The following is a 48,219-nucleotide window of genomic DNA, read 5'->3' as shown; positions in this document are numbered from 1 at the left end:
TCGTCTGCCGCTCAGAAGCGACTTTATTAATATAACATTTCGTTATATTTTCGTCAACAACTTTTTTCAATAAGTTGTTTTTCGTTTGTTTTGCTTGTTACCTTTCGTGGCAACGAATATAAATATACCAGTTTGATTATTAAAATGCAATAGTTTTTCTAATAAAATTTTCAACTTAGTAAAAAAGTATAAAAACAGCACATTTCTTCTATATAAATATAATTTCTCGCACCATCAAGAACTACTATCCCCACGTAGCTCATACTCAAATAAAAAAAGCTTTGGAGAAATCTCCAAAGCTTAGTCTTGTTTATGACGCATAGCAGGGAATAATAATACATCACGAATAGATGGTGCATTCGTTAACAACATAACAAGACGATCAATACCAATTCCTAGTCCACCTGTAGGAGGCATACCGTACTCAAGAGCTTCAATATAATCATCATCCATCATGTGAGCTTCATCATTACCTTGTTCGCGTTCTTTTAATTGCGCTTCAAAACGTTCTTTTTGATCAATCGGATCATTTAGCTCAGTAAATGCATTTGCATGTTCACGTGCAACGATAAATAATTCGAAACGATCTGTGAATCGTGGATCTTCGTCATTCTTTTTCGCAAGTGGCGAAATTTCTACCGGATGACCGTAAATAAATGTTGGTTGGATTAATTTATCTTCTACTTTTTGTTCGAAGAATTCGTTTATAATATGACCAACTTCCATCGTATCCTTAATACCTACATTATGTTCTTTTGCAAGTTCACGCGCTTCTTCTACACTCATTGGATTCCAGAAATCTGCTCCTGAATGTTCCTTGATTGCATCTACCATATGAAGACGTGTCCATTCTGGTTCTAGATTAATTTCATAATCACCATATTGGATTGTTGTTGTACCTAGTACTTGCTTCGCAATATGAGCAACCATATTTTCTGTTAGTTTCATAATATCTTTATAATCAGCATACGCTTCATATAATTCAATCATTGTAAACTCTGGATTATGACGAGTTGATACACCCTCATTACGGAATACACGACCGATTTCATAAACTTTTTCTAATCCACCCACAATAAGGCGTTTTAAATGAAGTTCAATTGCGATACGCATGTATAATTCCATATCTAACGCATTATGGTGCGTAATGAAAGGACGCGCAGAAGCTCCACCTGCAATTGCATGCATCATAGGTGTTTCCACTTCAAGATAACCATTGTCATCTAAGTATCTTCTCATTTCACGAATGATTTTACTGCGAGTAACGAATGTTTCACGGCTTTCCATACTTGTGATTAAGTCTAAGTAACGTTGACGGTAGCGTTGTTCAACATCTTTTAATCCATGATATTTATCCGGTAATGGACGAAGAGATTTCGTTAATAGTGTAAAGCCCGTTGCTTTCACCGAAAGTTCTCCAACGTTCGTTTTGAACACTTTACCTTCAATACCTACTAAATCACCTAAATCTGCTGTTTTAAATAATTCGTACTCTTCATCTCCAACAGCATCTTTACGAACATAAATTTGAACTTGTCCATGTAAATCTTGAATATGTGCAAATCCAGCTTTTCCTTTACCGCGTTTTGTCATAATACGACCAGCGATAGAAACAGAGATTTCTTTCTCTTCTAATTCTTCTTTAGAGAACTCTCCATATAAGCTTAATAAGTCATTTGTTGCATTTGTACGTTCAAATCGTTTACCGAACGGATCGATTCCTTGCTCACGTAAGTTATGTAACTTTTCACGACGAACAAGCAATTGGTCGTTTAATTCTTCGTGGTTCATGTTATCCATGGTATTGATATCACTCCAGCTCTATTAATTTTTACAATATATACAGTATAGCATTTTCTACTCAACTAGAAAAACTGCCAGCAACTAGCTGGCAGTTCTTCTTTCTTTCACGTAATTATAGGAAGTGTATAGAAGAATGTCAATCTTCCCTATCTATTATTAACCAACGTGAATTGTTTGTTGTTTCGCTTCTACTTCTTCTACAAATGCACCTAATACATTCGCAAGGTCCTCACGCGTATTACAAGCATTGATACCATTACGTACAGTTGCATTACCACGAACACCCTTTAAATACCAAGCTGCATGCTTTCTCATCTCTCTTACAGCGACAATTTCGTTCTTTAAATCGATAAGACGATCTAGATGCAACATACATACGTCAATTTTCTCACGCACTGTCGGTTCCGGCATTAATTCACCTGTTTCCAAATACTTTACCGTACGATAAATCATCCACGGGTCCCCAAGGGCAGCACGACCAATCATAACACCGTCTACACCAATTTCATCAAGCATACGCTTTGCATCTTGTGGCGTTTCGACATCACCATTTCCGATAACCGGGATATTTACAGCTTGCTTTACTTGTTTAATAATATCCCAATCCGCTTTCCCTTCATACATTTGTACTCGTGTACGTCCATGAACTGCTACTGCTTGTCCGCCAGCACGCTCAACAGCTTTTGCATTCTCAATTGCAAAAATATGATCTGCATCCCAACCAATACGCATCTTAACTGTAACCGGCTTTTCAACAGCATCTACAACTGCCGCTACCATTTCATATATTTTATTTGGGTCTAAAAGCCACTTTGCTCCCGCATCACACTTAATGATTTTTGGTACTGGGCAACCCATATTAATATCAATAATGTCTGCTGTCGTATATTTATCTACGTATTTCGCAGCATCTACAAGAGTTTCTTTCTCTCCACCAAAAATTTGTAAACTTAATGGCTTTTCTCTTTCATCAATATATAACATATCTAATGTTCTTTTGTTATTAAGTAATATCGCTTTATCACTTACCATTTCAGCACAAACTAAACCTGCACCAAATTCTTTTACTGTCAAACGGAATGCAGAGTTACACACTCCCGCCATCGGTGCTAATACAACCGGGTTTTTCATCTCAATGTTTGCAATCTTTAACACTCGACTTACTCCTTCCTTCATAGTCACTTCGGCATTAATTCCTCCACTGAAACCTTTAATGCCTTAGCAACTTCCACTACAAAATCTTGGGAAGGCGATCGATTCCCTCTCTCAACTTCACCTAAAACAGATACAGATACCCCTAACTCTTTCGCAAAACCTTCTTGTGTATAACCTTTCAGCTTTCGAAAAGCACGAATGCGTCTTCCCCATTTTTCTGCTTCCATACCGTTACTCCCTCTCGCCTTTTCATTTCTTCTACTTGTGAACGTGAAATGTTTTGTTTTATATCTTGATTAATCTCTAACAACGGAACGATAACAAAAGCTCTTTCGAACATCCGCGGATGCGGAACAATAAGATTCTCTGCTTCAATATTCTCTTGATTATATAGTAAAATGTCAAGGTCGATGGTCCTCGGACCCCATCTAATTTCCCTTTTTCTTCCTAAATCATTCTCTACTCTTTGTGTAATTTTCAATAATTCTTGCGGTGATAAATTGGTAGAAATTTTTATAACTAAATTTAAAAAGCAACTTTGGTCAGTATAGCCAACTGGCTCTGTTTCATATATAGATGAAATATCGTTAACTTGGATATACGGGTTTTTGTTTAAAAACTGAATCGCTTCAGTTAAATACGTATAACGTTCTCCGATATTTGAACCTAATGCAATGTAAGCTATATTATTCATGGACGTTCTCTCGTAATTTCCACTGCTACAGCACGATAATGTCCAGGTATCGGCGGATCTGGTTTAATTACTTTAATTGTACAACGGAAAATACTCTCATATCGTTTCAATATATCTGCAGCAATATTTTCAGCGATACTCTCTACAAGCTTATACGTTCTATCTTCAACAACTTTTCTACATAACTCGAAAAGCTCTCCATAATTGACAGAATGCTCTAAGTCATCACTTTCTCCTGCCTGTTTCAAATCCAACTCCACCGTTAAGTCCACTTTAAATCTCTGACCCAATTTATTTTCCTCTGGGAATACACCATGATAACCGTAAAACTCCATATCATGAACATAAATTTTATCCAATTACTTTACCCCCTTACCAATCATCGCATCCATCATCTTAGCCATACGTGTCATTTCCTTCACATCATGAACACGAACAAACTCACAGCCCTTTTCAATGCCGAGACAAACGGTAGCTCCCGTTCCCTCAAGACGTTCCTCTACCGGTAAATCTAACACATGTCCAATAAAGGACTTTCTTGAAGTACCTAAGAGAACCGGATAACCCAGTACGTTTAACTGTTCTAAATTACGCATCGCTTCTAAATTTTGTTCAGGTGTTTTAGCAAAACCAATGCCTGGGTCTAAAATGATATTCTCATCTCGCACACCAGCACCTTTAGCAATTTTAATACTGTCATATAAATCAGCAATCATATCAGCCATTAAATTGCGGTAATTCATGTTATCGCGATTGTGCATCAAGATAATAGGTACATCGTAATGAGCTGCAACTTCAGCGATTTTTGGTTCCGCCTTCGCTCCCCAAACGTCATTAATAATATGAGCGCCAGCTTCGATTGCTTGTTTTGCAACTTCAGCTTTATACGTGTCGATAGAAATAGGCAATTTCACTTCTTTTGCAACCGCCTGAATCATCGGAACAACTCGCTTGATTTCTTCTTCCACTGATACTTTAGCAAAACCTGGGCGAGTAGATTCACCGCCGATATCAATAATATGAGCACCTTCATCTCGCATTTCTTTCGCATGGCGCACCGCAGCCTCTACCTCGTTGTAACTCCCACCATCGGAAAACGAATCTGGTGTTACATTTAAAATCCCCATAATTAAAGTTTTTTCATTTAAGTTCAATGTATATTCGCCGCAGCGCAAATCATAATCCCACTTCAAACTACACATCTCCTCTTCACAATTCATTTCTGCTCCACAATTTCTCTCTCTGCATTTCGTAAAGATTCATAAACCTTTTTGTAACCACACCTACTTTACCCGGGAAATCTCGCCCCTCTATATGATAAAGTGGAACAATTTCTTGAATCGAGTTTGTTACGAAAACTTCATCAGCGGAAAGTAATTCATCTTTTGTAAAGAAACCTTCCTTTACTTCGATGCCCAACCCTTCAGCAACCTTTATAATAAACGCACGAGTGATACCATTTAAAATCCCCGTTTTTAACGAAGGTGTATACAAAATATCACCTTTCACGAAAAAGAGATTCGAAACAATACCCTCTGCAACATAACCTGTTTCAGTAAGAAAAATACCTTCCTTATTCACAACATTTCCAATTTCACGTTTTCCTAAAATGTTATTTAAATAATGATGAGACTTTAAGCGAGACGCACCCTCTGGTGTATTTCGCACTTGCTTTAAAACAACCCCTTCTTTTTCTACTACATCTTCAGGGGCTGCTAAAGGTTTTATAAAAACAATAACAGACGGCTCTTCATACATTTTCGTTTGCAATCCAATTTCATCTATACCCGCTGATACATTAAAACGTACATATGCATGCTCTAATTCATTCTTAACGAGTAAATTCTTCAAAATAAGCAGTACTTCATCTTTCGTCATTGTCCATTTAATTTGCAATGTATCCAGCGCATCTATTAAACGGTCATAATGATCATCCAATAAGAAAGGATGACCATTATAAATACGAAACGTCTCAAAAACTCCAAGACCATATAAATAACCATGATCATAAGGAGAAATTCTCGCTTCACTTGCTTCTACATACTCACCATTTAAGTAAATTAACATGATGTCACACTTGGACTGTATTTACGAATGAAATTCTGCAACAACTCTTTTCCGTGGGAAGTCATAATTGATTCCGGATGGAACTGTACACCTTCAATCGGTAATGTCGTATGACGGAGCGCCATAATTTCCCCTTCTTCTGTCCAAGATGTTACCTCTAAGCAATCAGGTAACGTCTCTTTCTTAACGATAAGGGAATGATAACGTGTCGCAGTAAACGGATTAGGGATATCCGAAAAAATCGTCTTTCCGTCATGATGCATAAGCGACGTTTTCCCATGCATTAAGCGCTCCGCACGTATAACCTCTCCACCAAACACTTGTGCAATGGATTGATGTCCAAGACAAACCCCAAAAATCGGAATCTTTCCAGCAAAGTATTGAATAACCTCCATACTAATACCCGCTTCATTAGGACTACACGGACCTGGCGAAATCATTAAAAAGTCTGGTTTCATATTCTCAACATCTGAAATAGTCACTTCATCGTTACGTTTAACAACAAGCTCTTGTCCAAGTTCTCCAAGAAACTGCACTAAATTAAATGTAAAAGAATCATAATTATCAATCATTAATATCATTTCTCTCACCTAACCGTTTCTTCGCTACGTTCTTTTGCACGCCATAAAGCAATCGCCTTTTTTAACGACTCTTTATATTCATTTTCCGGATTCGAATCAATTACAATTCCTGCTCCTGCTTGTACATGTGCTTTTCCATCTTTAGCAAGCAGTGTTCTAATTACAATATTCAATTCTGTATCTCCAGAATAACCGATCCACCCGATTGAACCTGTATAAATCCCTCGGCGAACAGGTTCTAATTCTTCAATAATTTCCATCGTACGTATTTTCGGGGCACCAGTAATTGTTCCCCCAGGGAATACAGCCTTCACTAAATCAAAAGCATCTTTATCTTCTTCCACCTCACCACGCACATTAGAAACAATATGCATAACATGTGAGTATTTCTCAATTACCATAAATTCATCTACTTCTACAGTGCCATATTTACAAACACGCCCTAAATCATTTCGTTCTAAATCCACAAGCATGACGTGCTCTGCTCTTTCTTTTTCGTTCTCAATTAATTCTTTTGCTAATTCTTCATCCTCTTGCTCATTCGCCCCTCTAGATCTCGTTCCAGCAATCGGTCTTGTACTTACTTCGGTTCCCTCTTTCTTAATTAGCAACTCTGGCGATCCACTAACAATTTGAAAATCCCCGAGCTCCAAGTAACCCATATATGGAGATGGATTAATTTCACGAAGACTTGTATAAATTTCGAGTGGGTGTGTTTGTAACGTTCTTTCTTGCCTTGTCGACAAGTTTACTTGGAACACATCACCAGCTCCAATATATTCTTGAATACATTCAACCGCCTTCATAAAGCTTTCTTCTGTAAAAGCAACTGTTTCACTTTTCTCTTCAGGGCACGCAAAAGGTATATTCACTTCTGGCGCTTCTGTCGCCCAAAGAATCTTCCATTCATTTAATCGCTCTTTTGCCTCTTCATGCTTATCTACATAATGTGTAATAATCCATAATACTTTTTCTTTTTGATCATAAACAAACACATCATCAAATAATAAAAAGAATATATCAGGTATATTAATGTCATCTTCCGCAAGGGAAGGGAGTTTTTCAATATAACGGATGCAATCATAACTAAAGTAACCAATTGCACCACCTTGAAATGGAGGGTATTCCGGATTATAGTCCGTTTTCCATCGCTCCATATATTCCTGCATTAAATCTAATGGGTTTCCTTGTTTTATTGTTTCCTTACCACTTTCGCTTATATGTAACGTTTCACCCTTCCCTCGGATTACCGCTACTGGGTTCAACCCCACAATGTTATAACGACCGCCACGTCCACTCTCTAACAAAATATGTTGCGGTTTATCCTTAGAAAGAAATTTATACTGCTTAAAGAAATCTAACTGATATGGAATAGAAAGCGCTAAAGATTTTCTTCGTTGCATATCAACACCCCGTCTTCTTTTATCCCACCCTCTTAGATTAACCACTTCAAACTACATTCGTTATGTATATAAAGTGGTTATACTCGAAGGCTAGTGAAAATAAATTAATTATACTACCTCTTATTTTACATGAAGTTTTCTAGTCATTCACTCTTTTCCTATTTCCAATCCAAAAAGAAAAAGCATCCTTTTCAAGGATGCTTTTTCAATCACATATAATTAAGACTCAAATTGATAAAGCGGTGTACTTAAATAACGTTCACCGTTACTTGGGATAATAACAAGTACCTTTTTCCCTTTACCTAACTTTTTCGCAATTTCTGTTGCTGCATAAATAACTGCTCCAGAAGAGATACCCACTAAAATACCTTCCTCTTTAGCCACTCTTCTTGCATATTCAAATGCTTGCTCTGCTTTTACTTGAACAATTTCATCATATACCTCTACATCCAATGTCTCTGGGATGAATCCCGCCCCAATTCCTTGGATTTTATGTGGACCCGGTTTCCCACCAGATAGTACTGGTGAATCCGCAGGTTCTACTGCATAAATTTTAATATCTTTATACGCTTCCTTCAGTACTTCACCAGCACCAGTAATCGTTCCACCTGTACCAATACCTGCAATAAACGCATCTAATTGTTCACCCATTTGTTCAACAATTTCTGGCCCTGTTGTTAAACGATGAATTTCTGGATTTGATTGATTTTTGAACTGTTGTGGTATAAAGTAGCCATGCTCTTTTGCTAATTCAGTCGCTTGACGAATCGCTCCACCCATTCCTTCAGGTCCTGGAGTCAATACTAATTCTGCACCGTAAGCACGTAATAAATTACGACGCTCAATACTCATTGTTTCTGGCATTACTAAAATTGCCTTATATCCTTTAGCGGCCGCTACCATCGCTAAACCAATTCCTGTGTTACCACTTGTTGGCTCAATGATTGTATCGCCTTCTTTTAATAATCCTTTTTTTTCAGCATCTTCAATCATAGCTAATGCAATACGATCTTTAACACTGCTCCCTGGATTCATAAATTCTAATTTTAAGTATATATCTGCGCTGTTTGATTCTACGATGCGGTTCAACTTAACGATCGGCGTTTTCCCGATTAATTCTGAAACTGATTGTGCCACTCGCATTCCTGTCACTCCTAACACCGAGTATTTTTATTGGTTTTATCTATATTTCGATTTTGTCAGAAAATTCCCTGTTTGTCAATCTATTTAGAGGATGGATTCCCTCACTTCCCTTATGACAAACTCTCAATTAAATTTGTAATATCTTCTTTAGAAAACTTGTATCGCTCATTACAGAAATGACAATGAACTTCTGTCTCTTCTTCTTCTTCGCGAATTTGCTCTAACTCTGTTTTACCCAAACTAATTAACACACTCTCAATACGTTCGCGTGAGCATGTGCAATTAAATTGAACATCCATCACTTCTAATACTTTTACTTTATCTTCTCCAAGAACTGCATACAGTAACTCTTCTGGAGAAAGCCCTTGTTCGATTAACGTTGATACAGGAGGAATTTTTTGCAAACGATCTTCGATGAATGAAATTGTTTCTTCCTGTGCACCTGGCATAATTTGAAGGATAAATCCACCTGCCGCTAATACGCTGTCATCTCCATTTACAAGAACGCCAACTCCTACAGAAGAAGGTGTTTGCTCAGAAACTGCAAAATAATACGTGAAGTCTTCCCCTAATTCTCCTGAAACAATTGGAGATTGACCAATAAACGGCTCACGCATACCAATATCTTTAATTACTGTTACAAATCCCTCAGTACCTACCGCTTGATATACACGTAATTTTCCTTGTTCCGTTCCTTCAAAATCAACATGTGGATTCGTTACATAACCACGTACATCCCCATTTGCATGAGCATCTACTAAGATGGGACCAATCGGACCATTACCTTCTACCTTAATCGTTAACTTTTGGTCACCTTTTAACATCGCGCCCATCATTGTACCTGCAGTTAAAGAACGACCAAGTGCCGCTGAAGCTGTTCTCCATGTATCATGACGTCTTTGCGCCTCACTTACTGTGTTTGTAGTACGTACACTATATGCACGCACTTCCCCATCAAACGCTAACGCTTTTACTAAATAATCTTTCATACTCATTTATTCACCTTTCTCATGCTGTAAATTTGCATTACGCTCGTATAACATATACAAACCCTTTAATGTTAAAAATGGATCTACAACGTCAATTACATTCGATTCTTCTGAAATTAATTTCGCTAATCCACCTGTTGCAATAACTTTCGGTTCTTGTTTAGCTTCCTCTTTCATACGCTTAACAATACCTTCCACTTGTCCAACATAACCATAAAGAATACCAGATTGCATTGCACTTACCGTATTCTTTCCAACAACACTGCTTGGTTTTGTAATTTCAATACGAGGAAGTTTTGCCGCTCTACTATATAAAGCCTCTGCTGAAATCATAATTCCCGGCGTAATAACTCCACCCATATAATGCTTTTCTTCGTTAATATAACAATATGTAGTAGCCGTACCGAAATCGACAATAATAAGCGGACTTCCATACAAGTGGATTCCTGCTACCGCATTTACAATTCGGTCCGCGCCTACTTCACGTGGATTTTCATATTTAATATTTAGCCCTGTTTTTATTCCAGGACCTACTACAAGCGGTTTAATTTTAAAATACTTTTCACACATGCGCTCTAAAGCAAACATAATTGGTGGTACGACTGAAGACACGATAATACCTTTCACATCTTCAAACGAAAGACCTTCATGCTCAAGCAACTGCTTGACAAGCATTCCATATTCATCTTCTGTCTTATGACGATCTGTTTCCATGCGCCAGTGTTGACGAAGTTCCCCCTCTTCAAACACGCCTAGTACAGCATTTGTGTTCCCTACATCCAATACAAAAATCATATTCTCACCACTTATCTTATTTAATCTATATTTGTGCAGTATGTATAAAACTTATAAAAACATCATATCACACATACTTATATAATCAGCTTTTCTATCCTCATCATTTTACAAAAAGATTACGCTCTATTTCAATTTTTAATACCCAATTTATTTAAATTCTTTTTCTACTTCATTTCGTTCCACAAATAAAAAAAGGAGTGACCATCGTCACTCCTTCATCTCTTACTTATCTTCTGATTCTTCATCGTCCTTCTTCATATTGATGTTTACTTTCACATCATCTGAAGATGTTGGACGCTCTGGCAATCTGCCGTAATCATATAAATGATTGATTTGCTCTGCATCTAACGTTTCTACTTCAAGTAACGTTTTCGCAATAATATCTAGCTTATCACGTTTTTCAGTAAGAATTTGGTGCGCGCGAGCATAACATTCTTTTATAATAGTTTGCATTTCCACATCGATTTCATGTGCAATTGCATCACTGTAGTTTTGTTCTGAATGGAAGTCTCTTCCTAAGAACACTTGACCACCTTGTGAGCTACCGAATTGCATTGGTCCAAGCTTATCACTCATACCGAATTCCGTAACCATACGTCTTGCAATACCAGTCGCACGTTGGAAGTCGTTGTGAGCACCTGTGCTTGCTTCACCAAACACAATCTCTTCAGCTACTCGACCACCAAGTAAACCAGTGATTTTATCAAGTAACTCTGGTTTTGTCATGAAGTAACGATCTTCTTTCGGAAGCATCACTGCATATCCACCAGCTTGACCACGAGGGACAATTGTTACTTTATGAACGATATCTGCTTCATCAAGGACAACACCAATTACAGTATGGCCAGCTTCATGGAATGCAACGATATTACGTTCTTTTTCAGAGATAACACGACTTTTCTTAGCAGGACCTGCAATAACACGATCCGTTGCTTCATCAATGTCACTCATATCAATTTTCTTCTTATCTTGACGCGCAGCTACTAAAGCAGCTTCGTTTAATAAGTTTTCAAGATCAGCACCAGAGAACCCTGGTGTACGAGTTGCAATTGCTCTTAAGTTGATATGATCATCAAGCGGTTTATTACGAGCATGTACTTTCAGTACAGCTTCACGGCCATTTACATCTGGACGATCTACTGTAATTTGACGGTCAAAACGACCTGGACGTAATAACGCTGGATCAAGAATATCGGGACGGTTTGTTGCAGCAATGATAATAATACCTTCGTTTGCACCGAATCCATCCATTTCAACAAGTAATTGGTTCAACGTTTGCTCACGCTCATCATGGCCACCACCAAGACCTGCGCCACGTTGACGTCCTACTGCATCAATTTCATCAATGAAAATGATACAAGGAGCATTTTTCTTTGCATTTTCGAATAAATCACGTACACGTGATGCACCGACACCAACGAACATCTCTACGAAATCAGAACCACTGATAGAGAAGAATGGAACGCCAGCCTCACCTGCAACGGCACGTGCTAGTAAAGTTTTACCTGTACCTGGAGGTCCTACTAATAGAACACCCTTCGGAATACGAGCACCAACTTCAGCGAACTTACGAGGATCTTTCAAGAATTCAACTACCTCAACAAGCTCTTGTTTCTCTTCATCCGCTCCAGCAACATCTCTGAAACGAACTTTTTTCTTTTCGTCATTATATAACTTCGCCTTACTTTTCCCGAAGTTCATAACACGGCTACCGCCGCCCTGAGCCTGGTTTAATAAGAAGAAGAATAAAATGAAGATAATGACAAACGGAATGATAGAAGTAAAGAACGTTACCCAAGCACTTGTTTCTTCTGCTGGTTGATACTTAACTTCAGCACCTTGCGCTTTGTCATTAATTTTCTTTTGTAATTCCTCAGTATTTGGTGCATAAGTAACAAATTGTTCTCCTTGGCTAGAGTTGTTAAATTGTCCTTTTACCTCAAATACACCATTTTTCGGTTGAAGTTGCACATTACGCACTTCACCTTTTTCTAGTTTAGTAATGAATTTATCGTAGCTAACTGATGTCGTTTTTTGCGTCGAACCATTAAAATAGCTCACGATTCCAATTACTACTAGGAATATCAGTAAATAAAAGATGGTATTACGGAAGATACGATTCATTCCTAACCTCCTCTCACGGCATAAACACTATTGTAAATCGTAACATAGAAAAACTTTCCTATACAATTGTAACGCCTGTATTTAATTAATTTGAGTAAACGCTTGGTTTTAATACTCCTACATAAGGAAGATTACGGTACTGCTCTTTATAATCTAATCCATATCCTACAACAAATTCATGCGGAACAGTAAATCCAACATAATCCGCTTTCAAATCTACCTTGCGGCCTGTCGGCTTATCTAATAACGTAACAATTTTTACAGACTTCGCTTTACGATATTTAAATAGGTCTACTAAGTAACTTAGCGTAAGACCGCTATCAATAATATCTTCAACGATTAAAATATCGCGACCTTCTACAGAAGTATCAAGGTCTTTTAAAATTTTCACTTCGCCTGTTGAAACGGTAGAGTGACCATAACTAGATACAGCCATAAAGTCCATTTCAAGATATGTATCTGTTCTCTTTAATAAATCTGCCATGAATGGCATCGCGCCCTTTAATACGCCAATCGCAAGAGGTACTGTGTTTTTATAATCCTCTGCAATAATTGCGCCTAATTCGAGCACCTTTTCTTGTATTTGTTCTTCAGAAATTAATACTTTTTCGATATCTTGATTCATCATTTCATTATCCTCCCGGAAGACTCCTTGCTTTTGTAGTGAATAATCATATATTTATCCTTCTTTGCCGTCTCTTTCGAGATAGCAAATGCAGATCGCTTCAACAAGGGTACCCAAATAATATTCCCACTTGCATCACAAACGACCGGCCATTCTTCTCTTTTTTCTCTTGGTACTTTCGCTTCGATAAAGATAGCTTTTATCTTTTTTGTGCCATTCATACCTTGTATTGACATGCGATCTCCATTTTCTCTAGAACGAATACGAAGTGGATATGATATATCATTATACTTAGCAACAAATACTGTTTCATTCATGTTACTTGGTATGTCTTCGCTCACCTCTGTTACAAACTTATCCCCGTTCGATAGCGTAATTGTCCCGGGCACTGATAAATCTTGTAAAAAAGGAGAAACAATTCCTTGTTTAAATCCAAAGCTGCACTCTTCGTATGCGCGAACAATTTTTAAATCACCTGGAAAATCAAGTGAACCCGAAGGTTGTGTCCGCTTAAAAAACTCAATCACTTTGTCAATATGTATAGAGGAAAGAGAAGATGGAATCTTATATTCATAAAGATAGTTTAATATTAGTTGAATCCCTCTTCTTTGTAAAGACATAGACATGGATTCAAAGGCAGGAATTGATAAGCTAATTTGTTTATCACTTTTTTTTGTAATTACTTTATTCATTTTCTCAAAAGCTAATTCCTGCAAATACGCCTCATCCTCTTGCATTTGCATGCTAAATTTTTGGAATTTCTCATGCACTTGTGAATTTTCTTCTTTCAAATGAGGAAGAACATATTTACGTAATCGATTCCTTGTATATACTTCCTTTTTATTACTTGGATCTATACGGGGAATTATTTTTAGCTTATTACAGTAATCAACAATCTCTTCCTTCGTTACTCCAAGTAACGGCCTAATTAAATATCCATTATGAAAAGGACGCTTCACTGCAATTCCTGCATATCCTTTCGGAGTACTCCCTCGTACAAGGCGCATTAAAATCGTCTCTACTTGATCATCACCATGATGTCCAAGAGCTACATATCTCGCATCATATTTCTTCATTATTCTTTCCAAAAATGCATATCTGCATTCTCTAGCAGCAACCTGTGCATTCATTCCGTGTTGCTGTTGATATTGCGACACATTAATCCTTATCGTTTCGCAAATAACTCCCAGCCCTTTACAAAGGTCCTGCACAAACTGTAGGTCCTCATGAGATTCATCACCTCTAAACATATGATCCACATGTGCCACTACAATTTCAAACTGTTTTGCTGCTCTTTTTTCTAACAAATAATATAGAAGAGCCAAAGAGTCAGGACCACCAGAAACCCCTACAACAATTGTTGAACGTTCCTTTAATACATCATGCTGCTTTACAAAGTCATCTACCTTTTCAACAAATGTATCTTTCAACTTCGTAATCACCTTTCATTAAACAAGAACAGCAACGTTAGTTACCTTGTTTATAATGGTACAACTTTTACAAACATTGTGCAAAAAAAAGATATACAAAAATTACATTTTTATCTTACATCATCCGTACATATTCACAAAAATAATAACATTATCTTTTAAAGTAAAAAAACCTAGGCATCCACCTAGGTTTTTAGAAAGAAACAGTGATAAAGAAACATCACACTTAAAATTTATTGTGCCTGCATTCCTACAATTGGAATCGTAGCCCACTTCGGCATATTTTTCTTCACTTTCGCCACAACGATAGTCATATCGTCATTTATATAACCATCACAAGAGCGAATCACCTCTTCCATAATGATATCAGCAATTTCTTGCGGATCTTCGGTTTGTAATTCTTTAATTTTTCGTTTCATCCATAGCTCGTGATTCTCTACATGTTGCGCTCCTTCGAAAATCCCATCGCTCATCATAATAAGGATATCGCCCGTTTTTAATTGTTCACCTACTACATCAACTTCAACATCCTCAATAATCCCCATCGGTAAATTACTCGCCTCAATTTTCAAAATATTATTCGCGCGTTTAACAAAACTCGGCGTCGATCCAATCTTTAAAAATTTCGCACTCGCATCCCGTAAATCCACCATAGCTAAATCTAACGTCGTAAACATCTCTTCTGTTGTTCTTAAAGAAAGAATAGAATTGATAGATTTAATCGCTATTTCCTCATCAATGCCTGATTGAAGTATTTTTTGTAATAATTTCACCGTTTCTTTACTCTCCATATGAGCTCTTTGCCCATTTCCCATACCATCACTAATTGCAAGCGCATATTTACCAACACTCAAATCCATCATCGCATAAGAGTCACCAGAAACAAACCCACCGCCTTTTGCAGCTGTGGCCAACCCAGTATCAAGAGAATACGTTTTTGCTGAACCAAATGATATTAAGCTGTGGCCGTTCGGATAAGAAGATTTTTCTTCATGTTTAACAACAATATTTTCCTTTAGAATATCAGAAAGCATCGGCGCAACTAACTTTTCACATTCTCCATGTTCATTAGATGCAACCGGAATCAACATTTCAATATCAATACTTCCTCTATCTAAACAATATATATCAACATGCTCTACTTCTACGCCAAAATCACGAAACGCTTGCATAATCTGTTCTTCCTGCACTTGATGATTTTCTCGTTCTCTTTGGATCTCCTTAGCAAAATCCTCCATAACTTTTGATACACCTAATAGTTGCTCCGCTACTATTCTACGGTTTTCTTTCATTTGTTTTCGTAATTTTTGTCCTTCATAGAAGTGATCTAATTCACCCGCTACTAAATCCGTCACTTTCTTCCCTCTCACACAATGCTTGTCCCATTCACGAACTAACTTCCGATTATGCTGCAACGTCCCCTCTTCCGTTTCACTCATTATTTGTTTCATATAATCGTACGTTTTGTCGAAATTAACTACCCAGCATTGGTCCTTTTTAAAGCATGTTTGACATGTTTTTGCAGTAATTGTACTTAAGAACAAATCCGCTTCTGTCTCTTTATCTTCCTCCTCCACATATCCATATACAGAAAAGCTATTAGATAAAGCAGCAAATACATTGGCAAATTGATTAATTTTATTCGCTGTAACATCACGCATCCTTCTTAAATACTGTTGTTGATCTTGTGAATGTTCCTGTGTGCCTGGCATGAATTTAGCAATACGATCCATAACAAGTTTCGGTGTTAATAAGAAGAACACAATCGCCACACCAGATTCAATTAAAGTTGTCACAATGTTTGTTTGCTTGTCTACATATAGCGTAATCAAGCTCGTCCCAATTAATAAACCTAAACTAACACCTAAACGCTTCCCTTCTTTTAACAAACCACCAAGCAACCCAGAAAAAGCAAGTAGACTAAGTTGAGACAAACTGGAGACATTGGCTAAACTTAATATTAATCCAGTGACCACCCCCACTGTAGATCCTGTAGCAGCCCCCGCGATAAATGCAAACACGAGCACTAAATACCTAGTAAAAATATGTTGAATAGAAGCGTCATATACAAACCAATCTGTTGTACCTGTTAAAACAGATGCTAGTAATATAATTAAACAAACAATTTCTTCTGTCTCTAGCGCTTGTTGTTTACCTTTTCGTTCTACTAAAAGCGGAACACTTTGTAAAAATATCATAGTTAATACGAAGCTAAGCCCTGCCTCAATCGTACTAACGAGTAAATCGTACATGGTGACAGTTTGTTGCGCGAAATATACGACAACTAAATGTGCGGTTAATGCGGAGATAAATACTTGGAATGGAACAAGTCCAACAGTTTTACGTGTAAACCGACTAAAGAAGATATTATAAATGAAGAAAGTAAAAATAGATGCAAAGGTAAAGAATAAATTATCTATCGAAACTGAAAGTGCGCCCCCCATAAGAGCCAAGAACGCGAGCGGCATTTTATCCCGCTTCATAACATAAACAGCAGCAAAAAACGGCAGTGCAAACGGTAAAATGTTTGTTAATATATACGCTCGTCCCAAAAGAAAACCAATAACAACAATAATAAATCCCCATCTAAAGAAAACCTGCTCAAACTTCATTCGCAACTTACTCGTCCACTTTACTGCTCCAAGCTGACTCTCATTCATTGCCAATGCACTTGTATTCATAGTATTCCTTCCTGCTTTAGGCATATTTTTAACACCACCTGCATAGTTTAATTACTGTCATTATAAAAGATGATTATTGGGATTTTTGTCAAAACAACAGTTTTCACTTTTATAATCGTTCGACTTTTTATTCGAAATAACTCTACATATATACACGGTATGTAATTTATTCTCACTATTTTAATTGAACATTCAGAAAATATAGGGTGATTTTGTAGAAGTGTTGTATGTCTTAATTTATTTAACAAAAAAAGATCATGCAAATTTGCATGATCTTTTTAGGATGACCCGTACGGGATTCGAACCCGTGTTACCGCCGTGAAAGGGCGGTGTCTTAACCACTTGACCAACGGGCCGTTAAATTAAATATAGCGGCGGAGGGGATCGAACCCCCGACCTCACGGGTATGAACCGTACGCTCTAGCCAGCTGAGCTACACCGCCATGTCGTCTTATTTAACGGACAATTAGTATCTTACCTCAGATATATTTTAAAGTCAACACATCTTGAAAACTTTTTTAAAAATATATTTTCACATATAAAAAAGCACCCCGAGCAATCGCCCTGGGTACCTCTCTATATGCTAAGAATTAAACGTTCTTATTATCCGCGACGTGCGCCACGGCCACCACGTTTAGATTCTGTGTTACGCTTTAAAGAAGTTAAACGATCTTCACTGTCCTTTAAGAAACGTGCCATCTTTTGCTCGAATGTTTCTTTTGGAGCTCGTTCGTTACCGCCACCACGGTTATCTCTGTTGAAAGAACGATTACGTTGTGGACGTCCAGAACGTTGTTGATCGCCACCGCCACCGCGTTGGTATTCACCACGTGGACGATCTCCTTCTGTTTTTTCACGCTCTTTCGCTTTTTTAATAGATAGACCGATCTTGCCATCTTTTTCAACGTTAATAACTTTTACTTCTACTTGGTCGCCCACTTTTAAGTGATCGTTAATATCTTTCACATAATTATCAGCAACTTCACTAATATGAACAAGACCCGTTAAGCCTTCTGGCAGCTCCACAAAAGCCCCAAAATTTGTAATACCTGTTACTTTACCCTGTAACTTGCTGCCTACCTCGATTGACATAAAAAAAATGCTCCTCCTTAGTGGTTAAAAAGTCAAATTTTACTTTATTATATATAATCCTAAAATATAGTGTCAATAAGACATACTCTACTTAGAAACAGGAAAAATTATCTCCCCTTTTCCAGAGAAGAAATAATCCCTTCTAGCAATCTTTAATACGTACTCTTCATCATTTAACTTTTGAACTTCGTCTTTTAGACTCTTTTCTTTATTCGTTAATGAATCCAGTTCTTTTTTCATGTCCTTAACTTTTGCTTCTTTTGCTCTAATGGAACTGTTTTGTTGATAAAACGTTACACTAATACTCGCAATAATTGTAAAAGCAAAGACAAGAAAAACCGCTAAACGGCGATAAAGTCGCTTCCTGTTCTCATCCGTTTGTATTATATGCTCTTTAACAGGATTTGGACTCTGTTTTTCGATTGTTCTTTGTCTCAGTTCCCTCATTTCCGAGGTCCCCCTAACTTCTTTTTTATACGCTCCCATAATTGGAAGATGTGTCCCTTCAATTTTGCTATATATTGCAGGAACCCTACATGTTTCATTATAAAAAGTTTAACACGATTAGGGAGAAGTTTCCATATGAGCGAAGCAATAAATCGAACAGGCCAGAAAAAAACTTTCCATATGAAAAGTAATATCCAAATCACCATTTTCCATAACACATGTCCAATTGAAAGCAGTATACGAAATAAGAATAATATAAATGCAATAAATAGCTGCGCTATAATAATAACAGGTTTTATCATGAGTAGCTTTATAATTTGAACAAAAAAATGTGTTGTTTGCATAAAAATATAGATGAGAAAATTTAACAGTTTCATGTATAGTGCTTTCAATAAGCTTTGATACGCCGCAAAACCACATAATAATGCCAAAAATACATATATACGTAGTTCAGCTTCATTTACAAGAAGCAATACATAAAAAACGAATAATGCTTGGACAATCCAAAATAGTATATCATGTATAAATACAAGCCAACGTTTACGTTCTTGCCGCTTTAAAAATCGTTGGTATGTATCTAAAGACGCTCCAATCCAAGCACCCATTCCGATCATTGAGAGCATCGTATACAACTGAATTGTTAGGCTCATTTAAACAACTTACTAAAGAATCCTTTAGTTTTCTCCCCTTGATTCTCATCAATATACAGCATCTCATGAACTTTCCCTTTAATCGATACAACACCTTTTTCTACATCTAAATTTTTCATTTGTAAATTTTGACCACGAATTGTTAAAAAACCCATTACGGTCTCAAGTAAAAACTCCTCGCTATCAAAACTCTCTACCTGCTTTACACCGGTAATATCAATTACACGCCTGCCACGCATAATAATATCATGCTCTACCGAAACATTTTGTTGATTAGAAGACATAGGTGAGTAACCATTATTCACGTAAATCCCCCCATAGATTTATACTAGCTATTAGTAATGTATGAAGGGATAATTGATTTTAGAACAAGCCTTCTTCAGCCTTTACTTTTTCTTCGCGAACTAAACTATACATATTTGCTGCATCTTCTTTTTTAGTCGTTTCTTTCAATTCGTTTATTTTTACAGTTACTATTTTTTGACCAAAACGAATTGTTAATTCATCAGCTACTTTCACATCTGAACTCGCTTTTGCCACTTGACCATTAATTGATATTCTTCCTTGATCAGCTACTTCTTTCGCTAATGTTCTTCTTTTAATTAAACGTGATACTTTTAAAAACTTATCTAGACGCATATCAAATCCCCCTATTAACGCTCTGTTTGTTTTGCCTCTTCCCATAAAACATCTAACTGCTCTAATGATAAATCTTGCATATCTTTATTCATTTCAGCTACCTTTGCTTCCATGTATAAGAAACGACCGACGAATTTCTCATTCGTTGAACGTAACGCCTCTTCGGGATCTATTTTATAATGACGAGCTATATTCACAAACGCAAATAGTAAATCGCCAAATTCACCTAACATTTTCGCCTCATCCATATTTGTAACTTCTTGCTGGAACTCTTGCCATTCTTCTAAGGCTTTCTCTATCATCGGTTGTACATCAACCCAATCGAAACCAACTTTGCCAGCTTTTTTCTGGATTTCATAGGCGCGTAGTAATTGTGGCAAACTTTTTGGAACCCCATTTAAAACAGATTCTTTCACGAATCCTTTTTCTTGTTTTTTAATTTCTTCCCAATTGGCAATTACTTCATCAGCATTATTTACATCCGTATTCCCAAATACATGCGGGTGGCGGCGAACCATTTTCTCAGATAAAGTTCGAATAATATCATCTATAGAGAACCAACCTTCATCCTCCCCGATTTGAGCATGCAACATAACTTGTAATAATATATCACCCAGTTCTTCTACTAAGTGATCATCATCCTCTTCATCAATTGCTTCCAACACTTCATAAGCTTCCTCAATTAAATACTTCTTTAAAGATTGATGTGTTTGCTTTTTATCCCACGGACAACCATTCGGTCCACGAAGGTCTGCAATAATTTCTCTAAGCACATCAAACTGTTGATACAAGGACGCACGTTCTTTAACTGGTGGTACATATACACTCGTTAAATTATTCAACTCTGTTTCATGATCTAACATGTACAACGGTACCTTTTTAACTTGTTCAAACGAAGTCCCTGCAGCTGTTACGATATACACTTCATAATCATCTGATAGCATCTCCATTAATGTTAATTTCACATCAGACGCAACGAATGCATCATATACTTGGCAAAAGATTAAATGTTGACGTAATTCTAATTGTCCTCTTTCAAATGATGTGGCGTCAATTAATTGGAATCCTTCAATCGGATCAATCTTTAGACTCGCAAACATAGGATCAAGGAAACTTTGTCCACCTTCAATGCGCACTTCAACATTCGCTACTTCGCCTTTTTCCAACAGTAGCTGAACCGTTCTTTCCGCTACAAGCGGATGCCCTGGCACGGCATAGATGATTTCTGTGCCTTCAGCTTGTTCTAGCAATGTATTCGCGATTGTTTCATATACAATTTCAAATGTATCATGCGCTTCATATACACTGTCAAAGGCTGTATATTGTATACCTTCTTTCTCCAACTCTTCTATAACGGGATGTTCCTTCGTTCTAACAAACATGTGATCTGCTTCTTTTATTTTTCGATATACACCCATCGTTAACTGATCTAACTCACCAGCACCTAACCCTAAAATAGTAATGATTCCACTCACAACCTGCCACCTCTATCCACTCTTCTTCAATAAACCTTCTTTTTTCTCTTTTTTCATAACGGTTCCTATTTCCGCTTTTGTAAATACACGTAATTTTAAAATTAAAAACACATATGTTAATCCACCGATAGCTACACCTAACAATGCCTCAAGTGTTGCAATTCCTCTATGCGTTGTATCAATTACTAATCCAGACATTTGCATCACACGTATAAATATTATTAATACAAACCCCATACCGATACCACTAATAACTACACCTAACATATTACGCTTATCGATAAGCGATTCAGATACAGCTTGCATAAGTAATGCACTATTTAGCACAGAAATTACAATTAACGCAACTAGTGTTGCAATTGCAGCTCCCTTCACACCAAAATACGGCATTAATGTATAATTTAAAGCTAACTTTAAACAACCCCCAAATATAACGAATATTGCTGGCTTTAATGTTTGTCCTAACCCTTGCAAAATAGAAGCAGTTGTAATCGACAATGAACTAAATAAAATAGATAAAGATAAAATGGATAAAACATCTGACCCATCACTATTTTCAAACAACATAATATTCGTAGGCTGAATAATACAAGTTAATCCAATGGCAGCTGCAAATCCAATAACAAATGTTATTTTCATTGCTAACTTTACCTTTTCTCGAATAAAGGAAAGATCTCCTCTTTCCTTCGCCGCTGTAATAATTGGAATAAGTGACAATGAGAAAGAAGTTGTCACGACAGTACCTAATTGCATAAGCGGGATACTTCTGTCGTAAACACCTTTTAATACCTTTGCACTTTCAGCTTGTTCTCCTGCCCCAATAAGTAAGGAATAGAAGGAAATGGAATCAGCCATTTGTATAAAAATAAGTACTAAATTACTAACACAAATCGCCAATCCCTGCCAAAACAGAATTTTAATGATCCTCTTTTTCCCCTTAATTCTCTTTACACTCTTGAAAAATATAGAACGAAAGTCATGACGCATATAAAGTACAAGTACGATAATCCCAATCAGTCCGCCTGCGATTGAACCTAACATAGCACCTGCACCGACTGTATATAAATCAAATCCGCGAGCAATTAGGAATAGAGATAAAAATACAATAATAGAAACACGAATCGTTTGTTCTATCACTTGCGAAACAGCTGTTGGCATCATATTATTGAATCCCTGAAAATATCCTCTTGCTACAGATAAAAACGGCATCAATATGAATGAAAATGAAATAACACGTAATAACTTATCTAAGTGTATATCACCCATGGCTGCTGCAATTGTTTCGGCACCAAAAAACAATGTAAAAAAGCCTACGAAACCAATTCCCAATAAAAACCAAAAAGATACACAGATAATTTCTTCTGCTTCTTGTTGTTTCCCTCGCTCTAATCGTTCCGCAACCATTTTTGAAATTATAATGGGGAACCCATAAGTAGCTAAAATTAAACAAAATCCATAAAACGGATAAATTTGTTGGTAAATATAAAAACCAATATCACCCGCTATATTTTGATATGGAATACGGTAAAAAGCGCTTAATACCTTTGTAACAAAACTTGCGATTGTTAATATAATAGCCCCACGCCAAAAGGCTTGATACTTCTTTGATTCCATACAAGAAAACTCCTTTTTCTATTCTCACCCCTCGTATTATATCATAAAGAAAAGGACAAGCTTCCTTGCCTACACGAGTAATAATACGTTCGCGCAACGATAGAAATGTTCAACGAAAAAAGGTAGCAAAGCGCTACCTTCATTCAATATACATATATCTCCAAATATTTGATTTCTCAAGAAGAAATATCATAATTAGGAAAGATTGCTACTTCTAAAATTCCATATAGCCTTACTGCTCCATTTGTTTCGCTAAAAAGCTTGCAGCTGTATTTACTGACTTATGCTCTACTTCACTTATAATAGCCTCTTTAGAGAAGATAACAACAGCTCCAATTGGATCCCCATTCGCAACAATCGGGCCAATTGTATAGGAACTCACTTTTTCTGTTACTCCATCAATAATTGAAATTTCGCTTTCATCTGTCATAATTACAGACTTACGCTCTTCCATTGTCTTCTCAATTAAATCGCCAACACTTTTATTTAAGTATTCTTTTTTAGATACGCCTGCTACTGCGATAATAGAATCACGATCGCATACAAGCACATTATGTCCTAAGCTATCGTATAAAGCTTCCGTATATTCCTTTGCAAAATTACCTAGTTCACTAATTGGAGAATATTTTTTCAAAATCACTTCTCCATCGCGATCAACAAATATTTCTAGTGGGTCTCCTTCTCGAATACGTAAAGTTCTACGAATTTCCTTCGGAATTACTACCCTACCTAAATCATCAATTCGACGTACGATTCCAGTTGCTTTCATTCTAATGCTGCCTCACTTTCTACTGATGATCAAAGTGGTGAATTTACCTGTTCATGTAAAAATCACCAACTGTTAGACATAGTATTTTACACATTAGTTCTTCTATGCACGCCGAATTGTATTTTTTTATCTTATATTAGGCATTTATGACTTCTTTTTTTACATCTGGCAGGCCTTTTAATAAATTTTCAGCAATTGTTAACCACTTCGATGTCTCTAAACCATTTGTTTTCATAACGATTTTCAATTGCGATCCTTCCATTCCTAGACCAATCATACGTCCAAAACTATTTCCAAGCATGAATAATTTTCCGCCATCAATATTTTGACTTGCTTGTTCTGAGAACAGAATTGTCACTTCAAATTTATTTTGCTTAATTAACTCAATTTGTTCTTTCATTGCCAATACTTTAATATTTGCAATTTGCAATAAGTAACCAACTTCTTGCGGATAATCACCAAATCTATCTATCATCTCTTCCTGCAACTCTTCAATATCCTCAATTGCAGAAACACCTCTAAACTGTTTATACATCATAATCTTTTGTTTACTATCTGAAATATAAGCATCTGGTAAATATGCATCTACTTCTAAATCAATTTCAACATTAACTGTATTTTCAACCCCATCTGTTCCTCTACGCTGTTCAATTGCATCTTTTAACATTTGAGAATATAGATCAAATCCGACAGAATCAATAAATCCATGCTGTTCGGCTCCTAACAAGTTGCCTGCACCACGAATGGATAAGTCTCTCATTGCAATTTTGAAACCTGACCCAAGCTCTGTGAACTCTTTAATGGCTTGCAGACGCCTCTCTGCAACTTCTGATAACACTTTATCTCGTTTGTATGCAAAGTATGCATATGCAACACGATTAGAACGTCCAACACGACCACGAAGCTGATACAGCTGCGATAGTCCCATACGATCTGCATCAAATACAATTAACGTATTTACATTCGGAATATCTACACCCGTCTCAATAATTGTTGTACTTACAAGAACATCATGCTGCCCTTCTAAAAACGATAGCATAACAGACTCTAATTCACCTTCGTTCATTTTCCCATGCGCATAAGTTACACGCGCGTCTGGAACTAACATCGAAATTTCATCCGCTTTTCTTTCGATATCCTCCACACGATTATATAGGAAGTAAATTTGCCCACCTCTTGCAAGCTCTCGTTCTATCGCTTCTCGCATTAACGCTGGGTTATACTCTACTACATACGTTTGGACTGGGAAACGATTTTCTGGTGGTGTCTCAATAACAGATAAGTCACGCACACCAAGCATAGACATATGGAGTGTACGCGGAATCGGAGTTGCCGTTAATGTTAACACGTCAACATTTGCTTTTAATTGTTTAATTTTTTCTTTATGCGTTACACCAAACCTTTGTTCTTCATCAATAATAAGAAGACCTAAATCTTTATAAGTAACATCTTTAGATAAAATACGATGCGTTCCGATTACGATATCTACCGTACCATCTTTTAAGCCTTTAATTGTTTCATTTTGCTGTTTTCTCGTACGGAATCTACTTAATAATCCTATATTGATTGGATAATCTTGAAAACGCTCTCGAATTGTTTCATAGTGTTGTTGTGCAAGGATCGTTGTCGGCACTAAAATTGCAACTTGTTTTTCATCCATAATTGCCTTAAATGCCGCACGGATAGCTACTTCCGTCTTTCCATATCCTACATCACCACAAAGAAGCCTATCCATCGGACGTCCACGTTCCATATCTTTCTTAATCTCTTCAATAGAACGTAATTGATCCTCTGTCTCTTGATATGGGAAAGAAGATTCAAATTCTTGTTGTTCTGCCGTATCTGGTGTATATGCATAACCCTTTGAAGCTTCGCGCTCAGCATATAGTTTAATTAGGTCATCCGCAATGTCTTGTACAGATTTTTCAACTTTCGTTTTGACCTTTTTCCAATCATTTCCGCCCAATTTATAAACTTTTGGATCCTTACCTTCAGATCCTACATATTTCTGCACTTGGTCAATTTGTTCAATTGGAACGTATAACTTATCATTACCTTGATATTTAATATTCAAGTAATCTTTATGAACACCATTAATCTCTAATGTCTCGATACCTAAGAATTTACCTATACCATGATTTACATGAACTACATAATCTCCAACTTTTAATTCCGAATAACTTTTAATACGTTCAGCATTAGATAACTTCTGCTTACGTTGTGATTTTTTAACTTTCTTATGAAAAAGCTCTTTTTCAGTAATAACAACAAGCTTTTGCATCGGCATTTCAAATCCTGCATGTAAATCACCTACAGCAATTTGTAACCTTCCAGGCAATAATATGTCTGTGCCCTCTACGATATCTGCCTCAATATCATAATCACTTAAAATATGTTGTAGTTTTTTTACACGTTCATCATCTGTGCCGAGCACAACAGTCGTAAAATGCCCTTCGTTCCATCTATCAATTTCAGTTTTCAACAACTGCATCTGCCCATGGAAATCTTGCATTGTTTTACATGTCACATTCACAATGTTTTGCGGATGTGTATGTGCTATATGACGTAAGAATAACGTTAAATATACAAAACTTCTTTTTTTATGATGAAGAAATTCCTCAAACGAGTGTGAGAAAGATAAATCTTGAATAATTATTCCCTCACCAAGAAGTGATATATACCATTCCGCCTCTTCTGTTTCAAGATGTGATGCTGTTTCTTGAATACGGGAAATCTCATCTAAAACCACAATACCATCTTCTGGTAAATAATCTATAAGACTAGCAGGTTCTTTATAGAAAATAGATAAATATTTAAACATCTGTTCTATACTTTGCCCGTTTTTTAACATCTCAATTTCATGACTTACCGTTTCAAGCACTGTAGTCTTCAATTTATCATCGGAAAGTTTTTGCATCGTCTTAGTCAAGCCTTCCTCAAGATGCTCAATTCCCGACTTCAATTCTTCCTGTGAAAATAAAAACTCTGTTGCTGGACCAAATCTAACACTTTCTTTTTTATCTTGAGAGCGCTGTTCATCCACATCAAATAATCGAATAGAATCAACTTCTGTATCGAAAAATTCAATACGAAATGGTAACTCTTCAGTTAATGGGTAAATATCTAATATTCCCCCACGCAAACTGAATTCCCCAGGAGCTTCTACCATCGACTTACGCTCATAACCAATATGATGTAAAGTATGCAAGAATGTATCTAAATCAATCTCTTGCCCTAGATTGATTTCGATTTGCCTTTGCTTCCACAACTCTTTCATTGGTAAAAATCTGCGTAGTCCTGCAACTGGCGCTACAATAATCCCGTTCTCTCCTGCCGCTAAACGATTCAATACTTCAATACGTTGCGCCTTCAATTCTGGGCTTGCAACACCAATTTCTGATGCTATCAATTCATTTACTGGGTATAACCACACATCTTTTTCACCAAGTAACGCCACTAAATCTTCATGCACTTTTTGTGCTTGATATAAATTATGCGTCACAATAAGTTGTGATTTTTTTGTTTTTTTATATAAGGCCGCCATTAATAACGAACGAGAAGAGGTTGCCATACCTGATACAAGTTGTTCTTTTAAACCATCTTCTAGTCCATTAATAACCGATTGGATCTCTTCATTTTTATAAAATTGCTCTAATAAACCTATCATTTTCAAAACCCCTCTCAACATAAAGAGCAAGCCACTATATTTTATGCAAATATTTTGGAAAAAGAAAACAGAAAAATGCTTTGGACATGCCAAAGCGACAACATTTTATTGCAGAAATTTTTCATATTCATAATACTCAGGATAAGATGCGAGCGTTTCTTGACACGATTCACAAATCGTTTTTATATATATATTTCCATTCTCATGAAAATGAATCATCTCTACTACTTCTTGCTCTGTTAGTTGAAATAAAACGTCGCTATACACTTTTTCTGCAGTAACGGAGCCTACATTACTCCCGCAATGTCTGCAATAATAATAACCTTCCATACTAGCCTCCTAAAAATCCAATTACTACTAGTATGGGTAAAAATAAGACAAAATATTCCCAATCATACCCTTAACTATTGAAGGTATTCATGATTTGAAGAAAAGGTTTATTTAACCATTCTTCACATGCATCCGCTGCTTTTTCAATAGAATGACTCACATCAGGAATTTCTTCCGATGTAAAACGTCCTAATACGTAATCTACTACCTTCATGCCATTTTTCGGACGATCAATTCCCATGCGGATACGTTGAAACTCTTGTGTTCCTAAATGTGAAATTGTTGATTTCACACCATTATGTCCACCAGCACTACCTTTCATACGAAGGCGTAATTTACCTACAGGGATGTCTAAATCATCGTACAGAACAACGAAGTCTTCAACATCAATTTTATAGTAATCCATGAGTGGTCGAATACTTTCCCCAGATAAATTCATATATGTAAGTGGCTTTAATAAGATTACTTTTTCTCCATTAACAAATCCTGCACCAAATATTCCTTTAAATTTTTGTTCATTCAAAGAAATATTCCAACGCTTTGCAAGTTCATCAATCGCCATAAATCCAATATTATGCCTTGTTAATTCATATTCTCTACCCGGGTTCCCAAGTCCTACTATCAATTTCATTCTTGTACCACTACTTTCTTTTTTCGATACGAAAAGACGTAACCAATCTTGGTTACGTCTCATTCTATCCAATTAATTGAATAATACACTTACAGATTCTTCTTCGTATACACGAATGATTGCTTCTCCGATTAGTGGAGCAACTGAAAGTTCATGTACTTTGTCGATTTTCTTCTCTTCTGGTAATACGATAGAGTTCGTTACAACTAACTCTTTAATATTTGAATTTTGGATACGCTCAATTGCTGGACCAGATAATACTGGGTGTGTACAGCAAGCATATACTTCAGAAGCACCGTTCTCAACAAGAGCGTTTGCTGCTAATGTAATTGTACCAGCTGTATCAATGATGTCATCAATTAAAATTGCTGTTTTACCTTCAATATTACCGATAATGTTCATTACCTCTGATACGTTCGGACGAGGGCGACGCTTATCAATAATAGCGATTGGTGCTTTTAGACGATCTGCCATTTTTCTAGCACGAGTTACCCCACCGTGGTCAGGTGACACGATTACGATATCTTTAAGACCTTTTGTTTCAAAGTAATCTGAAAGGATCGGTACACCCATTAGGTGGTCGATTGGGATATCAAAGAACCCTTGAATTTGTGGAGCATGTAAATCTAGAGTGATTACACGAGTTGCACCTGCTGTTTCAAGCAAGTTTGCTACAAGTTTCGATGTAATTGGTTCACGAGAACGCGCTTTACGGTCTTGACGCGCATAACCATAGTAAGGAATAACAATATTAATTGTTTTTGCAGATGCACGCTTTAATGCATCGATCATAATAAGTAATTCCATGATATGTTCGTTTACTGGGAAGCTTGTAGATTGAATAATGAATACATCGCAACCACGGATACTTTCTTCAATGTTAATTTGAACTTCTCCATCACTAAAACGATCAACAGAACATTTTCCTAGTCCTACTCCAATGTGCTTTGCAATTTGCTCAGCAAGTTCCTTATTAGAGTTTAAAGAGAATACTTTCAAATTAGAATTTAGATATTGAGTCGACATCTAGATTAACCCTCCACATTATGATTTTTTCTTATTCAGCAATTGATCAACATAGTCTTCTTTGTTAACTTGACGTGCACGTGCTACAGATAATGCTTTTGATGGAACATTCTCTGTAATTGTAGAGCCTGCTGCCACATAAGCACCATCTTCAACTGTTACAGGAGCAACAAGGTTTGAATTACATCCAATAAATACCCCGTTACCAATCACAGTTTTGAATTTATTCTTACCGTCATAGTTCACCGTAATTGAACCACAACCAAGATTCACGTCTTCTCCAACTTGTGCATCCCCGATATAACTTAAGTGTGAAGCTTTACTTCTATTACCAAAAACAGTTTTTTTGATTTCCACGAAGTTTCCAACGCGTACTTCATCTCCAATAACTGAATCTGGGCGAATATGTGCAAATGGACCAACCGATACTTCTGTACCAAGTTTACTATCATGTACAGTAGATTGACGAATTGTTGTACGATCTCCAATTTCACTATCGCGAATTACTGTATGCGGTCCAATTTCACAATCAGAACCAATTACAGTATTCCCCTCAATAATTGTTCCTGGATGAAGAACTGTATCACTACCGATAATCGCATCAGCAGAAATATACGTGTTACTTGGATCAATAATTGTAACACCATTTACCATGTTCTTTCGGTTGATACGGTTTTTCATAATAATTTCCGCTTGCGATAGAGCGACTCTGTCGTTAACACCTAACGTTTCATCGAAGTGCTCTGTTTGATAAGCTGATACGATATGACCTTCATTTTTTAAAATCTCAATAACATCTGGCAGGTAATATTCACCTTGTACGTTATCATTTGAAACTTTAGAAAGTGAGGCGAATAAAGCTTTATTATCAAAACAATACGTACCTGTATTGATTTCTTTAATAGCTAATTCTTTCTCATTTGCATCCTTATGCTCAACAATCTTTTCAACATGACCATTCTCATTACGAACGATACGACCATATCCAGCAGGTTCTTCTATGTAAGCTGTTAGCACCGTTGCCATTGCCCCTGCCTCTTTATGTTGCTGAAGCAATGATTCCATCGTTTCAGCAGTTATTAGCGGCGTATCACCACAAATAACTAAAGTTGTTCCTTCTTCGTTTGCAAGTACACTTGCAGCTTGATCTACAGCATGTGCTGTACCAAGTTGTTCTGCTTGTAATGCAAACTCACTTACGTTTCCTAGCTGTTCTTGTACCATTTCAGCACCATGTCCTACGACTGTTACAAGTTTCTGCAATCCTAATTGCGTTACTTGATCGACAACATGTTGTACCATAGGTTTTCCACATACAGGATGAAGCACTTTGTATAGCTTAGACTTCATACGTGTGCCTTTGCCTGCAGCTAGAATCACTGCAAATCTGTTTGACATATAGACCCTCCATCGCAACCTATTTATCCATTAACGATATTATCCTAAATCATCATATATTTCAAGAAACACATTTTAACTATTAAATTTTACCATAATTCTTATACGATGTTTTACTCTTTAGTATCTTTTTTAAGAAATAAGCTATACTATTTAAAATGATTTTGAAAAAATTAGAAGTTTTCCTCTTCACTTTAAAGAATTCAGAATTTTCCGTGCGAAAAATAGATAAAACCACAAAAAAAACAAACTCCTGTAAATGCTTACAGGAGTTTGTTGCAAAATTATAGGGATTTCTTTAAAAAGCCCTTTTCATTCGAATTTTACGAAGCACCCGCTTCTTCAAACTCAACCTCTTCTAACTCGCCTAAACGATGATACTCTGTTAAAACCGCATCTTGAATTTTAGAGCGTGTATTAGAATTAATTGGATGTGCAATGTCACGGAATTCTCCATCTGGAGTACGTTTACTTGGCATTGCTACAAATAATCCATTATTACCATCAATTACACGAATATCATGAACAACAAATTCATGGTCTAGAGTAATAGAGGCAATTGCTCTCATGCGGCCTTCTGTGTTTACGCGGCGTAATCTTACGTCAGTCACTTCCATCTTGTGTTCACCACCCTTTTCTAAATAAGCGATATATTTGTATAAATTCCACAAATTTTCTATTTTCCCTTTAATTTTTTAAAAATTTTTAAGATAAAAATTTTTAATGTAATTGAATATAGAGATTAGTGGAGGTTATCGCTTACAAAAGATTACTTAACTAGGGCAATTACTTCGATTTCAATCGAAACATCTTTCGGTAATTTTGCTACTTGCACACAAGAACGCGCTGGCTTATGAGTAGAGAAATAAGAGCCGTATACTTCATTAACAGCATTAAAATCATCCATATCTTTTAAGAATACTGTTGTTTTTACTACTGTATCAAATGAAGCACCTGCTTCTTCTAATACCGCTTGTAAATTTTGAAATACTTGCTCTGTTTGTACTGTCACGTCTCCTGCTACAAGCTCTCCACTTGCAGTTAACGGAATTTGTCCTGAACTGTAAAACATATTATTTACAATAATCCCTTGTGAATATGGTCCAATTGCTTGTGGTGCATTGCTTGTTTGAACAACTTTCATATTTTTTCACCCTTTTATTATTTATTTTTACTCTTTAAAAATAGTGCACGAAAAGCAGTTTGTCCATCTATTTTATAATTTATAAATAGAATAAAAAAAAGATAAAGCGATCTGCTTTACCTTTTTACTCAGCCTCTACAAGCCCTTCATCAAATGGTGCCAGTGAATAATTTCCCTTTTCCACTTGAATCGCTTTTTCTTTCACATCAACTTCTGATAGACGAATTAATGATACAAAATTATTAATTAGTCGTTCTTCAATATCCGTGGATTCTACTAATACACCAATACCAACAACATTAGCCTTAAACTCTTCTAACATACTCATCATACCTTGAATTGTCCCGCCAGCTTTCATAAAGTCATCAATAATTAAAACATTTGATCCCTCTGGAAGGCTACGCTTTGCTAACGTCATTGTTTGAATTCGCTTAGAAGAACCTGATACATAGTTAATACTAACAGTTGGACCTTCTGTTACCTTATTATCTTTCCTTGCAATTACTACCGGTACATCTAAGTAATTTGCCACCGCATAAGCAAGTGGAATCCCCTTCGTTGCCACCGTCATAACCGCATCAATTGGTTGCCTAGCAAAAACAGAAGCAAACAAACGACCTGCGCCATTAATATGGCGAGGATTACTTAAAAGATCTGTCATATATAAGTAACCACCAGGCAAAATACGACCTGGATTTTCAAATAAGCTACAAAGCTCACTAATAATTAGATCTGCCTCTTCCTCACTTATATATGGTATATATTTCACTCCTCCTGCTGCTCCTGGTACCGTTTGCAATGTGCCGACCCCTTGTTGTTCAAACGTTTGCTTAATAATAACTAAATCTTCACTAATGGAAGACTTAGCTGATTGATACCTTTCAGCAAAAAAAGTGAGAGAAACTAGCTGACGAGGGTTTTGTAACAAGTAATACGTCATATCGACTAATCTTGTACTTCGTCTAATTTTCATACTCTCACCTCAAATCACGAATATTCTAAACAAATCATAACGTATTATACGTCTTTATTCAAGCGTTTCTCGCTCTCCTAATAAACGTACTGCGTATACTTGTTCACAAAATCCTTTTAATCCATTATATATACGATGCATTCGCGAATCATGGTGCACAAGACCAAATACAGTTGGGCCACTTCCACTCATTAATACGGCATCCGCCCCAAATCGCTTCATCTGTGCCTTAATACGTGCAACTTCAGGATGCATCGCAAACGTTACATCTTCTAAAACATTACCAACAGTATCACAAATCCCTTTGTAGTCCCCAGCATTTATGACGTTAACCATTTTATCTACATTTGGATGTGTAACTCGATTTAACTTTAAATTTCCATACACATCAGCAGTAGATACACCAATATGGGGTTTCGCCAAAATAACCCAACAAGAAGGCGGAGTTTTTATGTGCTCAATTTGCTCTCCTCTTCCAGTGGCAATTGCTGTCCCACCATATACACAAAACGATACATCTGATCCAATTTTTGCGCCAAGCTCTGCTAACTGATCAATTGTAAGCCCTAAATTCCATAATTTATTAAGGCCACGTAATGTCGCTGCTGCATCACTACTTCCACCTGCTAATCCAGCTGCTACTGGAATCGTTTTTTCAATAGTAATAGATACGCCTTTTTTCACATTAAACTTCTCTTTTAATAATTTCGCTGCTTGATAAGCTAAATTTCTTTGGTCGTCTGGGACATACCGATTATGGGATAAAATTTCAATACGGTCTTCTGCTAATTCCATTAGTTCTAAACGATCCGCTAAATCAATTGTTGTCATAATCATTTTCACTTCATGATATCCGTCTTGTCTTTTTCCCAGTACATCTAACGACAGATTAATCTTTGCTGGTGCTTTCACTAGTAGCTTCAATCTATTCACCCACTCTATGTACTCAATCTTTTATCGTTTATTTTACCATAAATTTATAGTAAGACGATGACACTTCCCTAATTATAACGAAAAGCATTCAGAATGAAACTACTTATGTAAAATGATGGCACCTTTTCGAGTACAAAAAGCCGAGGAATCACTCCTCGGCTACCGTAGCATAGAAAGTATCTTACAACTACTGGTTTTGTTTCATTAATTGCTGTTCTGCAATTTCTATAGCACGTTTCACCATGTTACCAGCATCTTTCGCACGAATTCCGCCCCAGCCTTCTTTCTGAACAACATCATAAAAGCCTAGCTCTTTTGCAAGCTCTTCTTTAAATTGATTTGACATGACACCTCTTCGTCTACTCAATGCAGAGTCCCTCCTTATTTTGCTACGGTATAATTAGTATGCAAAATAATATAGCTTTTCATTTGTGGGAATATATGTAACGATACATGAATTATAAAATTACTTCATTATGAGGTTCACCATAAAACGTTAACTCTACTGTCTCTGTTAAAACATCCGCATAGCTATATGATACACGTTGCAACGCATCTTCTTGCTGATCCAATTGTACAACAAAAACAGAACGGTACGTTTCTGCAAGTACACCTGATTGTTCTACTGTTTTTCTTCTCCCACTATTTGCCTTTAACATCAGTCTCTGTCCAAGATGGTGATCTAATTCGCTTTTAATTTCATCTAAACGTTTTGACATATACTTCGTTACACCTCGCTGTAATTTAGATTGAACACTTAAAACACGATATATCTATCCCAATTATTAACCGCAACTCACAGACAATATCGTTATAAAAGCATCATGCGTTCAAATAGATAGAAGAAATACTATATTGTAAAAGTATCATTATGTAGTCTGCGCGTTCTTGTCTCTTTTTATCCAAGCTGATTTAAATCCTTTCCATACAAAAAAGCAAGATACATATGTACCTTGCTTATTCTTCATAATGTTGAAAGGGTAATCCAGTTCGTAAAATCCCCTTCGTCTCAATCCCGCCAAGTCCCTTTTCGCCGGTAATCGTATTACGTACAATATCCCATACATTTACTCTTTCCATAAACGACGTAAAACTAATTTTACCAACCACATATACAGGATCTAGTGCGTGAATATTAATTCTAGATGGTGAACTAGCAAAATTAGCACCCGCTCGAATTAATGCTTCAAAGTGTGATTGGCATGCCCCGGCAAAAATAACGAGTTGATCCAATGATGGATATTTTTTTCTCACTTCTCGAACAGCCTGTACAAAATGCCTTGAATGTCTATATGCTGCTAAATCTCCCTTTACCCCTTTTGATTTTGTATATGCATCGTGCCCCGTAATAACTAAAATGTCCGGACGAAAATGATCTATTAAATCTACTACCTTTTCATGCATCTCTGTTTCTTTACAATGAATACCTTGTACAGGAACACCAATTTTATTATATAAGTCTAAGCACTTGCGCAAATATAACGGGTCCCCATCTATATGCAATACACGTCCTGGCATTTGAAAATAATTCACCTCACTTGTATATCCACCCGTTGAAGTGTGTTCATGCCTTTGTTTCATTAATACATAATCTTGTTGAAACAAACGATACGTACGCTCCATCGTTTCTTTCTCACGCTTCGCTCTTTTTTTATGCTCTCGTTGATCTATACTAATTAAATCTTCAAGTGGTGCATCTGCCACCAGTCTAATTTCCTCTCCAAATAATATAGCTATCTCGCCTTTTATTTCTATAATACGAAAAAGGATATCCCTATTATGAGAATATCGTTCCACTAATTCTCCAACATGTAAAGCCATTCTCCTACCTCCAAACTCGTTAGGCCATCTTACCTGTTTTTAAAGTATGAATGTAGGAGCGGAAAGGTGACAAAAGGGACAGTTCAAGTTGAACTGTCCCTTTTCTATTCTTATGACAATTTATGAAGAACTAATGCATTACTTAATGTTGCAAACTCCTCGATAGATAGCGTTTCGCCTCTTCGTTTTGGATCAATTCCTACTTCTGTTAAAATTCGATCCAACAACTCTTTATCTTTCGGGAAACCGTTTAAATTATTTGATAAATTATTCATTAAAGTTTTACGACGCTGTGCAAAACTTGCTCGTACTACTTCAAAGAAGAATGTCTCATCTGTTACTTCTACAACTGGTTTCGGGCGCTTTAGGAGACGAATAATCGCAGAATCAACATTTGGTTGTGGCACAAACACTGTACGTGGTACAGTCATAACTGTTTCTACCTCTGTATAATACTGAATAGCAATGGATAAAGAACCATACTCTTTCGTTCCAGGTTTAGCAGCTAAACGATCTCCAACTTCTTTTTGCATCATAACAACAAATCCACGAACCGGTAATTTCTCTTCCAGCAATTTAAATAAAATTGGCGTTGTAATATAGTACGGTAAGTTCGCTACTACCATTACATCTTGCCCTTCCTCAAATTGCTCACTAAACACCTCATGTACATCTGCCTTTAGTACGTCTTTATTTATAACTGTAACGTTGTTATATGGAGCTAACGTCTCATCTAAAATCGGTAATAATCTCTGATCAATTTCAAAAGCCACTACTTTTTTAGCACGCTTCGCTAATTGTTCTGTTAACGCACCGATACCTGGTCCAATTTCAATTGCACCACTTTCTGAACCAATTTCAGCGTGATCGACAATACGATTTAATACGTTCGTATCAATTAAAAAATTTTGTCCTAAACTTTTTTTGAATGAAAATCCATACTTTTCAACAATGTCTTTCGTACGATTTGGCGTTGCGATATCCTTCATTTTCTTTCCTCCTGTATGACTTGCTTATAAGCTTCTGCAAACGATTCTTTTGAAACTTGAAACATTTGTAAACGTTTATGTAACTGTTTTGCGTTTGTATAACCAATCTTTAATAGCTTACCCATTCTTTCTCTGCGACTCTTTGCCATTTCTCCGCCCACTAAGCCTGCATCGACTAAATCGCTCCAACTAATTTCACTTGTGTAAGCTTCCATTTCTTCATGTATATTCTCTAAAGCACGGCGAATTGATTCATTAGAAGCATGTTCAATCCCGACACCCTTTTTCCTTTTGGCAAGTGCTTCTTCCTTCGGTAAAAAGGCATGTTTACATCCAGGCACCTTATCAGAAATAATTTTTCGAATACGCTCTCCAGGATAATCTGGATCTGTGAAAATAATAACGCCCCGTTTTTGCAGCGCTAATTTAACTTGCTCAATAACATGATCACCGATTGCTGAACCGTTCGTTTCAATTGTATCCGCATCAACAGCACGCTTAATCGCAACTGTATCATCTTTACCTTCTACAACGATAATCTCTTTAATTTTCATGCTTGCCTCCACACTCGTTTCGTCTCTACTTAGTAAAACAAAAAAATGACGACTTTTCCATTATTATTTTCCCCATTCTTACATTTTAAAAAATAGAATGTCCAAAACTTTGTTCTCTCTTCTTATTGTAACACTTCCTCATTCGCCCTTATTTTTTCACAAAAATAAAAAAGAATGGGTTCTCCCACTCCTTTTTATTCAACACCAAATAAAGCTTTTGCATTTTTTGTTGTTATTTCTGCTACTTCCTCATAAGAAATTCCTTTTAAATTCGCAATTTCTTCTGCTACGAGTTTTACATAACTTGGTTCATTTCGTTTTCCTCGAAATGGATGTGGTGTTAAATATGGACAATCCGTCTCTATTAACAATTTCTCTAATGGAATCTCCATAGCAACTTCTTTCGGTTTCTTAGCATTTTTAAATGTAACTGGTCCGCCTAACGAAATTAAAAAGTTCATATCAACACATCGCTCTGCTACTTCTACGCTGCCACTAAAACAATGCATAATGCCTCCCACTTCAGCTGCATTCTCTTCTTCTAGAATATCAACAATATCTTGAGTTGCATCGCGGTTATGTATAATAATCGGCAATTTCACCTTTTTGGCTAATGCAATTTGTTTACGGAATACTTCCTTCTGTATTTCTTTTGGAGACTTATCCCAATGATAATCTAATCCCATCTCTCCAAGTGCAACGACTTTAGGATGAGAAGCAAGTTCTTCTAACCAAGCTAGATGTTCTTCTGTCATGTCAATTGCATCAACTGGATGCCATCCTACCGCAGCGTAAATAAAATCATAAGTTTCAGCTAATTCAATCGCCTTTTTTATCGTTACTTCATCAAAACCAACAACAACTGTATAGGTAACTCCCACTTCTTTCATTCGTACAATAACCTCTTGCAAATCTTCTTCAAATTGCTCTGCATTCAAATGTGAATGTGTATCAAACAACATAATACATAACTCCTTTTATATTGAAATCAAGTTTATTCTAAAAAATAAGCTTTTTACTAACTTAACGATAACAATACTATAATTTTAATGCAAAAATAGAGAGTGTAAAAAGAAAAAAGACGCTTCACACATGTTACACGTGAAACATCTCTTTTCTTGTCTTAATTACTTGATTTTTGTACCGTTTGGTAGATTTTGGTCGATTGATGCTAATGACAATACGCCATTCTCTTCACCCGCTAAAATCATACCTTGTGATAATTCACCGCGTAATTTTACAGGTTTTAAGTTTGTTACACAAATAACCTTTTTACCTTTTAGGTCTTCCGGCGAATAGAATTTTGCAATTCCTGAAACAACTTGACGCTTTTCTGTACCTAAATCCAGCTGAATTTTTAACAACTTATCTGCTTTTTTCACAGGTTCAGCTGATAGTACTTCAGCTACGCGTAATTCTACTTTAAAGAAATCATCAATTGTAATTTCTTCTGCTTTCGGTTCTTCTTCTTTTTTCTCTTCTACTTTAGGAGCAGAGCTTTTCATTTGTTCTTTAATGTAGCCTACTTCTACTTCCATTTCTAAACGAGGGAAAATCGGGTTTCCTTTTTCTACTTTTGTTCCAGCTGGAATACAGCCAATTGTAGATAGGCTTCCCCAAGATTTATGTGCCTCTTCAGTAAGTCCAAGTTGAGCAAACATCTTACTTGGTGCTACCGTTAAGAACGGCATAAGCATAATACCTGTTTGACGAAGTACTTCTGCTAAGTGAGCCATTACAGAAGCTAATTTTTCACGATCATTCTCATCTTTCGCTAATACCCACGGTTGTGTTTCATCAATATATTTATTTGCACGGCTAACCAATTGCCAAATTGAGCTTAGCGCTACAGAGAATTCCATATTCTCCATTGCCTCTTCTACTTTTTTCAATGTATCTTTTGCAAACGTTACTAACGTTTCATCGAATTCCGTTACATCTGCTTTAAATGCAGGGATTTCTCCGTTAAAGTACTTATCAATCATAGCTACTGTACGATTTAATAAGTTACCTAAGTCATTTGCTAAATCGAAATTAATGCGCTCCACAAATCCTTCTGGTGTGAATACACCATCAGATCCGAATGGAACTTCACGAAGTAAGTAATAACGTAATGCATCTAATCCGTAACGATCGATTAAAGTAACTGGATCTACTACGTTTCCTTTTGACTTACTCATCTTTCCATCCTTCATTAAAATCCAACCATGAGCAAAGATTTTTTTCGGAAGAGGTAAATCTAATGCCATTAAAATGATTGGCCAATAAATTGTATGGAAACGAACGATTTCTTTTCCAACTAAATGCACATCAGCTGGCCAGAATTTCTTATACATCTCTTCATTTTCTGTTCCATAACCTAATGCTGTAATGTAGTTAGATAATGCGTCAACCCATACGTAAATAACGTGTTTCGGGTTACCTGGAACACGAACTCCCCAGTCAAATGAAGTACGAGAAACAGCTAAATCTTCTAAGCCCGGTTTAATGAAGTTATTAATCATCTCATTCTTACGAGACTCTGGCTGAATGAAATGTGGATTATCTTCATAGAATTTTAATAGTCTGTCGACATATTTACCCATTCTAAAGAAATACGATTCTTCACGAACAAGTTCTACATCATGACCACTATCTGGGCTTTTTCCTCCAACTACTTTTTCACCTTCCATAATTGGATCTACTAATTGATGTTCTGTATAGAATGTTTCATCTTGTACAGAATACCAACCTTCATATTCATCAAGATAAATATCACCTTGATCTACTAGTTGCTTGAAGATTTTTTCAACAACATCTTTATGACGATCTTCAGTTGTACGAATAAAATCATCATAAGAGATATCCATCTTCTCCCAAAGCTCTTTAATTCCTGCAACAATGTTATCCACATATGCTTGTGGTGTAACATTTAATTCTTCTGCTTTCTTTTGGATCTTCTGTCCATGCTCATCAGTTCCTGTTAAATAATGAACATTATATCCTTGCATACGCTTATATCGTGCCATCGCATCTCCTGCTACTGTTGTATAAGCATGTCCAATGTGTAATTTTCCACTTGGATAATAAATTGGGGTAGTAATATAAAAGGATTTGTTTTCCTCTGTCATTGTTTTGGACCTCCCGGATAACCTCATATGTATTTATAAATAGTATATCAAAAACTTATATATAAAGTGAAACTTTAATCTGTGGGGGTTTTGCTCACTCCCGCGGATTATTAACCCGCACCAATCCGACTCCAACTTAACTTCTTTGCTCCAGCCAAATTTTAAATTTAGAATCTTACTGCTTGTTAATGCGGGATAAAAACGAGTTAATACTTAATATCTTTATCATCTATTGCTCATATTTCAAGAAAATATACAGTCCTTACTTACAATCTATAAATTTTTCTGAAAATAAAGTGAAATAATAGTAGAAATTACTCTCATTCTATTATATATAAGAAGTAAGAAATCTATAAATCTTTTTAAAAAATATAGAATTAAAGAATTGACGGAAATGTAAATGATTGGTATCATATGTCCATAGGGTATTTTGTCGAAAAATGACGAATCTAGAAAATAGACTCGAAACTTATAAACTATTTCTTTAGGAGGAAAAGAATTATGAAATCTACTGGTATCGTTCGTAAAGTTGATGAATTAGGTCGTGTAGTAATTCCAATCGAATTACGCCGTACTTTAGGTATTGCAGAAAAGGATGCTCTTGAAATCTACGTTGATGACGAGAAAATCATCTTAAAAAAATATAAGCCAAACATGACTTGCCAAGTAACTGGTGAAGTATCTGATGGTAACCTATCTTTAGCTGAAGGTAAAATTATCTTAAGCAAAGAAGGCGCTGAGCAAGTCTTAAACGAACTTCAAGATTATATCGAAACAGCAAAATAAGCTTCTCAATTATGAGAAGCTTATTTTTTATCGACATGATAGATTTGATATACATCGCGTTTCGACAAATCTCGATCTTTAGCGACTGTTTTTATTGCCTCTTTTGAATTCATACCTTTTTCGTTTATATAATGTTCAATATGATCATATATCGAAATAGATTCCCACCATTGTTCTTCTGGGGCAGGTTCTTCCGTTGAACCAGCTACTAAAATACAAAACTCGCCACGAACTTCATTTTGTTTCGTCCACTCAATTGCTTCCTCAACTGTTCCACGAATAAATTCCTCGAATTTTTTCGTTAACTCTCGACATAATACAATTTCTCTATTTCCCAACACTTCTTGCATCGAGATTAAAGTATCATCTAAACGATGGGGCGCTTCATAAAACATCATTGTAGTTTGTACATAACGAAGCTTCTCTAACTCCATTTTTCTTTCTTTTTTATTTCTTTGTAAAAATCCATAGAAATAAAATTGTTTTGTTTCAAGACCTGATGCAATTAATGCTGTAAGGGCTGCATTTGCCCCAGGAAGCGGGATAACATGATACTGTTCTGCTACAGCCTCTACAACAATATCGTAACCTGGATCGGAAATACACGGCATACCAGCATCACTAACAAGTGCTACAGTCTTTCCTTCGTCTAACTTCCCTAATATTTTCTTCCCACTTACTTCCTTATTGTGCTCATGGTAACTCATAACAGGGGTTTCAATTTCGAAATAATTACAAAGTTTTTTCGTTTGTCTCGTATCTTCAGCAGCAATTAAATCAGCTTCTTTTAAAATTCGGATTGCACGAAATGTCATATCTTCTAAATTTCCAATAGGAGTTGGTACTAAATATAAAACTCCCTTTTCATTTTGTTGAAAGCTTTTTTGTTGCCACATAGCGTTCTCCTTTTTGCATATATTCTTCTTTTTGTTTTCTATTTAACTGCTTAAAATAATACTCTGCTTGCATAGCTGTACGCTTATCTTCATGAAATTCTATGTATTTTAAAACAACAGGAAGTCTAGCACGCGTATACCTAGCCCCTTTTCCACTATTATGGGTCTGAATCCGCTTCTCTATATGATTTGTATATCCAGCATAATAACTTCCGTCAGAGCACTCTACTACATAAAAACAATGCTTATTCTTCTCCATATAAAATTGAACGAATCTCCTTTGTATATTCATTATTTTCTTCATATACAAAAAGAGGGGGCAATATTTTCAAATCTGCGTTTCCATCCTTAATTCCTTCAATTAACAATGTATTCGCTTCTTTCCCTGCCTTAGGATAAACAAATCGTACACGCTTTGGTTCAATTTTGTATTTACGCATTAATGTAACAATATCTAGTAAACGACCTGGACGATGTACAAATGCTACTTTCCCACCTTGCTTTACTAATTGACTACTTGCAGATACAACATCCTCTAATGTACACATAATTTCATGACGAGCTATCGCTAAATGTTCATTCATATTTTTCTCAGAAGTTGCAGGTGTTTGAAAATAAGGGGGATTACATGTGACTACATCATATTGATGAAGTCCAAGTTTCTCCGGCATATCTTTCAAATCCCCATGTATTAAGTGAATTCTTTCTTCTAACTTATTGTATTGAACGCTTCTGATTCCCATATCATATAAACGTTCTTGAATTTCTACACCTGTAATGTTTCCCTTTGTTCTTGTACTTAATAAAAGGGGGACAACTGCGTTACCTGTACACAAATCAAGTACATTACCTTTTTGAATCGGTACCCAAGCAAAGTCTGCAAGTAAAACAGCATCTAACGAGAAATTGAATACTGATGGGCTTTGTACAATCTTCATATCTTGCGCTAATAAGTAATCTAAACGTTCATCTTCATATAAATTCATATGTTACTCCTTTTCTTACACTTAACCTACCCTATTTCATCTTCTACTAATAAAAAACATATTTCATTCTACTCTCATGTATAAAAAATTACCTTTCCAATTATCATTGGAAAGGTAATTTCACTTTTTATTTAAAAATGACAGGCAGAATAAACAATCTCCCTCTTTACGTACACTTCCATAATGCAGATTACAAATATGAAAACCTTCTTGATATAGCCTTGCTAAATTATCGTAGCCTTCGCCAATATCAGTTGTCTTCGGCTTCACTTCTTTACGTTTTTGAGTTTTTTGTTTTTCTTTAATCTGCACTTCTTCAAAGCGGTGTCGCAAATTTTCATTTTCCATTTTTATATGTTGGTTCTCTTCCAACAACTCTGCAAGATGTTGTTTTAATTCTCCCAACTGTTTGTATAAATGTCCAATTTGCTCTTCCATACTAGAAACCGATGCAAAAATATCTTTTTTCTCCACAAGCACCCACCTCATTAATCTGTGGTTTGACTCGAAACGACCCCTTTATTCACTAACTCATCTAACGTATATTCTACTATCCGTTCCTTGTCTACTAGTTCCACTTGAATTAATCTTTCTAAAATATTTAATCCGATAACACGGCCAGTACCATGCGGGGTTTGTATACGTTGATCTAAATCAGGAAGTTGTTCCTTTGCTGCCTCATATTCATCATTCTCATATTTTAAGCAACACATTAAGCGACCACATAAACCAGAGATTTTTGCAGGATTTAATGATAAATTTTGATCCTTTGCCATCTTAATGGATACAGGTTCAAAATCTCCTAAAAAAGTAGAACAACAAAGCATACGACCACATGGACCAATACCACCAAGCATCTTCGCTTCATCACGAACACCAATTTGTCTTAGTTCAATTCTTGTCCTAAAAATTGCCGCTAAGTCTTTCACTAGTTCGCGGAAATCAATCCGACCATCCGCAGTAAAGTAGAAAATAATCTTATTGCGATCGAACGTATACTCTACATCTACAAGTTTCATATCAAGATTATGCTCTACTACCTTTTGCTGACAAACTTGATATGCTTCTTTCGCAGCATGTTTGTTCTCTTCAACAATGGTACGATCATTTTCATTTGCAATACGAATAACCTTTTTTAGCGGTAATACAACGTCGTTTTCATCAACTTGCTTTTTGGTAATAACTACTTTTCCGTACTCAATACCTCTTACTGTTTCTACAATTACAAACTCATTTTCAGAGATATCGAACTGATTCGGATCGAAGTAATACACCTTTCCGGCCTTCTTAAAGCGAACACCTACTACATCATACAAAACGGTCATCCCTCCTGCAACCGCAACACTAACTGTTCGAACACAAGCTGCGCATTTACATTAGCGTTGATTCTATTTTTTGCCTCTAATATATTAAAGAGAGCTGATACAATGCGCTTCTGAGCATAGGAGAAAGATTCAAACAACTCTTTCTGCTCATGAAAAACAAGACGATCTTCTTCTCCAAGTTGAACATATAATAAATCCTTATAAATAAGGAGCAACATATCTAAACCTTGCTGTAATTGTTCTTTCTCTCCAAAGTGTTTTCCCCATTTTTCTTGTACAAAAAAAATAGAGGCTTTATCCTTTTCGAGCGCTTCACATAATTTTATCACTAAAGCTCGTGCTTGTGCAAACCATTCATCACTACATAAAGCTAAAGCTTCATCAAAACTATTCGTGAGTTGCGCAGCAAGTGTCGATAAAGATGCCGTAATACCTTCATCCTGTAATCTTCTAATTAAAGATTCCGTAGGTAACGGTCTAAATGTAACAACTTGACAGCGAGATAAAATCGTATTTAAAATTTGATGACTTTGTTCAGTAAGTAAAATAGCTGTTGTATCACTACTTGGTTCTTCTAAAAATTTTAAAAGTGTATTCGCTGCATTTGCTGTCATACGATCTGCGTGCTCAATAATATATACTTTTTTATTTGCTTCTAATCCTGTTTTTGAAAACTCTTCTTGTAAATCATGAATTTGCTGCTTCTTAATAGATAATCCGTCTGGTTTTACAATATGTAAGTTAGGGTGGTTACCTGAATCAATTCGCTTACAATTTGTACATACATGACAAGGCTCTACCCCATTCCGCCCAGAACATAGGAAACTCTTTGCCATTTGAATTGCCGTTGCAAACTTTCCAGTCCCTTTCCCTCCCTCTAACAAGTAAGCGTGGGATATACGCTCTTTTGCAATGCTATTCATCAACATTTTTACACCGATGGGTTGTATAGCAGAAAGCTGCTCCCACGTCTTCGTCATAATACATACCTCACTTATTTCATTCTTTCCTTCTATTATAACAATTTATCTTCTATAATCTGAACAACTTCTTCTATAAGTTTTTCCATTGGTTGATCAGCATTTACCAATACAATACGATCTGAGAAACGTTCTACAACTTGTAAATACCCTTCACGGACACGTTTATGGAAAGAGATATCTTCCATATCTAATCGATTCACTTCACGTCCTGCATCTTTTTCAATGCGAGCTAAACCAATCTCTGGTTCAATGTCTAGGTAAATCGTTAAACTAGGCATACAGTCCTCTGTTGCGAAACGATTTATTTCAAATACTTTATCCATACCTAACCCTCTTGCATATCCTTGATACGCTAAAGAGCTGTCTATAAAACGATCACATAATACAAGGTAGTCCTCGTTAAGTGCCGGCATAACCTTTTCCACCAAATGTTGTCTACGTGCAGCAGCATACAGAAGCGCCTCTGTACGTGCTTCCATCATCGTATATTCTTGTTTATGTAAAATTGTTCTAATATCCTCTGAAATTGCAATACCACCTGGTTCTCTCGTCGCCATTACCTTTTGTTCTTTTTGTTCAAAGTACGGCAATAAACTTTTAATTAACGTTGTTTTACCCGAACCTTCTGGACCTTCAATTGTTACAAATAATCCCTTCATTCTAAAACCTACTTTCTATATCATACACTTTCATATATTTCGTGCTACCTTGAAAACGAGCGCCTGATTGCTCTAAATACATAATTTGCTCTTTATGTTCTGAAGTAATTCTTTCCCCATACATAATTAATGGAATTCCAGGTGGGTACGGAATTACCATTTCTGCCGCTATCATCCCAACTGCTTCTTCTACAGATACTACTTTTGTTTCATATCCTTCCAGTTGTTTATATGTATACGGTAAAGGAGAAAATTCTCCTTTATAAGTATAACGAATAGATTCCTTCTTGTCTTTCACCTCATAATATTGCAATGCCCCTCGGATCATCTCTATAGCCTTCATATATTCCTTATTTACTTGCAAGGGCAAAATAAATAGGACATTATATGGATCCGCCATTTCTGTATATATACCGACCTTTTCAAATACAGACTGTAATTCGTATCCTGATAACTGACAACGTGTCTGTACAGTAACCTTTAACTCATCTTGTAATGGATACTGTAAAATAGCTATTTGTGGAATAGAACACAATTCGTCTTTAAATCCCCGTAAAAACTCGACAATTTCATCATGTCCCTTTTCTTTTATACGTGCTATTGTAAAACGTGCAATATCAAGAGAAGTCATAATTGGATACGATGGACTACTAGATTGTAGCATACTTAAATAGGTAGAAACTTTTTCTTCTTTCACTAAGCGACTATTTATATGTAAATAGGATCCCATTGTCATCGCGGGTAATGTTTTATGTGCAGAATGAACTACAATATCTGCACCATATGCTAATGCTGACTTTGGAAATGCCCCTCCTAAACAAAAATGGGCTCCATGTGCTTCATCTACTAAAACGGGGATTTTATGTGCATGTGCATAAGCGATGCTTGCCTCTAGATCCATCCCCATTCCATAATAATTAGGATGCGTTAAAATGAGTGCTTTAGCATTTGGATATTTTTCAATTGCTTCCTTAATAATTTCATCATGAATTCCCACTGGTACATTATAAGCTTCATCAATCCATGGATCTAAAAAAATTGGATTTGCGCCCGCTAATTTTAAACCATTAATAATTGATTTATGACAATTTCTTTGTACAAGAACAATATCATGTTCCCCACAACAAGACAAAATCATTGCTAGATTCCCTACTGTTGAACCATTAATTAAAAAATAACTTTTTTTCACTCCATATACATCAGCTAATAACTGTTGTGCCTCATCTATACATTCAAACGGACTATGTAAATCATCTAATCCTGACAACTCAGTTACATCGATAGATAGTATATCTTTAAACTCCCCTACAGCTTCCTGAGGGAAGTTTAAACCATTTTTATGACCTGGAACATGAAAGGATAACGGCCCTCTTTCTTTAAACTCTGTTAATGCCTCATATAAAGGTATGCGATTTTGATTCATCTATATCTCTTCCTTATTATTTCATTCTCCCTCTATTATACAGAACAAAAAAAATAATAGGCATATGCCTATTTAAAAATATGATACTTCTAATTTCCGAAGCTGCTTTAAATAATATATATACTTCGGATCATTTGTCTCCGTATTCACCATATCCTTTTCACATTCATAACATATTAAATTATTATAAACATATATCCCTTCTTTTCTTTCTGTCTCACAAACAATACAAACTTCATTTTGTACTTTCATAACCTTCCCTCCCTATTCAAATGGACATATTTTATACTTCTATTCCTTAACAATTTTCAGAAAAATATACATCCATCTCTTATATAATATGATTAACCCTTGGGCAACGTGTTTGTATTACCATTACTTCTTTTTTCGTACTGTTTGAAAACAG

At 36.2% G+C, this 48,219-nt stretch carries 50 protein-coding genes and 2 tRNA genes; 1 reads left to right on the top strand and 51 read right to left on the bottom strand.

The features are described from left to right. Positions 1–300: 300 nt before the first annotated feature. From lysS to metG, 42 genes are all read right to left on the bottom strand, one after another. Positions 301–1,800, bottom strand: a complete 1,500-nt coding sequence (gene lysS / locus ILT06_RS30980) for a lysine--tRNA ligase (RefSeq protein ID WP_000369672.1) — start codon at positions 1,798–1,800, stop codon at positions 301–303. Between the two features lie 159 nt (positions 1,801–1,959). Further along, on the bottom strand, positions 1,960–2,958 hold the full coding sequence (dusB, locus tag ILT06_RS30975) for a tRNA dihydrouridine synthase DusB (RefSeq protein ID WP_064475169.1): 999 nt from the start codon (positions 2,956–2,958) through the stop codon (positions 1,960–1,962). Positions 2,959–2,981: 23 nt separating this feature from the next. Further along, a complete protein-coding gene (locus ILT06_RS30970; RefSeq protein WP_000387029.1) occupies positions 2,982–3,185 on the bottom strand; it encodes a helix-turn-helix domain-containing protein in 204 nt (67 codons plus the stop codon). Beyond that, positions 3,137–3,652, bottom strand: a complete 516-nt coding sequence (gene folK, locus ILT06_RS30965) for a 2-amino-4-hydroxy-6-hydroxymethyldihydropteridine diphosphokinase (RefSeq protein ID WP_064475167.1) — start codon at positions 3,650–3,652, stop codon at positions 3,137–3,139. Before folK ends, ILT06_RS30970 begins: the two co-directional genes overlap by 49 nt. Then, the gene (gene folB / locus ILT06_RS30960) at positions 3,649–4,011 is read right to left on the bottom strand and encodes a dihydroneopterin aldolase (RefSeq protein WP_064475166.1); all 363 of its coding nucleotides are present in this window, start codon (positions 4,009–4,011) and stop codon (positions 3,649–3,651) included. Before folB ends, folK begins: the two co-directional genes overlap by 4 nt. Continuing rightward, a complete protein-coding gene (gene folP, locus ILT06_RS30955) occupies positions 4,012–4,872 on the bottom strand; it encodes a dihydropteroate synthase (RefSeq protein WP_142315072.1) in 861 nt (286 codons plus the stop codon). It lies immediately after the preceding gene. Continuing rightward, complete coding sequence (gene pabC / locus ILT06_RS30950) at positions 4,862–5,719, bottom strand: aminodeoxychorismate lyase (RefSeq protein ID WP_088047082.1); 858 nt, start codon at positions 5,717–5,719, stop codon at positions 4,862–4,864. The genes folP and pabC overlap by 11 nt, the downstream gene beginning before the upstream one ends. Then, positions 5,713–6,300, bottom strand: a complete 588-nt coding sequence (gene pabA, locus ILT06_RS30945) for an aminodeoxychorismate/anthranilate synthase component II (RefSeq protein ID WP_064475163.1) — start codon at positions 6,298–6,300, stop codon at positions 5,713–5,715. The genes pabC and pabA overlap by 7 nt, the downstream gene beginning before the upstream one ends. Positions 6,301–6,305: 5 nt before the next feature. After that, positions 6,306–7,703 carry an aminodeoxychorismate synthase component I gene (gene pabB, locus ILT06_RS30940; protein WP_087979110.1) on the bottom strand — a complete coding sequence of 466 codons (1,398 nt, stop codon included), beginning with the start codon at positions 7,701–7,703 and terminating at the stop codon, positions 6,306–6,308. A gap of 219 nt (positions 7,704–7,922) precedes the next feature. After that, positions 7,923–8,846, bottom strand: coding sequence for a cysteine synthase A (gene cysK / locus ILT06_RS30935; protein ID WP_064475161.1), 924 nt, complete (start codon positions 8,844–8,846; stop codon positions 7,923–7,925). Between the two features lie 110 nt (positions 8,847–8,956). Further along, the gene (gene hslO / locus ILT06_RS30930) at positions 8,957–9,835 is read right to left on the bottom strand and encodes a redox-regulated molecular chaperone HslO (RefSeq protein WP_088047084.1); all 879 of its coding nucleotides are present in this window, start codon (positions 9,833–9,835) and stop codon (positions 8,957–8,959) included. Positions 9,836–9,841: 6 nt separating this feature from the next. Further along, positions 9,842–10,630, bottom strand: coding sequence for a type III pantothenate kinase (locus ILT06_RS30925; RefSeq protein WP_000578367.1), 789 nt, complete (start codon positions 10,628–10,630; stop codon positions 9,842–9,844). Between the two features lie 225 nt (positions 10,631–10,855). Continuing rightward, a complete protein-coding gene (ftsH, locus tag ILT06_RS30920; RefSeq protein WP_016085296.1) occupies positions 10,856–12,757 on the bottom strand; it encodes an ATP-dependent zinc metalloprotease FtsH in 1,902 nt (633 codons plus the stop codon). Between the two features lie 85 nt (positions 12,758–12,842). After that, positions 12,843–13,385, bottom strand: coding sequence for a hypoxanthine phosphoribosyltransferase (hpt, locus tag ILT06_RS30915; protein WP_000981838.1), 543 nt, complete (start codon positions 13,383–13,385; stop codon positions 12,843–12,845). Beyond that, a complete protein-coding gene (tilS, locus tag ILT06_RS30910; protein WP_098102976.1) occupies positions 13,382–14,812 on the bottom strand; it encodes a tRNA lysidine(34) synthetase TilS in 1,431 nt (476 codons plus the stop codon). Before tilS ends, hpt begins: the two co-directional genes overlap by 4 nt. Before the next feature lie 233 nt (positions 14,813–15,045). Beyond that, on the bottom strand, positions 15,046–17,517 hold the full coding sequence (spoIIE, locus tag ILT06_RS30905) for a stage II sporulation protein E (protein WP_064475159.1): 2,472 nt from the start codon (positions 17,515–17,517) through the stop codon (positions 15,046–15,048). Positions 17,518–17,777: 260 nt separating this feature from the next. Next, positions 17,778–17,849: transfer RNA gene (locus ILT06_RS30900), tRNA-Glu, on the bottom strand. A 13-nt stretch (positions 17,850–17,862) separates the two neighbouring features. Next, positions 17,863–17,936 (bottom strand) — tRNA-Met (locus tag ILT06_RS30895). A 160-nt stretch (positions 17,937–18,096) separates the two neighbouring features. After that, positions 18,097–18,585: a S1 domain-containing RNA-binding protein gene (locus ILT06_RS30890; protein ID WP_000021454.1), complete on the bottom strand. Its 489-nt coding sequence runs from the start codon at positions 18,583–18,585 to the stop codon at positions 18,097–18,099. Positions 18,586–18,672: 87 nt separating this feature from the next. Then, complete coding sequence (gene divIC / locus ILT06_RS30885) at positions 18,673–19,032, bottom strand: cell division protein DivIC (RefSeq protein WP_001208737.1); 360 nt, start codon at positions 19,030–19,032, stop codon at positions 18,673–18,675. After that, positions 19,029–19,682 (bottom strand): spore cortex biosynthesis protein YabQ, encoded by a 654-nt coding sequence (gene yabQ / locus ILT06_RS30880; protein WP_016085301.1) that lies wholly within the window; start codon positions 19,680–19,682, stop codon positions 19,029–19,031. The genes divIC and yabQ overlap by 4 nt, the downstream gene beginning before the upstream one ends. Then, positions 19,679–19,987 (bottom strand): sporulation protein YabP, encoded by a 309-nt coding sequence (yabP, locus tag ILT06_RS30875; protein WP_001059101.1) that lies wholly within the window; start codon positions 19,985–19,987, stop codon positions 19,679–19,681. The genes yabQ and yabP overlap by 4 nt, the downstream gene beginning before the upstream one ends. 58 nt (positions 19,988–20,045) lie before the next feature. Then, on the bottom strand, positions 20,046–20,321 hold the full coding sequence (locus ILT06_RS30870; RefSeq protein WP_001234876.1) for an RNA-binding S4 domain-containing protein: 276 nt from the start codon (positions 20,319–20,321) through the stop codon (positions 20,046–20,048). Positions 20,322–20,335: 14 nt separating this feature from the next. Next, a complete protein-coding gene (yabN, locus tag ILT06_RS30865; RefSeq protein WP_149174191.1) occupies positions 20,336–21,796 on the bottom strand; it encodes a bifunctional methyltransferase/pyrophosphohydrolase YabN in 1,461 nt (486 codons plus the stop codon). Positions 21,797–21,808: 12 nt separating this feature from the next. After that, positions 21,809–23,410: a putative polysaccharide biosynthesis protein gene (locus ILT06_RS30860; protein WP_154131842.1), complete on the bottom strand. Its 1,602-nt coding sequence runs from the start codon at positions 23,408–23,410 to the stop codon at positions 21,809–21,811. A gap of 232 nt (positions 23,411–23,642) precedes the next feature. Then, positions 23,643–24,179 carry a stage V sporulation protein T gene (gene spoVT, locus ILT06_RS30855; protein WP_000648312.1) on the bottom strand — a complete coding sequence of 179 codons (537 nt, stop codon included), beginning with the start codon at positions 24,177–24,179 and terminating at the stop codon, positions 23,643–23,645. A gap of 136 nt (positions 24,180–24,315) precedes the next feature. After that, on the bottom strand, positions 24,316–27,846 hold the full coding sequence (gene mfd / locus ILT06_RS30850) for a transcription-repair coupling factor (RefSeq protein ID WP_064475156.1): 3,531 nt from the start codon (positions 27,844–27,846) through the stop codon (positions 24,316–24,318). A gap of 105 nt (positions 27,847–27,951) precedes the next feature. After that, on the bottom strand, positions 27,952–28,176 hold the full coding sequence (locus ILT06_RS30845; protein WP_000399441.1) for an anti-sigma-F factor Fin family protein: 225 nt from the start codon (positions 28,174–28,176) through the stop codon (positions 27,952–27,954). 70 nt (positions 28,177–28,246) lie between these two features. After that, positions 28,247–28,807 carry an aminoacyl-tRNA hydrolase gene (gene pth, locus ILT06_RS30840; RefSeq protein WP_078183735.1) on the bottom strand — a complete coding sequence of 187 codons (561 nt, stop codon included), beginning with the start codon at positions 28,805–28,807 and terminating at the stop codon, positions 28,247–28,249. A gap of 72 nt (positions 28,808–28,879) precedes the next feature. Beyond that, positions 28,880–29,833 carry a ribose-phosphate diphosphokinase gene (locus tag ILT06_RS30835; RefSeq protein WP_000107420.1) on the bottom strand — a complete coding sequence of 318 codons (954 nt, stop codon included), beginning with the start codon at positions 29,831–29,833 and terminating at the stop codon, positions 28,880–28,882. Between the two features lie 18 nt (positions 29,834–29,851). Further along, complete coding sequence (gene glmU, locus ILT06_RS30830) at positions 29,852–31,231, bottom strand: bifunctional UDP-N-acetylglucosamine diphosphorylase/glucosamine-1-phosphate N-acetyltransferase GlmU (protein WP_064475154.1); 1,380 nt, start codon at positions 31,229–31,231, stop codon at positions 29,852–29,854. A 323-nt stretch (positions 31,232–31,554) separates the two neighbouring features. After that, the gene (gene spoVG / locus ILT06_RS30825; RefSeq protein ID WP_000454042.1) at positions 31,555–31,848 is read right to left on the bottom strand and encodes a septation regulator SpoVG; all 294 of its coding nucleotides are present in this window, start codon (positions 31,846–31,848) and stop codon (positions 31,555–31,557) included. A 152-nt stretch (positions 31,849–32,000) separates the two neighbouring features. Continuing rightward, complete coding sequence (locus ILT06_RS30820) at positions 32,001–32,375, bottom strand: RidA family protein (protein ID WP_000869826.1); 375 nt, start codon at positions 32,373–32,375, stop codon at positions 32,001–32,003. 124 nt (positions 32,376–32,499) lie between these two features. Further along, a complete protein-coding gene (gene purR / locus ILT06_RS30815; protein WP_064475153.1) occupies positions 32,500–33,348 on the bottom strand; it encodes a pur operon repressor in 849 nt (282 codons plus the stop codon). A 54-nt stretch (positions 33,349–33,402) separates the two neighbouring features. Beyond that, on the bottom strand, positions 33,403–34,272 hold the full coding sequence (ispE, locus tag ILT06_RS30810; RefSeq protein ID WP_000772096.1) for a 4-(cytidine 5'-diphospho)-2-C-methyl-D-erythritol kinase: 870 nt from the start codon (positions 34,270–34,272) through the stop codon (positions 33,403–33,405). Positions 34,273–34,468: 196 nt separating this feature from the next. Further along, positions 34,469–34,648 carry an acid-soluble spore protein SspF gene (gene sspF / locus ILT06_RS30805; RefSeq protein ID WP_001985066.1) on the bottom strand — a complete coding sequence of 60 codons (180 nt, stop codon included), beginning with the start codon at positions 34,646–34,648 and terminating at the stop codon, positions 34,469–34,471. 91 nt (positions 34,649–34,739) lie between these two features. Next, positions 34,740–35,000: a biofilm formation stimulator Veg gene (gene veg / locus ILT06_RS30800; RefSeq protein WP_000044349.1), complete on the bottom strand. Its 261-nt coding sequence runs from the start codon at positions 34,998–35,000 to the stop codon at positions 34,740–34,742. Between the two features lie 238 nt (positions 35,001–35,238). Further along, on the bottom strand, positions 35,239–36,102 hold the full coding sequence (gene yabG / locus ILT06_RS30795; RefSeq protein WP_222655908.1) for a sporulation peptidase YabG: 864 nt from the start codon (positions 36,100–36,102) through the stop codon (positions 35,239–35,241). A 110-nt stretch (positions 36,103–36,212) separates the two neighbouring features. Further along, positions 36,213–37,091: a 16S rRNA (adenine(1518)-N(6)/adenine(1519)-N(6))-dimethyltransferase RsmA gene (rsmA, locus tag ILT06_RS30790; protein ID WP_064475151.1), complete on the bottom strand. Its 879-nt coding sequence runs from the start codon at positions 37,089–37,091 to the stop codon at positions 36,213–36,215. After that, on the bottom strand, positions 37,088–37,645 hold the full coding sequence (rnmV, locus tag ILT06_RS30785) for a ribonuclease M5 (protein ID WP_000692830.1): 558 nt from the start codon (positions 37,643–37,645) through the stop codon (positions 37,088–37,090). Before rnmV ends, rsmA begins: the two co-directional genes overlap by 4 nt. 194 nt (positions 37,646–37,839) lie before the next feature. Then, on the bottom strand, positions 37,840–38,607 hold the full coding sequence (locus ILT06_RS30780) for a TatD family hydrolase (protein WP_064475150.1): 768 nt from the start codon (positions 38,605–38,607) through the stop codon (positions 37,840–37,842). Positions 38,608–38,772: 165 nt separating this feature from the next. Further along, positions 38,773–40,755: a methionine--tRNA ligase gene (gene metG / locus ILT06_RS30775; protein ID WP_064475149.1), complete on the bottom strand. Its 1,983-nt coding sequence runs from the start codon at positions 40,753–40,755 to the stop codon at positions 38,773–38,775. Between the two features lie 501 nt (positions 40,756–41,256). Here metG and ILT06_RS30770 point away from each other — a divergent pair. Continuing rightward, positions 41,257–41,541 carry a transition state genes transcriptional regulator AbrB gene (locus ILT06_RS30770; protein ID WP_000843037.1) on the top strand — a complete coding sequence of 95 codons (285 nt, stop codon included), beginning with the start codon at positions 41,257–41,259 and terminating at the stop codon, positions 41,539–41,541. A gap of 20 nt (positions 41,542–41,561) precedes the next feature. Here the strand turns inward: ILT06_RS30770 and rsmI are convergent, their stop codons facing one another. From rsmI to ILT06_RS30725, 9 genes are all read right to left on the bottom strand, one after another. After that, positions 41,562–42,437 carry a 16S rRNA (cytidine(1402)-2'-O)-methyltransferase gene (gene rsmI, locus ILT06_RS30765; protein WP_064475148.1) on the bottom strand — a complete coding sequence of 292 codons (876 nt, stop codon included), beginning with the start codon at positions 42,435–42,437 and terminating at the stop codon, positions 41,562–41,564. Further along, entirely contained in the window at positions 42,406–42,696 is a 291-nt protein-coding gene (locus ILT06_RS30760) for a GIY-YIG nuclease family protein (protein ID WP_000414343.1), read from the bottom strand. The genes rsmI and ILT06_RS30760 overlap by 32 nt, the downstream gene beginning before the upstream one ends. Then, positions 42,683–43,423, bottom strand: coding sequence for a tRNA1(Val) (adenine(37)-N6)-methyltransferase (locus ILT06_RS30755; protein WP_222655907.1), 741 nt, complete (start codon positions 43,421–43,423; stop codon positions 42,683–42,685). The genes ILT06_RS30760 and ILT06_RS30755 overlap by 14 nt, the downstream gene beginning before the upstream one ends. Positions 43,424–43,543: 120 nt before the next feature. Next, on the bottom strand, positions 43,544–43,897 hold the full coding sequence (gene yabA / locus ILT06_RS30750; RefSeq protein WP_000412057.1) for a DNA replication initiation control protein YabA: 354 nt from the start codon (positions 43,895–43,897) through the stop codon (positions 43,544–43,546). 14 nt (positions 43,898–43,911) lie between these two features. Then, on the bottom strand, positions 43,912–44,739 hold the full coding sequence (locus ILT06_RS30745; protein WP_000272429.1) for a PSP1 domain-containing protein: 828 nt from the start codon (positions 44,737–44,739) through the stop codon (positions 43,912–43,914). A 5-nt stretch (positions 44,740–44,744) separates the two neighbouring features. Then, a complete protein-coding gene (gene holB, locus ILT06_RS30740) occupies positions 44,745–45,728 on the bottom strand; it encodes a DNA polymerase III subunit delta' (protein ID WP_064475146.1) in 984 nt (327 codons plus the stop codon). A 35-nt stretch (positions 45,729–45,763) separates the two neighbouring features. Beyond that, positions 45,764–46,390: a dTMP kinase gene (gene tmk, locus ILT06_RS30735; RefSeq protein WP_000677225.1), complete on the bottom strand. Its 627-nt coding sequence runs from the start codon at positions 46,388–46,390 to the stop codon at positions 45,764–45,766. Between the two features lies 1 nt (position 46,391). Beyond that, complete coding sequence (locus tag ILT06_RS30730; protein ID WP_088047077.1) at positions 46,392–47,813, bottom strand: aminotransferase class I/II-fold pyridoxal phosphate-dependent enzyme; 1,422 nt, start codon at positions 47,811–47,813, stop codon at positions 46,392–46,394. Positions 47,814–47,885: 72 nt separating this feature from the next. Next, positions 47,886–48,065, bottom strand: coding sequence for a sigma factor G inhibitor Gin (locus ILT06_RS30725; protein WP_064475144.1), 180 nt, complete (start codon positions 48,063–48,065; stop codon positions 47,886–47,888). Positions 48,066–48,219: the final 154 nt, after the last annotated feature.

It is taken from the genome of Bacillus sp. 17RED48 (assembly GCF_019837545.1).
Lineage (GTDB): Bacteria > Bacillota > Bacilli > Bacillales > Bacillaceae_G > Bacillus_A > Bacillus_A wiedmannii.
Note: the sequence above shows the minus strand (reverse complement) of the source record. Positions and strands in the feature narration are given on the sequence as shown.

What these genes read in the sequence shown, in the direction of transcription:
- ILT06_RS30870 (WP_001234876.1), bottom strand. Translation starts at nt 20,321, where the DNA reads ATGCGTCTAGATAAGTTTTTAAAAGTATCACGTTTAATTAAAAGAAGA.
- pth (WP_078183735.1), bottom strand. Translation starts at nt 28,807, where the DNA reads ATGAAATTGATAGTAGGACTTGGGAACCCGGGTAGAGAATATGAATTA.
- ILT06_RS30845 (WP_000399441.1), bottom strand. Translation starts at nt 28,176, where the DNA reads ATGGAAGGTTATTATTATTGCAGACATTGCGGGAGTAATGTAGGCTCC.
- ILT06_RS30970 (WP_000387029.1), bottom strand. Translation starts at nt 3,185, where the DNA reads ATGGAAGCAGAAAAATGGGGAAGACGCATTCGTGCTTTTCGAAAGCTG.
- ILT06_RS30820 (WP_000869826.1), bottom strand. Translation starts at nt 32,375, where the DNA reads ATGAAAGTTGTTCAAACAAGCAATGCACCACAAGCAATTGGACCATAT.
- pabC (WP_088047082.1), bottom strand. Translation starts at nt 5,719, where the DNA reads ATGTTAATTTACTTAAATGGTGAGTATGTAGAAGCAAGTGAAGCGAGA.
- veg (WP_000044349.1), bottom strand. Translation starts at nt 35,000, where the DNA reads ATGTCAAAACGTTTAGATGAAATTAAAAGCGAATTAGATCACCATCTT.
- lysS (WP_000369672.1), bottom strand. Translation starts at nt 1,800, where the DNA reads ATGGATAACATGAACCACGAAGAATTAAACGACCAATTGCTTGTTCGT.
- ILT06_RS30725 (WP_064475144.1), bottom strand. Translation starts at nt 48,065, where the DNA reads ATGAAAGTACAAAATGAAGTTTGTATTGTTTGTGAGACAGAAAGAAAA.
- divIC (WP_001208737.1), bottom strand. Translation starts at nt 19,032, where the DNA reads ATGAGGGAACTGAGACAAAGAACAATCGAAAAACAGAGTCCAAATCCT.
- spoVG (WP_000454042.1), bottom strand. Translation starts at nt 31,848, where the DNA reads ATGGAAGTGACTGACGTAAGATTACGCCGCGTAAACACAGAAGGCCGC.
- ILT06_RS30780 (WP_064475150.1), bottom strand. Translation starts at nt 38,607, where the DNA reads ATGTTGTTTGATACACATTCACATTTGAATGCAGAGCAATTTGAAGAA.
- cysK (WP_064475161.1), bottom strand. Translation starts at nt 8,846, where the DNA reads ATGCGAGTGGCACAATCAGTTTCAGAATTAATCGGGAAAACGCCGATC.
- ILT06_RS30860 (WP_154131842.1), bottom strand. Translation starts at nt 23,410, where the DNA reads ATGGAATCAAAGAAGTATCAAGCCTTTTGGCGTGGGGCTATTATATTA.
- folP (WP_142315072.1), bottom strand. Translation starts at nt 4,872, where the DNA reads ATGAATTGTGAAGAGGAGATGTGTAGTTTGAAGTGGGATTATGATTTG.
- holB (WP_064475146.1), bottom strand. Translation starts at nt 45,728, where the DNA reads ATGACGAAGACGTGGGAGCAGCTTTCTGCTATACAACCCATCGGTGTA.
- folK (WP_064475167.1), bottom strand. Translation starts at nt 3,652, where the DNA reads ATGAATAATATAGCTTACATTGCATTAGGTTCAAATATCGGAGAACGT.
- rsmA (WP_064475151.1), bottom strand. Translation starts at nt 37,091, where the DNA reads ATGAAGGATATCGCAACGCCAAATCGTACGAAAGACATTGTTGAAAAG.
- rnmV (WP_000692830.1), bottom strand. Translation starts at nt 37,645, where the DNA reads ATGAAAATTAAAGAGATTATCGTTGTAGAAGGTAAAGATGATACAGTT.
- yabG (WP_222655908.1), bottom strand. Translation starts at nt 36,102, where the DNA reads ATGGCTTTACATGTTGGAGAATTAGTGGAACGATATTCTCATAATAGG.
- ILT06_RS30755 (WP_222655907.1), bottom strand. Translation starts at nt 43,423, where the DNA reads ATGAATTTATATGAAGATGAACGTTTAGATTACTTATTAGCGCAAGAT.
- pabB (WP_087979110.1), bottom strand. Translation starts at nt 7,703, where the DNA reads ATGCAACGAAGAAAATCTTTAGCGCTTTCTATTCCATATCAGTTAGAT.
- ILT06_RS30925 (WP_000578367.1), bottom strand. Translation starts at nt 10,630, where the DNA reads ATGATTTTTGTATTGGATGTAGGGAACACAAATGCTGTACTAGGCGTG.
- tmk (WP_000677225.1), bottom strand. Translation starts at nt 46,390, where the DNA reads ATGAAGGGATTATTTGTAACAATTGAAGGTCCAGAAGGTTCGGGTAAA.
- hslO (WP_088047084.1), bottom strand. Translation starts at nt 9,835, where the DNA reads ATGAAAGATTATTTAGTAAAAGCGTTAGCGTTTGATGGGGAAGTGCGT.
- ILT06_RS30730 (WP_088047077.1), bottom strand. Translation starts at nt 47,813, where the DNA reads ATGAATCAAAATCGCATACCTTTATATGAGGCATTAACAGAGTTTAAA.
- yabQ (WP_016085301.1), bottom strand. Translation starts at nt 19,682, where the DNA reads ATGAGCCTAACAATTCAGTTGTATACGATGCTCTCAATGATCGGAATG.
- metG (WP_064475149.1), bottom strand. Translation starts at nt 40,755, where the DNA reads ATGACAGAGGAAAACAAATCCTTTTATATTACTACCCCAATTTATTAT.
- mfd (WP_064475156.1), bottom strand. Translation starts at nt 27,846, where the DNA reads ATGATAGGTTTATTAGAGCAATTTTATAAAAATGAAGAGATCCAATCG.
- ILT06_RS30770 (WP_000843037.1), top strand. Translation starts at nt 41,257, where the DNA reads ATGAAATCTACTGGTATCGTTCGTAAAGTTGATGAATTAGGTCGTGTA.
- rsmI (WP_064475148.1), bottom strand. Translation starts at nt 42,437, where the DNA reads ATGTGGCAACAAAAAAGCTTTCAACAAAATGAAAAGGGAGTTTTATAT.
- hpt (WP_000981838.1), bottom strand. Translation starts at nt 13,385, where the DNA reads ATGATGAATCAAGATATCGAAAAAGTATTAATTTCTGAAGAACAAATA.
- purR (WP_064475153.1), bottom strand. Translation starts at nt 33,348, where the DNA reads ATGAAAATTAGACGAAGTACAAGATTAGTCGATATGACGTATTACTTG.
- spoIIE (WP_064475159.1), bottom strand. Translation starts at nt 17,517, where the DNA reads ATGCCTAAAGCAGGAAGGAATACTATGAATACAAGTGCATTGGCAATG.
- spoVT (WP_000648312.1), bottom strand. Translation starts at nt 24,179, where the DNA reads ATGAAAGCAACTGGAATCGTACGTCGAATTGATGATTTAGGTAGGGTA.
- ILT06_RS30890 (WP_000021454.1), bottom strand. Translation starts at nt 18,585, where the DNA reads ATGTCAATCGAGGTAGGCAGCAAGTTACAGGGTAAAGTAACAGGTATT.
- pabA (WP_064475163.1), bottom strand. Translation starts at nt 6,300, where the DNA reads ATGATATTAATGATTGATAATTATGATTCTTTTACATTTAATTTAGTG.
- ILT06_RS30760 (WP_000414343.1), bottom strand. Translation starts at nt 42,696, where the DNA reads ATGGAGAAGAATAAGCATTGTTTTTATGTAGTAGAGTGCTCTGACGGA.
- ftsH (WP_016085296.1), bottom strand. Translation starts at nt 12,757, where the DNA reads ATGAATCGTATCTTCCGTAATACCATCTTTTATTTACTGATATTCCTA.
- ILT06_RS30835 (WP_000107420.1), bottom strand. Translation starts at nt 29,833, where the DNA reads ATGTCGACTCAATATCTAAATTCTAATTTGAAAGTATTCTCTTTAAAC.
- glmU (WP_064475154.1), bottom strand. Translation starts at nt 31,231, where the DNA reads ATGTCAAACAGATTTGCAGTGATTCTAGCTGCAGGCAAAGGCACACGT.